We start from the raw sequence: 44,032 nt of genomic DNA, 5'->3' as shown, positions 1-44,032 counted from the left end.
GTCGTCGAGGCGCTGCGAGCGCGCACGGACGGCTGGGCGAGCGTGTCGCGCGTGCCGTTCGAGGGCATGGGGGCGCGCGTCAGGGAGATGTAGGCGCCCGTGGCCCGAGCGGCGCCGGGGCAGCCGACCTGCCGGACGCGCCGGTTCAGGCGGCCGGGGCGTCGGCCAGCAGGGGCTTCAGCCGGCGGCGAGGCGCGGCCAGCCCCAGCCGCCCCAGCAGCTCGTCGGTGAGGCGCAGGTAGTCCGCGCCGAGGTCGGGGCGATGGTCGAGGATCGACGTCGCCCGCTCCGCCGAGTTCGCGTAGGCAATGGACTGCCGGATCGTGGTGTCGAAGAGCTTCTCCCCGACGTGCTCGCGCAGCGAGTCGAACGCCTCGCGCGAGTGCACGGTGCGCATGTCGGCGATGTTGAAGAACACGCCGAGCCACTCGAGGTCGGGGTTCAGGCCGTCCCGGGCGAGCTCGATCACCTCGAGGGCCTGCTCGACGCCCTGCAGCGCGAAGTACTGCGCCTCGGAGCTGAGCAGGGCGAAGTCCGCGGCGACCAGCGCGTTGACCGTGAGCAGCCCGAGGGCCGGGGGGCAGTCGATGAGGACGATGTCGTGGTCGGCGTCGACGAGCTTCAGGGCCTTGCGCAGGGTCAGCTCGCGGCCCATCTTGCCGGCCAGGAGCAGCTCCGCCTCCGCGAGCGAGAGGTTCGCCGGCACGACGTGGACCGCCGGACCCGGTGGCTCGCCGGCGTCCGGGGCGGGGTGGACCGCCGCGGGGGCCTTGGCGCGACCCGCGAGGACGTCGCCGATCGTCGGGGCGGCGTCCGGCGGGACGTCGAAGTAGTCCGACAGGTTCCCTTGCGGGTCGAGGTCCACGGCGAGCACGCGCAGTCCGGTGCGCCGCAGCACGTCCGCGAGGGTGCGGACCGCGGTCGTCTTCCCGGTACCGCCCTTCTGGGAGAGGATCGCGATCTTCTGAGCCACGGGCGCACAGTATCGCGGCGGCGGACGCGTTCGCGTGACCGTCCGCGTCGCCGACCCGGCGCTCAGGGGGTCAGGCCGGGATCCGTACCGCGCGACCGGTGACGCGGATCCCCGCGTCGCGCTCGGCCGGCACCTCGACGTCCAGGCGGCTCGGGCGGCCGACGTGGCGTCCCTGCAGGACCGTGAAGGCGGCGGGCGGCTCCAGGGCGCCGACCTCCCGGAGGTAGCCGCCGAGCGCCGCCGCGGCAGCGCCGGTCGCCGGGTCCTCGACGATCCCGCCCGGAGGGAACGGGTTGCGTGCCTCCCACGTGTCGGCCTCGCGCCGGTGGACCAGGGCGACGGTCGTCCATTCCCGGGCGGCCATGAGCTGCGCCAGGCGCGGGTAGTCGTAGTCCAGCTCGGCGAGGCGCTCGGGCGTGGCGGCGGCCAGGACCGGATGGGACGCCCCGGCGTACGCGACCCGCGGCGGGAGCCCGGGCGCGAGATCCGTCGCCGCCCACCGCAGGGCGGCGAGCAGTTCGTCGAGATCGCCTGCGGCGAGATCCTGGACGTGAGGCGCGACGCTCGTGAGCGTCGCGCGGGTCCCGCGGTCGTCCATCTCGAGGTCGACGTCCACGGCTCCCGAGGACGTGGCGAGGGTGATCGACTTGGGACCGTGCTCGTCGGCCCACGCGGCACCGGCGGCGATCGTCGCGTGGCCGCAGAACGGCACCTCCGCTCTCGGGCTGAAGTAGCGGATCGCCAGGGACCCGTCCGCGCGCGGCAGGAGGAACGCGGACTCCGAGTACCCGAGGTCCGCGGCGACGGCGAGCATCCGCGCGTCGTCCATGCCGGAGGCGTCCAGCACGACGCCCGCCGGGTTCCCGCCGTCGGGGCGGTCGGTGAACGCTGCGTACTGGAGGATCTGCGGCACGGGGCGCAGCCTCGCAGACCGCGCCCGGTGCGGTGTGTGGATCAGGCCGTGCGCGCGCTCGACGTGCTCGAGCCGCTCGGACCCGAGGACTTGCCGACCGTGGTGTCGATGAACATCAGGCGGTGGCGACCGACCAGGAGCTCGTCCCCGTCCCGCAGGTTGCGCCACTCCACGCGCTCCCCGTTCACGAAGACGCCGTTCATGCTGCGGTCGTCGACCACGCGGAACCCCTCGTCGTCCTGACGGACCAGCAACGCGTGCCGGCGGGAGACCGTCGGGTCGTCGAACCGGATCTCGGCGTTGAGGCTGCGGCCGATGCGCGTGTGCTCGTCCTCGAGCGTGACCATCCGGATGTCCTCGCCGTCCTGGAAGACCAGGTAGTGCCCCGCCCCGGGCGCGTGCTCACGGCCCGCCGCGGCCAGGACGCGGCGCTCGGCGGCGGCGTCGTCCTCGGTGCTCGGGACACGCTCGAACAGCGAGGCGCGGACCACCCGTGTGCTGCCGCACTTCGGGCAGGCGGGTACGTCGGCGGTGCGAGCCAGGGGGCCCACCGCGCCGCATTCCTCACACCGGAACGCCCCGTCTCCGGCGATGGTTCCTGTCGTGAATGACTCCATGGGGGGCTCCTCGGGCGGGGGACAGGGGTGGTGCTTCGGAGACCGCTCCACCGAACGCGGTTGCAGGACTGTAGAAACGCGACCTGTGGGCTTCCTAAACAACCTAGCGCCCCAGGGCATGGCCGTGGTGCAGTTCAGGTCAGGTCCCGGTCTTCCCGTCCGGGACGCGGGTGAACCCTCGCCCGGGTGGGAACGATCGTGCAGGGCAGGAGGGACCGGCGCCGGCGTCGAAACCCTGGTCATGTTCCGACCGCTGCTCGGCCTCTCCGAATCGGACCTCGAACGCCAGCTCCTGCGCAAGGGCGTGGGGCGCCTGGCGGCGTCGCGCCACGCGTGCTCGGACTGCGGGCGGACGCCGCTGGTCGGCGAGCACGTCCACCGGTACGGCACCCAGACCGTCTGCACGCTCTGCCGTCCCCGCCATCGGGGCGTCCCCGAGAGCGTCGACACCGTGCACCACAGCGAGCGCGGTCAGGCCGTGCGGCTGCGGGCGCGAGCCGCCTGACGTCCGCGGCTGCCCGCGAACGTCGATCGGTCGCGGCCCGCACTAGACTGCGGCCCGTGGATCCCGTCACCAGCAGCGTCATCGTCTCGCGGCCGCAGGAAGAGGTGTTCGAGTACCTCGCGGACATCGCGAACCACGCCGAGTTCACCGATCACTTCCTGATCGACTGGCACCTCACGCGGGAGGACTCCTACGGGGTCGGCGCGGGCGCCCGGTTCAAGATCAAGATGCGCGGCAACCGCTTCCCGTGGGGTGACGTGACCATCGCCGAGGCCGTCTCGCCGATCCGGATCGTCGAGGTCGGACGCGGCGGCAAGTTCAACCGGATCCGCTCGGTCGGCGTCTACGAGCTGTCCGCGGCCCCCGGCGGCGCCACGCGCGTCACCTACACGTTCGAGTCGGAGCCCAAGACCCTGAGCGACCGTTTCCTCGAGTCCCTCGGCGCCCGCCGGTTCGTGCGTCGCCAGAACGGTCGGGCCATGAAGCGGCTGCGGTCGATCCTCGAGGAGGATCACGACCGTGGGACGCGCGCGAGCATCAGCGGCGGGGCGCGGAAGCCCGCGTCGAACTTCCGGATCTGAGGCCGACGCACCGCGGCACGCCGACGCCCGCCCCGCTTCATTACACTCACGCGCCGTGACCCGTCGACTTCCCATCCTCGCGCTCCTGGCCACGGCCAGCCTCTCTCTCGCCGCCTGCGGCGGTGTCAAGGGGGAGGTGGAGAAGGGCGAGACCGAAGGCATCCAGGTGACGGTGGGCGACCTCCAGTACCAGGTGCAGATCTCGCGCGTCCTCAACCCGGCCGAGGTCGAGGACAAGGGCCTGCTCCGCGGCGTGCCGATCGCCGAGCAGACGCTGCCGGACGGCACCGAGTGGTTCGCGGTCTTCGTCCAGGCCCGCAACAACCGCGACGAGCCGCACCTGTCGGCCTCGCGCGAGGACTTCGCCATCGAGGACACCCTCGGGACGGAGTTCGAGACGGTCGAGGTCGACAACCCGCTGGCCTACGAGCAGGAGACGGTCCCCGCCGACGGCATGCTGCCGGAGCCGGACTCGATCGCGTCCTCGTTCAACACCAACGGATCGCTGCTGCTGTTCAAGATCACCCGTGCCGCGCTCGAGAACCGGCCGCTGGTCCTGATCATCAAGGACCCGAAGAACCCGTCCGAGATGGCCGAGGTCGACCTCGACATCTGACCGCTGCCGACGGTGGCTCAGCGCCTGAGCGCGCTGAGCATCACCTGACGCGCCACCGGCGCCGCGGTGTCACCGCCGGCGCCGCTGCGGACCAGCATCACGCCGACCGCGATGCGCGGCTTGCTCACGGGGGCGTAGGACACGAACCACGCGTCGGTGTCGGTCGGATCCGCCTCGGTGCTGCACGACTCGGGGTTCTGCTCCTCGGTCGGCTCACAGCGCTTCGTGGTCTCGAGTTCGGCGGTACCGGTCTTCCCGGCGACCTGCACGCCCTGGATGGCCGCCGCGCGCCCGGTGCCCTCGCGGACCACGGCCAGCATCAGCTTCTCGACGGTCCGCGCGACCTTCGACGAGGTCACCTTCGTCGTCGGGGCGGCCTTCTGCCGCGGGTCGTACTCGAGGGTCAGCCGGGGACGGCGGCCACCCCGGGCGATGGTCGCCGCGATCGTGCCCATCGTGAGCGCGGTCGCCTCGACGCGCCCCTGGCCGATCGCCGAGGAGCCGACGGCGAGCGCGTCCCCGATCTCCGCGGCGACGGGGATGCGCGGCGTCGCGGCGCCGGGGATGTCCGGGGCGCGGTTGAACCCGAAGCGCTCGGACACCTCGACGAGCTTCTCGGCGCCCAGCTTCGCGCCCATGGGCGCGAACACCGAGTTGCACGACTCGGCGAACACCTCGGTGAGGGTCCCGCCGCACAGCTCCCCGTTGGCGTTCTCCAGCTGGACCCCCTCGATGGTGGTGAAGGTCTCGACCGGGTAGGTCGTGTCCAGCGAGGTGATGCGCTGCTCGAGCCCGGCGGTGACGGTCACGATCTTCATCGTCGATCCGGGGGGCTGGAGTCCGGAGAAGGCGATCCCGGCGAACGCCAGCAGCTCGCCGGTACGGGGCTCGATCGCGACGACGCCGCCCAGCCTGTCGGCCAGACCGGCGATCGCGGCCCGCTCGACCGGGATCGAGATCGAGGTGCGTACGTCCCGGGCCTTCTTGGGCTCCGAGCGGGCCAGGATCGTGGACCCCGCGCGCAGCGTGCCTCCGGGCGTCCCCGCCAGCTTGGTGTCGAGCGCGCGCTCGAGCCCGTTGATGCCGACCTTGGCGTCGCCGGGCCAGCCGAGGGCGCGGAGCTCGTCGGCGCGCTCGGCGGGGATCGGGCCGAGGGTGCCGACCACGTTCCTGGTGACGTCCGGAACGTCGGAGGTCCGGTCCGACCCCTTGGCCAGCGGGGTGCGGTCGCGGGCCAGGAGCGCCGCGCGCTCGGGCAGCCGGGTCTCGCGGGTCAGGCGGTCGCCCGGCGCCAGGCCCGGGAAGGCGAGGTGGCGGCCCCACGCGATCCGGGAGCTCTCGCCGCTTCCGGCGACCTCGATCTCCATCGTGCGGGTGAAGGTGCCGAACACCCGCGTGCGGACGACGACCGGGACCGCGAACGTCGCGTCGTCCGAGCCGTCGACGACCTCGCCCGGCCGGACGCTGGTGGCGGTCGCCATCCGCCGGTCGGCATCGTAGGCCTCGGTGAACTGCGCCAACGTGAAGCGCTGCTTCGCCTCGGCGCTGAGATCGTCGTACATCGCCGCGAAGTCGCCGGCGGACCAGTTCTCCACGAACCGCTCGACGAGGGTTCGCTCCGCCGGTACGTGACCGGCCCCGATGACGAGACCGCCGGCGAACGCCAGGCCGCCGCAGATCACGACGACGACGACGGCCCTGTGGCGCCGGCGCCGGGCGGTGGCACGGCGTGCGGAGACCACGGGAGCCGTGGCGCGCCCGCGGGTGGGACCGGAACCTCCGTGCCGATCGCTCATGACGCGGCGGAGCATAGGCGACGGCCCCGGCGACCGACCTCCGTAGGCTTGCTGCGCGCATGACGACCATCGACGTGATCATCATCGTCCTGACGGTCCTGATGGCCGCCTTCGGCTGGCGGCAGGGGTTCGTCGTCGGAGCGCTCTCCGTGGCCGGGTTCGTGCTGGGGGCGTATCTGGGGACCCGCCTGGGCCCCAAGCTGCTCAGCGAGGGCAGCGCATCGCCCTACGCACCGATGTTCGGGCTCGGCGGGGCGCTGCTGGGCGGCGCCATCCTCTCGACCGGTCTCGAGGGCCTCGGATGGAGGTTGCGTCGGACGCTGCGGGTCCCCGGCCTCTCGGCCGTCGACGGCGTCCTCGGATCGGTGCTGTCGGCCTGCGTCGCGCTCGGCATCTGCTGGGTCGCGGGCGCCGTCGCGCTCCAGACGCCCGGGGCGGGAGACCTCCGAAGGGACATCCAGCGCTCCGCGATCCTCAAGGAGCTCAACGCGATCCTGCCGCCGTCCGGCCCGTTGCTGAACGCGATCGCCCGCTTCGACCCGTTCCCGCAGATCGACGGGCCTGCCGCCCAGGTGCCGGCGCCGACGGCGAAGATCGCACGGGACCCCGACGTCCAGGCCGCCTCGGCGAGCATCGTGCGCGTGCTGGGGACCGCGTGCGGGTTGGGGATCAGCGGCACCGGCTGGGTCGCCGAACCGGGGATCGTCGTGACCAACGCCCACGTGATCGCCGGGGAGGAGGACACCACCGTGCAGGTGCGGGGCGAGGGCGAGCGCCTGGACGCCACGCCGGTCGCCTTCGACCCCACCAACGACATCGCCGTCCTGCGCGTCGACCAGCTCGACGCCGAACCGCTCGAGATCGCCTCCGAGGCGCCGCGCGGACGCGCCGGGGCCATCCTCGGCTTCCCGCTCAACGGCCCGTACGACGTCCGCGCCGCGCGCCTGGGCACCACGCAGGAGGTCCTGTCCCCGGACGCCTACGGCCGCGGCCCGTTCCGCCGCGAGATCACGTCGTTCCGTGGTCTTGTGCGGCCCGGGAACTCCGGCGGACCGATCGTCGACGCCCGTGGCCGCGTGGCCGCGACGGTGTTCGCGTCGACGCGGGGGACAGGGGCGAAGGGCGGGTTCGCCATCCCCAACGATCTGGTCCGCGCGCAGCTGGCGTCCGCCTCCGGTGAGGTCGACACCGGTCCCTGCGCTCCGTGACCGCCTGACCGGGGGAGCGCGGGGCGCGGCTCGCCATCGCGCTACTGTCCGCCGTCCATGGGCAAGACCCTCGTCATAGCCGAGAAGCCGTCCGTCGGCCAGGACCTGGCCCGCGTGCTGCCCGGGCCGTTCCAGAAGCACACCGGGGCCGGTGAGCGCACCACCCGGTGGCTGGAAGGACCCGAGCACGTGGTCACGTGGGCCGTCGGTCACCTCGTGCAGCTCGCCGAACCCGACGAGTACGACGACAAGTACAAGAAGTGGCGGATGGCCGATCTGCCGATCGTCCCGTCGAAGTTCAAGCTGATCGTCCGCGACGAGCGCAGCCAGAAGCAGATGGCCGTGGTCAAGAAGCTGCTGAAGGACGACGAGGTCGACCTCGTCATCAACGCCTGCGACGCCGGGCGCGAGGGCGAGCTGATCTTCAAGTACCTGTTCGAGAAGGCCGGCGCCAAGAAGCCCGTGAAGCGTCTGTGGCTGTCCTCGATGACCAAGCAGGCGATGACCGACGCGCTCGCGAACCTGCGGGACGACGCCGACTACAAGTCCCTGGAGGACGCCGCCCGCTCCCGCTCGGAGGCGGACTGGATCGTCGGCATGAACGCGACCCGGGCCGCGACGATCCGGTTGCGCTCGTCGTTCGACGGAGCGGTGTCCCTGGGACGCGTCCAGACGCCGACGCTCGCGATCATCGCGCGGCGCGAGGAGGAGATCCGCGCCTTCGTCCCGGAGAAGTACTGGCTGGTCGACGCCAGGTTCGCCACCGACGACGAGCGCCGCTACGAGGGCCGGTACCACGCCGGCGCCAAGCCGCGGATCGCGACCCCGGACGAGGCGAAGGCGATCGCGGATGCGGTCCGCGACGGGCGCGGCACGATCACCAAGCTCGAGAAGACCAAGCGGACCGAGCGCGCCCCGCTCCTGTACGACCTGACCTCGCTGCAGCGCGACGCCAACACCCGGTACGGCTTCAGCGCCCGGCGGACGCTCGGCGCCGCGCAGCGGTGCTACGAGGAGCACAAGGTGCTCACGTACCCGAGGACGAGCTCTCGCTACCTGACCAGCGACATGGTGCCCGAGCTGGGCGAGATCGCCGGGAAGGTCGGTGCGCGCGACGAGTACGCCAAGGCCGCGGCCTACGTGACCGGCCTGGACGTGCTGCCGCTGGCCCGCGTCGTCAACGACGAGAAGGTCGGCGACCACCACGCGATCATCCCGACGAACTCCACGCACGACGTCGGCAAGCTCGACGGTGACGACCTGAAGATCTACGACATGGTCGTGCGGCGGTTCCTCGCGGTCTTCCACCCGGAGGCCGTGTTCGAGAACACGCGGGTGGAGACGACCGTGGCCGAGCACGTCTTCCGGACCCGCGGCAAGGTCCTGATCGTGCCCGGGTGGCGCGGCGTCTACGGCGAGTTGCCGGAGGGCGAGGGGAGTCCCGACCAGGAGGACGAGGGCCGCGACCAGACGCTGCCCAAGCTCGAGAAGGGCGAGGAGGCGGCGGTCCGCGACGTCGAGTCGCTGGAGAAGGAGACCAAGCCGCCCAGGCGCTACAGCGACGCATCGCTGCTCGGCGCCATGGAGACGGCGGGCAAGCTCGTCGACGACGAGGAGGCCCGTGAGGCGATGAAGGAGTCGGGGATCGGCACGCCGGCCACCCGCGCTGCGATCATCGAGCGGCTGATCGACGTCGGCTACGTCGAGCGGGACGGCCGCTCGCTGGTCGCCACCGAGAAGGGCCTGAACGTCATCCGCCTGCTCGGCGACCACCAGCTGACCTCGCCGTCGCTGACCGGCGACTGGGAGCACCGGCTGGACCGGATCGAGTCGGGCGAAGAGACTCGCAAGGCCTTCATGGCCGACATCGCCAAGTTCGCCGGAGCGACCGTCGGGGAGCTCGACGCCAAGCTCAAGGACGTGCGGATCCCCCGGGCCAACCTCGGTCCCTGCCCGGTGTGCGGCCAGGACATCATCGAGAACCGCAAGGGCTACTCGTGCTGGTCGCGTGAGGATCCTGGCTGTGGCTTCGTGATCTGGAAGGGCAAGGCCGGCAAGCAACTGCCCGCCGCCGTCGCGCGCGAGCTGATCGCGACCGGGCGCACCGCCAAGCAGGTCACCGGGTTCAAGGGACGCTCCGGCCGCTCGTTCCGCGCCAAGCTCGCGCTGATGCAGAACGAGGAAGGGCGCTGGCGCGTCGAGTTCGACGAGGCCTGGGCCAAGGAGGGCGCCAAGCCTCCCGAGGCCGAGGAGGCCGCCGAGGCGGCCCCGGCGACCGCCGCCGACGCCGCCGGCGCGGCGATCGCTCGCGCGGCCGCCGACGACGCGGCCGCCTGACCGCGGACGGCGCACCGCGGCCCACGCCGCCGGTGTCGTCGGGGGCGCGTGCGACCCTGGGTGGTCGTGCCGCTCCACCTCGTCACCGGACCCGCGAACGCCGGCAAGGCCGCCGTCGTCCTCGACGCGTTCGAGGCCGCGGCACGGCGCGGTGAGGCGCCGGTCCTCGTCGTCCCGACCTACGCCGACGTCGCGCGGTACCGCCGCGAGCTCGCCGAGCGGGGCCTGGTGTTCGACGCCACGGTCGTGCGGTTCGAGGCGCTCATGGCGATGCTGGCGGAGTGCGCCGGACTGCGCGGGGAGCCCGTACGCGGCCTCGCCCGCGAACGGCTGGCGGCGGTGGCGCTGCGCCGCGCGGATCTCGGGCCGCTGGCGCCGCTCGCCTCCGCGCCCGGCTTCATCCGCGCGTTCCTGGGCCTCTGCGACGAGCTCGGGGAGCGTGCCCTGACGCCCCAGCGCGTCCAAGTCGCGATGGCGCAGTGGGCACGCGCGGAGCCGGGCCGGGCCGGGTACGCGACGGCGCTGGCGACGGGCTATGCCTCCTACCGCCGTCTGCTGGCGCGCCTGGACCGCCACGACGCCGCCGGCCGCGCGGCGGCAGCGCTGGACGCCGTCCGGGCGGACCCCGACCGTTGGGGGGGCCGCTCGGTGGCGCTGTACGGGTTCGACGACCTGACGCCGCTGCAGCTCGACGCGGCCGACGCGCTCGCCGTGCGCTGCGGCGTCGAGGTGACCGTCTCGCTGCCATCCGAGCCGGGCAGCGCGCGGGCCGCCTTCGACGGGCGTCACGGCACGATCGCGCGCCTGCGCGAGCTCGCCGGGGGCCGGGTGACCGAGCTGCCGGCGAACGCAGGCCACTACGCGCCGGGGGCCCGAACCGTGCTCCATCACCTCGAGCGCGGGTTGTTCGAGCCCGGCACGGAGCGGGCCGCGTCGCAGGACGGTGTGCTGCTCCTCCGCGGTGGGGGCGCGCGCGAGGAGCTCGAGCTCGTCGCGGCGCACGTTCGCGCGCTGCTCCGGCAGGGCCTTCCGGCGGCGGACATCGCGATCGGCGTACGGCGGCCCGAGACGGTCGCTGCCGCCCTGGAGCGCGTCATGGAGGCGGCGGGCGTCCCCGTGTCGCTGGAACGCGAGGTGCCGGTCGGCCACACGCCACCCGGCCGGGGGCTGATCGGGCTCCTGCGGGCGGCGACCGCGCCGGACGCCGTCGCGGCCGATCTCGTCGCCTGGCTGCGCACGCCAGGGTTCGTCCGCGCCACGGATGCCATCGACGCGCTGGAGGCCCATCTGCTGCAGCACGGGATCCGTGACGTCGCCGCGGCCCGCGCCCACTGGGAGAGCGGACCGCGCGGGTTCGCGCTCCGTGAGCTCGACGAGGTCGCCGACGCGGCACAGGAGAGCGGCGCGGCCCTGTGCCGGCGCCTGGTCCGCGTCCTCGAGCGTCAGCGGGCCGCCGGGCCGCCGCGCGCACCCGGGACCGCGCCCTCGCCGTCGGACACCATCGATGCGCGGGTGACCGGCCAGCTCGCCGCCGCCCTGGAGGAGCTCGCGGTGCTGGCCGGCGAGGACCCGGACCTCGTCCCCGCGCCGACCGGTCTGGCCCGGACCCTCGCCGATGTGCGCGTCGTCGTCGGCGAGCCTCCCGGGGCCGATCGCGTCGTGGTCGCCGACCCGCTGGCGCTGCGCGCGCGCCGCGTGCGTGCCCTGTTCCTCTGCGACCTGCAGGAGGGATCGTTCCCGGCCGCCGCCCGGCCCGACGCGCTGCTCGGCGACCCGGAGCGGCGGGCGATCAACGCGGCGAGCGGTCTCGGCCTGCGCATCGCCGGCCCGGACGATGCCGCGGGCCGGGAGCGCCATCTGTTCTACGCGGCGGTATCGCGCCCGGAGGGCCTGCTGGCGCTGTCGTGGCACGCGGCCGACGAGCGCGGTGACCCCTCGGTGCCCTCCCCGTTCCTGGACGAGGTCCTCGACCTGCTCCCGCAGGGGGCGCTGGAGCGTGCGGTCACGCGGCCGCTGGGGGCCGCCGGGTTCACCGGTGCGCTGGCGGCGACCGACCGCGAGCGGGCGCTGGCGGCGATCGGCGCGGGGCCGAGCACGCACCCCGCGCCCCTCACGCCGCTTTCCGATCCGGGCGTGCTGGCCGAGCTCACGGCCCGCGAGGTCTGGTCGGCGTCGAGCCTGGAGACCTGGCTGGCGTGCCCGGTGCGGTGGTTCGTCGACCGGCTGCTGCGGCCCGACGACCTGCTGCCGGAGCCCGAGCCGCTGGGCCGGGGGCGCCTGATGCACGCCGTGCTCGAGCACGTGTTCCGGGCGTTGCAGCAGGCGCGCCCGGGACCCCTGGTCCCCTCGCGGCGGGCGGAGGCGCGCCGCCTCGTGCACGAGGCACTGGACATCGTCGGTCCGGAGCACCGCCTGTCGCCCGACCCTCGACGCGACCGCATCGCCCGCCGCCGCGCCGAGGCCGACCTGCTGGCGCTGGTCGACCATCTCGCGGACGAGGAGTGGCGCTACGTCCCTACCGCCTTCGAGCTGGCCTTCGGCGGGGCGAAGGACGAGCACCCGGCGGTCGAGATCGCCCCCGGGCTCCGGCTCAGCGGCCGGATCGACCGCGTGGACGTCGAGCCCGAGGGCGCGCGGGCGGTCGTCGTCGACTACAAGGGGACGACGGCCTACGGGGCGCAGGAGTGGCTGCGCGACGCGCGCATCCAGGTGGCGCTGTACGCACGGGCACTGCCGGCCCTGCTCGACGTCGAACCGGCCGGGGCCTTCTACCAGCCGACCTCCAAGCCGCGCGATCTGCAAGCCCGCGGCGCCGAACGCGACGACGCGGCGACGGGGGTCGCCCGGCCCGCCGACGTCCTTGCGGCGGAGGAGTTCGAGACCCTGCTCGCGGACGCCACCGCCCTGGCGGTCCGAGCCGTGGACGAGATCCGCGCCGGGCGTCTGGAAGCACGGCCCGGCACGTGCGGGTTCCGCGGGGACGGATGCGCCTACCCGTCGATCTGCCGGTGCGAGGGATGACCGCCCTCTACCGGGAGGCGGACGGGCGACCGCTCGGGCGAGAAGGCCTGCTCTTCACCGAGGAGCAGGCCGTCGCGGTCACCCGCCGGACCGGACCGATGCTCCTGGCCGCCAACGCGGGCTCCGGGAAGACCGCGGTGCTGGCCGAGCGCTTCGCGCGAGCCGTCGTCGAGGACGGTGTGGAGCCCGGGGAGCTCCTGGCGATCACGTTCACCGAGAAGGCCGCCGGGGAGCTGCGCCACCGCATCCGCGCCCGGCTGTCGGAGCTCGGGGCACGGGAGGCCGCTCGCGGGACCGATCAGGCGTGGATCTCGACGATCCACGGCTTCTGCATGCGCGTGCTGCGCGCCCACGCCGCGGCGGCGGGCGTCGATCCGGCGTTCGAGGTGCTCGACGAGACGGTCGCCCGCGGCCTGCGGGCGGATGCCTTCGACGCTGCGCTGGCGGCCGTGCTCGACACCGCCGACCCCGAGACCCTGACCGTGGTCGCGACCTGGGGAGCGGATCGCCTGACCGGCGCCGTCCTCGGGATCCACGACGCGCTGCGCAGCCGTGGCGAGCGCTTCCCGACGCTGGCCGCGCCCGTCGCCCGTGGCACGATCCCCGCGGCCTGCGCGGAGCTGGACCGTACGCGCGCGGAGCTGCTAGCCGAGCTCGCCGGCGCCGGGGACGGCGTCTCCGTCCAGGCGGCCCGTGACGCGCTCGCGCGGTGTGCCGAGCTGCTGGCGGGTGGCGGGGCTCCGACCGCCGAGGACCTCGCCGCGCTGCGGTTCTCCAAGCGTGGCAACGCGCTCAAGACCGAGTCGGCGCTCGGCTATCTCGACGCGCTCTGCGCGCTCGAGGAGGCGATGGTCGACGAGGAGGCCGTCGCCCACCACGCCCTGCTCGACACGCTGCTGCGGGGGTACGTCAGCCGGTACGAGGACGCGAAGGCAGCGCGCTCGGGCGTGGACTACGACGACCTCGAACTGCTCGCGCGTGACCTCCTGCGGGACCACCCGGCGATCGCGGCGGATCTGGCCCGGCGCTTCCGGCGCGTGATGGTCGACGAGTTCCAGGACACGAACCCGCGCCAGCTCGAGCTGCTGGAGCTGCTCGGTCACGAGGACCTGTTCGTCGTCGGCGACGCCCTGCAGTCGATCTACGGGTTCCGGCACGCCGACGTCCGCGTGTTCCGGCGTGCGCAGGCAAGGCACCGGACGGCCGGCACCGAGGCGCTCCTGCGCACGAACTGGCGGACCGTGCCCGAGATCCTCAGCACGCTCAACCACGCACTCGGGACCGGGCACGAGGGCTACACGCCCCTGGTCGCCGGCCGCGGTGCTCCGCCCGTCGAGGGGCCTCCCGCCACCACCCTGCTGCTGGTGGACGCGACGACAGGGAAGGACCCGGACGAGGAGACCGCCCGGCAGGTCGAGGCCCTGACCGCCGGCCTGCCGGCGGGGACCACCGCGGCCACGGCGCTCGAGGCGCGAGCCATCGCCCGCTGGGTCCGCGAGGGGGTCGATGCCGGTCAGCACCGGCCACAGGACGTGGTGCTGCTCATGCGCGCCGCGACCGACATGCCGGTCTACGAGCGGGCGCTCGAGCTCGAAGGTCTCTCCACGCTGGCGTCCGGCGGCCGCGGCTTCTGGCTGCGCCAGCAGGTGCAGGACCTGACGGCGTGGCTGGCGGCGCTCGCCAACCCGCGGGACGGCCACGCGATGCTCTCGGCGCTCGCCTCGCCGCTGGTCGGCGTCGATGCGGACGGGCTCGCGATCATCTCCTCCGTCGCCCGCCGTCGGACCGGGGGTGACGTGTGGCGGCTGCTCCAGGACGCTTGCGCCGACGGCGCGGAGGGGCCGCTGGTCGCCGAGCTCCGGGAACGGCTCTCCGCGGAGGCCCTCGGGGTGCTGACGGCGTTCGTGGCCCACTTCGCGGAGACCCGCGACCGGCTGCCGTGGCTGGCCCTCGACGAGCTCATCGAGCGCGTGGTCGCGCGGACCGGGTACGACCGGCACGTCCTCGCCCTCCCGGGAGGGCCGCGCCGGCTGGCCAACGTGCACAAGCTGATGCGGCTGGCGGCCGAGCACGAGACGCTGGTCGGGCGTGACCTGCGGTCGTTCATCGACCGTGCGCGTGAGGAGGCGGAGGCCAAGGCACGGGAGCCGGAGGCCCCGGTCGAGCTCCCGGGTGTCCCGGCGGTCCGGCTGATGACCGTCCACGCCGCCAAGGGCCTGCAGTTCCCCGTCGTCGTCGCCTGCGACCTCGAGCGCGTTCCTCCGGCCTCGGGCCCGGACGTCCTCTCCGACGGTGACCGGGTCGGGCTGCGGGTCCCCCGCCACGGTCTCCACAGCGTGAAGGCCTTCGCGTTCGCCGAGCTCGACGCCGAGCGCGTCGCGGCGGCCGAGGCGGAGGAGCGTCGCATCCTGCACGTCGCGCTTACCCGGGCGGAGAACCGGCTCGTGATGTCCGCCGTGGTCAAGCTGGCCCAGAAGGACGGCACCTTCGAGAAAGGGCGGCCGTCGACGTGGGTCGCGGAGGGCGTGCTGGGCGTGTCGCAGCCGCCCGCGGTGCTTCGGGCCGACGGTCGCATGATCGTCGGCGCCGCCGCCGACGCCCCGGTCCGCGTCGAGGTCCGCTGGCTGGACGAGCGCGACGTGGCGGGGGTGCTGCCGTCGGTCGGCCAGCGTCCCGTCGACGGCTCCGACCACGACCTGGACCCCGACGCGGACCCGTTCGCGGCCCTGCGGCCGGTGCTCGACACGGTCGCGGTCTCCGAGACCCCGTCGCCCGCGCCCGCGGTCGAGCACCTCTCCTACTCGTCCCTCTCGCGCTACGAACGCTGCGGGCTGCGCTTCCACCTGGAGAAGATCGGCGGGCTGCGCGAGCGCGACCGCCCGGTCCAGGGGCGTGCCGCGGAAGGGCTCGACGCCCGGGCACGCGGGGCGATCGTGCACCGCGTGCTGGAGCTCCACGACCTCACCGGTCCCGGACCGGCCGCTCAGGAGGTCCTCGACGCGGCGCGCGAGTTCGAGGTCCGGGTCACCGACGACGAGGCCAGGACGTTGACGCAGTACGTGGCGCGCGCGCTCCGGACGCCGCTGATGGACCGGGTCCGCGCGGCCCGCCGCGTTCGCACCGAGGCGACGTTCACGATCCCGCTCGAGCGCGACGACGCGTCGGTCCCCGTGCTCCTGGGCGTCGTCGACCTCGTGGCCGAGGAGGCGGGGGACACCGTGCTCGTCGTCGACTACAAGACCGACCGCCTCGCGCCCGAGACGGAGCTGGAACCGGTGGTCGCCGCCGGCTACGGCATCCAGCGCACGATCTACGCGCTCGCCGCGTTGTCGGCCGGGGCCCAGCGCGTGGACGTCGCACATCTGTATCTGGATCGCCCCGAGGAACCTGCGGTGGCGACGTTCACGGTGGACGATGCGGAGCGCCTGCGGACACAGCTACGCGGGCGGGCGGCAGGGATCCTCGCCCGCGACTTCCGGCCCACGGCCGAGCCGAACCGCCGGGTCTGCGCGGGCTGTCCGGGGCGGGGAGGGCTGTGCCCGGTGCCTGTCGAGCAGACCCGGGCGGATCCGGACGCGCCACCCCGGCATGACCCGGACGGCCAGACCTCGCTCTTCTGAGTCCGCTCAGGCGTCCTGTCGTTCGGGCGCGCTCTCCAGCGGCGCCCCCGCCATGGGCGGGGGCGGTCCACCGTGCCCGGCCGCCCGCGCCCGCTCGATCGTCGCGTTGAGCTCCGCGCCGAACAAGAAGGCGTTGGCCGACAGGTAGAGCCAGAGCAGCAGGACGATCGCGGCGCCGAACGCCCCGTACGCCGCGCCGAAGCTCGAGAAGTTGCGGATGTAGATCGCGAAGCCGATCGAGGCCGCGATCCAGATGCCGACGCCGGTGGCCGACCCCGCCGTGATCCACCGCCACCGCCGGTGCTGGGTCGAGGGCGCGAAACGGTAGATCACCGAGTAGGCGAGCATCGCGGCGGCGAGCGCGACCGGGAACCGCGCGATGCCCCATACCCCCGCGGCGGTCTCCCCGAGCCCGATCGTGCCGAACAGGTCGTCGGCGATCTGGCCGCCGAGGAAGATCGCGATGACCACGACGGCGAACAGCGTGATCACGACGAGCGCCATCGTGATGTCCTGGAGCTTGCGGCGCACGAAGCCCCGGTCCTCGTCGGCCGCGAAGGCCACGTTCAGGGCGCGGCCGGCGGCACCGAACGCGCCGGATGCCCCGTTCAGCGCCAGCGCGAACGACAGCAGCAGCGCGAACCCGGCGGCGCCGCTGCTCGTCTCGATCATGTTGGAGAGCGTGTCGCGGACGACCGTGGCCGTCGAGGGATCAGCCCCGTTCTCGATCAGGTACGTGGCGGCGCGCTGGGCGAGTGACGCCTCGCCCACGAGCGACAGGATCGCGATCCCCGCCAGCAGCGACGGGAACAGGGACATCATCGCGAAGTACGTCAGCGAGGCCGCGTGGTCGGTCATGCTGTGCGACTGGTAGCTCTTGACCGTGCGCAGCAGGAGGGGCCGCAGCGCGAGGTCGCCCTCGGGGTGGTCGTGGGTCCCGGGGTCGGCCGGGCCCGCTTCACCGGCGGTGTCGTCCTCGGAGGCGCTCACACGTCGAACGTACCCAGTGTGCCCCCGGAACGTGCATCGCTGGACGATCGTCCGGGTACCCGCGGTGCATGGACACCGCCCCGGGGGACACGGCGCCGGACGAGACGGTCCACGAGCGCGACACGCGAAGGCTCGGCGAGTTGCTCGAGGAGACCCGCGTGGCGATGCCTGGGGTGCAGGTGCTGTTCGGCTTCCTGCTCGCCGTCCCGTTCCAGCAGCGGTTCACGTCGCTGTCGGATCTCGAACGCGGCATGTACATCGTCGCGCTGCTGTCGGCGGCGGCGGCGACGGCGCTGTTCATCACGCCCACGGCGGTCCACCGTCTGCGCTTCCGGCACCGCGACAAGGCGTTCACCGTGAGGATCGGCAACCGCCTGCTGATCGGGGCGCTGTCGATGCTCCTGCTGTCGATGAACAGCGCGGTCTTCGTCGTGGCCAGCCTCGTCCTGGACGGCCCCGCCCCGTGGGTGCTCACTGCTGCCAGCGCCGGGCTGTTCGTCGCGCTGTGGTTCGGCGTCGCGCTGCTGCGCCGGGAGACGGTCGGTGGGGGTGGCGGGCCCGGCGGGGGAGGGGATCCGCCGGGCCGCCGGCCCTAGGCCAGTCCGTCGGCCTCGAACTCGCGGAGGAAGCCCTCGAACAGCCGCCGGTGCCCCTCCTCGTCACGGAGGATGGCGATGACCATGTCCTCGGTCACCGGGTCGACCTCGGACGCCTCCTGGATGATCTCGTTGTAGAACTCGATCGCGCCGGTCTCGGCCTCGATGACGCCCTTGATCACGTGGGTGATGTCGGTCTGGGTCTCCGGAGGCTGGAGGTAGGTCTGCTCGGCCTTGAACTCCAGCGAGCCGGGCACGACGCCGTAGAGCTCCTTGATGCGGTTCGCGAACTGCTGCGCGTGGCCGAGCTCCTCCTGGATGTCGGCGTTGAGGCTCTCGATGATCTCCTGCGCGCGGATCCCGTCGGGGTTCACCGAGTTCGCGATGTAGCTCATCACGGTCTCGATCTCCATCCAGTAGGCCCGGGTCAGCATCTCGACGATGCGCTCACGGGCCTCGCTCTGGTCCTCGGACAGGATGCCGTGCGATGCGTTTCGGGTGGCCATGGTTGGGGTCCCTCCAGGTCGAGTTCAGCGCTACACCGTTCGAGTACCCGCCACGACGGGCATCCGAACCTGCGGCGGGGGCCGCGGGCAGGAAATCGCGCATCGGCACTTGCGGAGGTTGTCGTCGGGGCGCTTTCCGGGTAGACCTCGGACGATGCCCCGCGCGATCTGGAGCGGCGCGATCAGCTTCGGCCTGGTCACCGTCCCCGTGAAGATGTACCCGGCCGTCCGCCCGAAGTCGGTCCGCTTCAACCAGCTCGACGGCGCCGACAACGCGCGCATCAAGCAGAAGCGCGTCAACGACAGCACGGGCGAGGAGGTCCCCTACGACCGCATCGTCAAGGGGTACGAGATCTCGCCCGACCGCTACGTCGTGATCGAGCCCGCCGAGCTCGAGGCGATCCAGCCCAAGAAGACGCGCACGATCGAGATCGAGGACTTCGTCGATCTCGCGGAGATCGACCCGGTCCACTTCGACACGCCCTACTACCTCGCCCCGGCGACGGGCGGGGCGAAGCCCTACCGGCTGCTGCTCGACGCCATGAACGACACGGGGAAGGTCGCTATCGCCCGTGTGGTGCTGCGTACCAAGGAGGCGCTGGTGGCGATCCGACCGATGGCCGGCGGCGAGGTCCTCGGGTGCTCGACCATGGTCTTCGCGGACGAGATCGTCGACGCCGACGGGCTCGAGGAGGTCCCGGCCGCCGAGGAGATCAGCACCACGAAACGCGAGCTCGACGTCGCCAAGCAGCTCATCGGGTCGCTCGAGGCGGATTGGGAGCCCGGTCGCTACAAGGACAGCTACCGCGAGGAGGTCCTCTCGCTCATCGAGGCGAAGGCCTCGGGTGAGGAGATCTCGGTCGCACCCGCGTCCGAGGAGCCGACCGAGGAGGTGCCGGACCTCATGGCCGCGCTCAAGGCGTCCCTGGACGCCGTGCGCGGGGACGGGACGCCGTCCAGGTCGGCCCCCGAACGCGCGAAGACGAGCAAGGCGGCGCCCGGGAAGACCCCGGGCGGCTCCCGCGGACCGGCCAAGGCCCCTGCCGGTTCCAAGTCGCGCACCAAGAAGCCCGCCGCGCGCAAGGCAGCGGCGAAGAAGTCCGCCTGAGCAGGGACTTCGCCGGATCCCGCCCGGACGCGCCGGTGGCGACCGTCCGTCGCGGCCCCCATGCCGGACGCTTCTGAGCGGCGGTTTATCGGCCCTTGATTGCTACCCTTCGCGGCTCCGCCTCCGGGCACCCCCGCGTCCTTCCGGGAGCCTTTCATGACGATGCACCACAAGCGCCCAGCGGCCCAAGGCCTGTACGACCCTGCGAACGAGCACGACGCCTGCGGCGTCGCGATGGTCGCCCGCCTGGACAACACGCCGACCCACGAGGTCGTCGACCGCGCGCTGACGGCCCTCGAGAACCTCGAGCACCGCGGCGCCGCGGGCGCCGACGCCAAGACCGGCGACGGCGCCGGGATCCTCGTGCAGATGCCCGACGCGTTCTTCCGCGGGGTCTGCGAGTTCGAGCTCCCCGATCTCGGCCAGTACGGGGTCGCCACCTGCTTCCTGCCCCGGGACGAGGGCCTGCGGGCCAAGGTCGAGGGCCTGCTGGAGCTGAACGTGCGCGTCGAGGGCCAGATCGTCCTCGGCTGGCGCGAGGTCCCGATCGACGAGGACTTCGTCGGCACGACCGCCAACCAGTCGCGTCCGCACATCGCGCAGCTGTTCGTCGCGGCCGGACCCGGGTTCACCCACGACCAGATGGCGTTCGAGCGCAAGCTGTACGTGATCCGCCGGATCGTCGAGATCGCCGCGGGGCCGGACTTCTACGCCCCGTCGTTCTCCTCGCGCACCTGCGTGTACAAGGGGATGCTGATCTCCGACCAGGTCCGCAAGTTCTTCCCGGACCTGCAGGACGAGCGCTTCAAGAGCGCGCTCGCGCTGGTCCACTCGCGGTTCTCCACCAACACCTTCCCGTCCTGGGAGCTGGCCCACCCGTTCCGCGTGATCGCCCACAACGGTGAGATCAACACGCTGATGGGCAACATCAACTGGATGCGCGCCCGCGAGTCGCAGCTCGCCAGCGAGCTGTTCGGCGGCGACCTCCAGAAGGTGCTGCCGATCGTGCGGCTCGGCGGCTCGGACTCGGCGACGTTCGACAACGTCCTCGAGCTGCTGATGCTCGCGGGGCGGTCGCTGCCCCACGCCGCGATGATGATGATCCCGGAGGCCTACGCCGACCGGGACGACCTGCCCGAGGACCTCAAGGGCTTCTACGCGTTCCACTCCTGCTTCATGGAGCCGTGGGACGGGCCCGCGGCCGTGGCCTTCACCGACGGGCGGGTCGTCGGGGCGACGCTCGACCGCAACGGACTGCGGCCGGGACGCTGGGTCGAGACCACCGACGGGCACGTGATCCTCGGGTCCGAGACGGGCATGCTCGACATCGCCCCGCAGGACGTGAAGCGCCTGGGCCGCCTGCAGCCGGGCAAGCTCTTCCTCGTCGACCTCGAGCGCGGCCGCATCGTGGCCGACGAGGAGGTCAAGAAGGAGGTCGCCACGCAGCGTCCCTACGCGCAGTGGTTCCAGGACAACATCGTGCACTTCGACGACCTCCCGGTGAAGGAGCCGGCCGTCGAGCGCACGGAGCCGCTGCGCGCCCGTCAGCTCGCGTTCGGCTTCAGCCAGGAGGATCTCCGCGTGCTGCTCTCGCCGATGGCGGCGAAGGGCGAGGAGCCGATCGGATCGATGGGCAACGACAACGCGCTGGCCGTGCTCTCCGATCAGCGCCCGCCCCTGTACTCGTACTTCAAGCAGCTGTTCGCGCAGGTCACGAACCCGCCGATCGACCCGATCCGCGAGGCGATCGTCATGTCCCTGGGGACCGGGGTCGGCGCCGAGGGCAACCTGCTCACCGAGGCTCCGGCGCACGCCCGGCAGCTCGCGATGGACCAGCCGATCCTGCGCAACCACGAGCTCGAGACGCTCAAGCAGATCGAGCATCCGGCCTTCCGCTCGGGCACGATCGACATCACGTGGCCGATCGCAGAGGGCCCCGAGGGGATGCAGGCCCGCCTGACGAACGCCTGCGACGAGGCGCACGACCTCATCGAGGCCGGCTACAACGTCATCATCCTGACCGACCGCAACCTCGGTCGCGACCGGGCCGCGATCCCGGCGCTGCTGGCCACCGCGGCCGTCCATCACCACCTGGTGCGGGAGGGCACGCGTCTGCGGGCCGGTCTCGTCGTCGAGTCCGGCGAGCCGCGCGAGGTCCACCACTTCGCGACCCTGATCGGCTTCGGTGCGAGTGCGATCAACCCCTACCTCATGTTCGAGTCGCTCGCCGAGCTGCAGGACGAGGGCAAGCTCGGCACCGAGAGCGTCGAGGAGGCCGAGAAGCAGGTCGTCAAGGCGATCGGCAAGGGGCTGCTCAAGACGATCTCGAAGATGGGCATCTCGACCATCCAGTCGTACTGCGGCGCGCAGATCTTCGAGGCCGTCGGGCTCGAGAAGCAGCTGGTGGAGCGCCACTTCACCGGGACCGCGTCGCGCATCGGCGGCGTCGGCCTCGACGTGCTCGCGCAGGAGGCCCTGGACCGTCACGACCGCGGGTACCGCTGGGACGGCACGTCGGACGACGACGAGCTGCTTCCCGTGGGTGGCGTCTACGCGTGGCGCCGCGACGGCGAGCACCACATGTGGAACCCGCAGACCATCGCGTTGCTGCAGCACGCCGTCCGCACGGGCGACGAGAAGGACGCCCGCGAGAAGTACCAGGAGTACGCGGAGGCGGTCAACGACGACGCGACCCGCAAGGCCACGCTGCGCGGCCTGCTGACGTTCCGCTCCGACGTCGAGCCGGTGCCACTGGACGAGGTCGAGCCTGCGGTGGAGATCGTGAAGCGCTTCGCGACCGGCGCGATGTCGCTCGGGTCGATCTCCACGGAGTCGCACGAGACGCTGGCGATCGCCATGAACCGCCTCGGCGGCAAGTCGAACACCGGTGAGGGCGGCGAGGACCCGCGCCGCTTCAACCGCGACGAGAACGGCGACCTGCGCCGCTCGGCGATCAAGCAGGTCGCCTCAGGCCGCTTCGGTGTCACCGCCCACTACCTGGTCAACGCCGATCAGCTCCAGATCAAGATGGCCCAGGGCGCCAAGCCCGGCGAGGGCGGGCAGCTGCCCGGCCACAAGGTCGACAAGTACATCGGCTCGGTGCGGCACACGACTCCGGGGGTCGGACTGATCTCCCCGCCGCCGCACCACGACATCTACTCGATCGAGGACCTCAAGCAGCTCATCTACGACCTGCGTTGCGCCAACCCGAAGGCCTCGGTGAGCGTGAAGCTCGTGTCCGAGGTCGGGGTCGGCACGGTCGCTGCCGGCGTGGCCAAGGCGAACGCCGACCACGTCGTCATCGCGGGTCACGACGGCGGCACCGGCGCATCGCCCCTGAGCTCGATCGTGTCCGCCGGCGTCCCGTGGGAGATCGGCCTCGCCGAGACCCAGCAGACGCTGCTGCTCAACGACCTGCGCAGCCGGATCACCGTCCAGACGGACGGGCAGCTCAAGACCGGTCGCGATGTCGCGATCGCCGCGCTGCTCGGTGCGGACGAGATGGGCTTCTCGACCGCTCCGCTGATCGCCACGGGCTGCATCATGATGCGCGCCTGCCACCTCAACACCTGCCCGGTGGGCATCGCCACGCAGGACCCGGAGCTGCGCAAGCGCTTCGAGGGCCAGCCGGAGCACGTCGTGAACTTCTTCTTCTTCGTCGCCGAGGAGCTGCGGGAGATCATGGCGTCGCTGGGCGTGCGGACGTTCGAGGAGATGATCGGCCGCAGCGACCTGCTCGTCGCCGACGACGCGATCGAGCACTGGAAGGCACGGGGCGTCGACCTGACGCACATCCTGCATCGCCCGCAGATGCCCGAGGGCGCGCCCCTGCGCCGGATCGAGGCTCCGCCGTCGGTGCTCGACGACGCTCTGGACCATGAGCTCATCGCGCAGGCGGCTCCCGCCATCGAGCGCGGTGAGGCGGTCCAGATCGCGGTCGACGTGCGCAACGTCAACCGCTGCGTCGGCGGCATGCTGTCCTCGAAGGTCGCGGAGACCCACGGCGCCCAGGGGCTCCCGGACGGGAGCATCTGCGTCGACTTCACGGGCTCCGCGGGGCAGAGCTTCGGCGGCTGGCTCGCGCCCGGCGTCGTGTTCACGCTGCACGGGGACGCCAACGACTACACCGGCAAGGGCCTCAGCGGTGGCACCCTCGCCGTCCGCCCCGTCCACGGGGTGACGTTCGACCCGAAGGACAACGTGATCGTCGGCAACACGGTCCTCTACGGGGCGACCGCGGGCAAGGCGTTCTTCCGTGGGCTCGCCGGCGAGCGCTTCTGCGTGCGCAACTCCGGCGCGTCCGCCGTCGTCGAGGGCGTCGGCGATCACGGCTGCGAGTACATGACCGGTGGTCGGGCCGTCGTGCTGGGCCCCACGGGCCGGAACTTCGCCGCCGGCATGTCGGGCGGCCTCGCGTTCGTCTTCGACGAGTTCGGCGGGTTCAGGCACCGGATCAACCCGTCGATGGTCGATCAGATCGAGGCGCTCGACGAGGCCGACCTCATCGAGGTGCGTGAGCTCGTCGAGGAGCACATGCAGCGCACGGGATCGACCGTCGCGGAGCGGATCCTGAACGACTGGGCGACGCTGTCGCAGAAGTTCGTGAAGGTCTTCCCGACGGACTACAAGCGCGTGCTCGCCGAGCTCGCCGAGCAGGAGGATGCCAATGCGTCGCCCGACGCCGACGAGTTCGACGCCGAGGCGGCCGAGGTCATCGGCTCACCGGACCTCCGCGCCGGGGAGGGGGAGTAGCCATGGGTGAGCTCGGAGCCTTCCTCAAGATCGAGCGCTCGAACGTCAGCTACGACGATCCTGCCCAGCGGCTCGGGGACTACAAGGAGTTCCTGACCCCCCGGCCCGTCGAGGAGGTCGCGCAGCAGGGCGCGCGCTGCATGGAGTGCGGCGTGCCGTTCTGCCACAACGGCTGTCCGCTCGGGAACCTGATTCCGGACTGGAACGACCTCGTCTACCGCGGGCGGATGCAGGACGCCATCCGCCAGCTGCACGCGACCAACAACTTCCCCGAGTTCACCGGACGGCTGTGTCCGGCGCCGTGCGAGGCCGCCTGCGTGCTCGAGATCCGTGAGGGTGACGCGGTCACGATCAAGCAGGTCGAGAACACGATCATCAACACGGCCTGGGACAACGGCTGGGTCGTGCCGGAGCCGCCCGAGGTCGAGACCGGACGCACCGTCGCCGTCGTCGGTGCCGGGCCCGCCGGGTTGGCGGCCGCGCAGCAGCTCCGACGCGCGGGTCACACCGTCACCCTGTTCGAGCGCGACGAGTCGCCCGGTGGGCTCATGCGGTTCGGCGTGCCGGACTTCAAGATCGAGAAGTCCGTCATCGAGCGTCGCGTCGAGCAGCTCCTCGCCGAGGGCGTGGATCTCCGCTGTGGCGTCGAGGTCGGCAAGGACGTGTCGGTCGAGCAGCTGCGCGCGGACCACGACGCGGTCGTCCTGACGATCGGCTCCCGGGTCCCTCGCGATCTCCCGGTGCCCGGTCGCGAGCTGGACGGCATCCACTCCGCGATGGACTACCTCTACGTCCGCAACCGCTGGGTCGCCGCGACGCAGCCGGACCAGCCCGCGCCGCGCGCCCAGGCTCCCGAGCCGGCGGCGATCACCGCGAAGGGCAAGCACGTCGTCGTGATCGGCGGCGGGGACACCGGCGCGGACTGCGTCGGCAACTCGCTCCGGGAAGGCGCCCTGTCGGTCACGCAGCTCGAGCTGCTGCCGGAGCCCCCGGTCAAGCGCCCGGACGACCGCACGCCGTGGCCGCTGTGGCCGCAGAAGTTCCGGCTCTCCTACGCGATGGAGGAGGCCCAGGCGGTCGACAAGGGCGAGCAGGACTTCTCGGTCGTCACGACCGAGTTCACCGGTGAGGACGGCAAGGTCGCCGCCCTGCGGATCGCCGACGCGCAGCCCGCGCCGCCGTTCGGTCCCGTCCCGGGTACCGAGCGCGAGCTCAAGGCGGACCTGGTCCTGCTGGCCATGGGCTTCCTGCACCCCGAGCCCGAGGTCGTCGACGCCCTCGGCCTGGCGAAGGACCCGCGTGGCAACGTGAAGGCCCCGACCTACGAGACGTCCGAGCAGGGCATCTTCGTCGCGGGCGATGCTCGTCGCGGGCAGTCGCTGATCGTCTGGGCGATCAACGAGGGCCGCCAGGCCGCGCGCATGGCGGACCGGTACCTGCACGGCCTGGGCATCGACGCGGGGCATCCGAGCGACGAGCCCTACGCGGGACAGCACGATCAGGCGGACGCCGGTGAGGTCCAGGGCGACAGCGGCGCCGAGCCGCCGTTGCACGCGGGCCCGGGCCTCGGGTCCGCGAAGAACGGCTAGCGCCTCAGTCCGGAGCGGGCAGCCACACGTCGACGCGCGTGCCCGCGCCGGCGGCGCTGGCGACCTCCAGTCGTCCGCCGAGCGCCTCCGCGCGCTCGGCGCAGGACGCCAGCCCGATGTGGCCCTGCACGGTCGCGTCGCGGGCCCTGTCCGGGTCGATGCCGACGCCGTCGTCGTGCACGCGGATGACCACGCCGTCGTCCCGCGGGAAGATGCTCACCCCGATCGTCGTGGGGTCGGCGTGCCGCACCGCGTTGGTCATGAGCTCACGGGTGATCGCGAAGACCGTCTCGTCCCGCGACGCCGCCGCGTCGTCGTCGACCGCGATCTCCCAGGCGACCTCGGGGGCCTGCGTGCCGAACCGCTCGGCGACGGCCTGCAGTGCTGCGGTCAGGCCCGCGTGGCGCAGCAGTTGCGGGTGCAGGTCGAAGATCGCGTCGCGGAGCTGGGACACGGTGCGGTCGAGTCCCGTCCGCACGAGCGCCAGGTCGGGCTCCGCGCCACCGTCGGCCCCTCCGAGCGCCTGCCGGGCGGCCAGCAGGTTCTGGATGGCGTCGTCGTGCAGGGATTCCGCCAGGCGCCGGCGCTCGCGCTCCTCGGCCTCCAGGGCCCGGGCGACGAGTTGCCCCCGCTCGTCGGAGAGCGCCAGGATCTGCTCCTGCCGGCGTGCCAGGACAGCGCTCAGGAGCATGGAGGCCAGCGCGAGCCAGGCGAAGTACACGGTCTGGGTGATCTCGACCTCGATCGCGTCGGAGCGCGCATCGGGGTAGGTGGTGGTCGCCACGAGGTAGCAGCTCAGGGCCGCCGCCGAGGCGATGGCCGTCCCGCGGGGACCCTGCAGGAAGGCGGCCGCGACCGGCACCATGAAGAACCCGTAGCGCAACTGGGAGAACGGCCCGCCGGAGGTGTACGTCAGCAGCCCCAGGAGCAGCAGGTCGACGCTCGCGGTGACGCGACCCGGAGGTCGTCGCCGTGGCGCCGAGAACGCCGCGGCGGCCGCGAGGACCGCGTAGACCACCGCGAGGACGAGGATCACCCGGAACGCCCCGCTGCGGGCGTCCGGGTGCTCGATGAGCCGCTCGCCCGCGAGGAACACCGGGAGCGCGGCCAGCCGGACCAGTGCGATCACCCGCGTCGGGTGGTCGAGCAGGGCCGTCAGGGTCATTCGAGCAGGCCGCGCCGCATCGCCTCGGCCACCGCTGCGGCCCGGTCGGAGACCCCGAGCTTCTCGTAGAGGCTCTGCAGGTGTCCTTTGACGGTGGCGGGGGAGAGGTAGAGCCGCTTCCCGATGTCCGGGGCGCTGTGGCCCTCCGCCACGAGCGCGAGGACCTCCTGCTCGCGCGGCGAGAGCGCCGTGCGGCTGACCGCGCCGCGGGTGCGGATCTCCTGCGCGATCCCAGCCTGGATCTCGGGAGCGAGCACGGTCTCCCCGCGGGCCACGGCCGCGATCGTGTCGCAGACCCGCTCGCGGTCGGCGTCCTTGGAGAGGTACGCCTCGGCGCCCGCCGCGACCGCCTCGTAGGCGATGGCGCCGTCGAGGAACGCGCTCAGCAGGACGACCCTGACCGGCGACTGCGCGCGTCGCAGCGCGGCGAGCACCTGCAGGCCGTCGAGGTCCGGCAGCTTGAGATCGAGCACCACCACGTCGGGAGCGAGCTCGCGGATGCGGTCGAGCGCCGCCCGTCCGGTCGCCGCCTCACCCACGAGCTCGAAGTCGGGCCGCTCGCGGATCGTCGCGCTCAACGCCTCGCGGAACAGCGGGTGATCCTCGGCGATCACGATCCGGGTGCGCGCGGACGGCATGCGGCAAGACTACGCACGACGTCGGCCCGCCGGACCGGCGCCGATCGGCTCCCCTCCGATCGGACCTCCCGGTCGCACCGGCGATTCCCCCGGCCGTCCGGTGGCACGTCACGGCCTCGACGTTCACCCTGGATCCGTGCGCTGACCCGACCTCCGCCCCGGTGCGACGCCGTCGTGCCGGGGCGGGGTTGTGCGCCCGACGTGCGTGCGTGACCCTCGCTGACCCCGGAAGGAGCCGACGCCGGCGTGACCTCGCCGCCCCCCGTACCGGCCTCCGTGCCGCTGCCGCTGCTGCTGCTCGCCGGAGGCGATGCCCTGGTCGCCTGCGTGCTCGTCGTCCTCGGCGTGCCACCGGTCGCGGCCGGCGCCGCGGTCGCCGTCCTGGCGCTCGTCCACGTGCGCAGCGCGGCGCGCCTCGTGCTGCGCGCCCACGCTGTCCGTCGCCCGGCCTCCGACGAGGAAGGAGCGCTCGACGAGGTGCGGGACACGCTCCGGGCCATCGCGGCTGCCGCCGGCGTCCCGGCGCCCGAGGTGCGCATCGGCGAGGTGTGCGACCGGGGCGCGAGCGCGGTCGCGCGCACCCGTCGTGCCGCGACGGTCGTCGTCTCGCCGCGCCTGCTGCGGACCGGTCCGGCCGCGCGGCGGACCGCGCTGACCCGTGCGATCGCCGACATCGCGACGGGCGACGCCGTGGTCGTGACGGTTGCGAGCGCGCCGGGAGCCGTCGGTCTCACCGCGTTGACCCGTATCCTTTTGCGACCGGGCAGTCGACGGCGGGAGGACGTGGCCGTCGCGCTGGCCGAGCGGTTGAACGACGCCGTCGGCGCCGGATCGCCGCAACTCCCCGCGGTCCCGTACCGTGAGTTCCTGCGGGTCTGACGGCCCGCCCCCCATCTTTCCCGCCGCAGAACCAGGAAGCCGTCATGGACGCAGGTATCACCCTCTGGGCAGGCCTGATCATCTTCGTGATCATCAGCCTCGCCGTCGACATGCTGCTGTTCGAGAAGCGCGACGAGATCGCGTCCATGCGGCGCTCGGTCATCTTCAGCATCGCGTGGATCGCGGTGGCGCTGCTGTTCGGCGTGGGCCTCTTCGTGGCCGGGGAGTCCGACGCGGGAGCGGAGTTCCTCACCGGCTACGTGCTGGAGCGCTCGCTGTCGCTCGACAACGTGTTCGTCTTCGCCCTGATCTTCGGGGCGATGGCCGTCCCGACGGTCGTGCGTTCGACCGTCCTGCTCTGGGGCATCGTCGGCGCCCTCGTGCTGCGCGCGATCTTCATCGTGGCCGGCGCTGCGCTGGTCGAGTCGTTCCACTGGGTGCTGTACGTGTTCGGCGCCATCCTGCTGTTCACCGGCGTCCGGATGGCGCTGACCGAGGAGCAGGAGGAGGTCGACCCGGACAAGATCCCGGGGACCAAGCTCGTGCGCCGGCTCTTCCCGGTCACCAACGGGTACCGCGAGGATCGGCTGTTCGTGCACGAGGGCGGTCGCCGCGTCGCGACGCCCCTGCTGGTCGTCGTGGTGGCGGTCGCGGCCGCCGACGTCATCTTCGCCGTCGACTCGATCCCCGCGATCTTCGGCATCACCACGGACACCTTCATCGTGTTCGCCGCCAACGCGTTCGCCCTGCTCGGGCTGCGCGCGCTCTACCGCCTGCTCGACGGGGCGCAGGCGAAGTTCCACCTGCTCCGCTACGGGCTCGCGTTCCTGCTGGTGTTCATCGGGTTCAAGATGCTGATCGAGGACCTCTGGCACATCCCGATCGGCCTGTCGCTCGGCGTGATCATCGCGACGCTCGTGATCGCGACGCTCGCGTCGCTGCTGCGGCCGCCGCACGACGGGGATCCGCCCGGGGGCGGCCCGGGCACGGGACCGCTGCCGACGCCCGGCCCGCCGCAGGTTCCCCTCAGCGCCGGCGGTGGCCAGTGAACTCGATCACCTGCTGGATGCCTGACGGGCGGTTCGTGTAGCGGATCGTCGTCGGCAGCAGCCCGGGAGCGAAGGAGATCCGCTCCTCGGTGGCGTCGGCCCGCCAGGCGCTCACGTCCGGGCCCTGGGAGCCGGCGAGCGTCCCTGCCGCGGCGTCGATCGCAGCCCAGAGGTCCTCGCGGCACGCTGCGAGCCGACCGCGGCCGCAGAAGCGGGTGGCGAACGGGGACGGATCCCGGTCGCCGAGGACCCTGCGCAGATCCTTGACGACGTGGTTGATCCGGCCGCCGGTGAACCCGCTCCCGGTCCAGTTGTCGGCGCCCTCGAGGTCTCTGAACAGCTTGGCCTGCGAGCCGAGCACCGGCTGCATGATCGCGTCCGCCAGCCGGGGGTACGCCTCGTCGACGATCGCGGGGCCGGGGCCGGCGTCGATCGTGCCGTCGAGGTCGCGGTCCAGGCGGCTCGCGCCCGCTGCGCTCCAGGCGAGCATCGCGTCCAGCGATGCCTGGGCGCGTGCGGTGGGGGCCTGCGTCCCGGCCAGGAGGCGGCCCAGCAGCGGCACGACGGCGATCGCCCGCAGGTCCTGCGTCGCGGCCGCGTTCATCGCGGCGGTGACCGAGGCGAGGTCGTGCGTCGGTCTTGCCGCGATCCCGGCGTTCAGCAGGTCGACGCGCTGGACCGGACCGTAGCTCCACTCGCTGTCGGAGCTGCCCCAGCCCCGCGCCGGCTTGTTGTTCCAGTTCACCAGGGCGCCGCTCGCCGGGTTGATCTGCTGCGGATGCGCGGAGGCCGGGAGGTAGCCGCGCCACTCGTACCCGCCGGTGCCCTTCGTCGGCAGGCGGGGATCGACCCGGGGATGGCGCCTGGGCAGGAGCCCCGCCGAGTACATCGCGATGTCGCGGTCGTCCGCGTAGGCCGCGTTGAACGTGAAGGGGGACTTGGCGGCCGCGGCGATGAACGTCCTCGCCGACCGGACCTTGTTGAGCGTCAGGTCGCGGAACATCCGCTGGAACAGGATGTCCTTGCCGCGGCTCGAGCGCTTGCGCGAGATCGCCACCGTCCTGCCGGCGACCTTCGCGTAGCCGAGGACGGGGCCGTGCACGGTCGAGCGGATCGTGACGCTGCGCTTGCGTCCCGCGATCCTCCCGACGGTCAGCCGCTGCATCCTGCGGCACGTGCCCTTGTAGCGGTAGCGCAACCGCGAGCCACCGCAGAGCGTCTCGACGTAGTGGTCGACGAGGTCGTTCCCCGCCGAGGTCAACGACCACGCGAAGTCCGGACCGCGCCCGATGAGGACGTTGCCCGGGAACCCCGGGGCGGTGGCGCCACGGGCCTGGAAGCCGGGGCCCTTCACGTCGACCTCGAACGTGAGGCCGGGGTAGAAGTAGCCGATCTGCGGGCCGGCGACGAAGAGCGGGTGGCCGCCGGTCGCGCGCTTGCCGGAGACGAGGAGGAAGTTGCTCGCGTACCGGCGAGCGGCGGCCTGGGCCGTCGCCGCGCGCGAGGCGGTGGCGTTCAGGCTCCCGGCGTCGAGCACGACGTTGCCCGCGGTCCGCTTCGGGACGCGGAGGTACGGGAACCGCTTCGTGATGGTGGCCGGGGTGCTGTCGTCCGCGTGCTGGGTGAGGTCGTCCCAGACCCTCGTGCCCGCCGTCCGGCCCAGGCGCTTGCGCAGGGCGGCGAGCAGGGTCGAGCGGCGGGCCTCGTCGCCACCGCCCTCGCCGAAGATCTGCCCGAGGAGCGCGTTGACGCCGTAGACGTCCACGCGGGTCCAGGGCTTCTCGGTGCTCTTCTCGGCCCTGAGCCGCGCGTTGATCCCGCGGACGTACACGTCGATGTCGTGCAGGATCCGGCGCCCGTCCAGGCCGGCTCGCCGCAGCGCCGCGGTCTGCTCGCGGTCGATCTGCCGGTCGGCGGCCTTCGTGGGGGTGAACGTCTTGAGGCCGGTGATCAGGCTGAACGCGCTCAGACCGGGGACGTCGAGGGCGGCGACGCGCCCGGCGTACCGGCCCTGGGCCAGCAGCAGGCCCCGGTCGGCCTGCGCCATCCAGCCCATCGCCCAGGTCACGTCGTCGTGGGTCCTGCCGGTGATGTGCGGCACGCCGTAGCGGTCCCGCACCAGCGTCACGCCCTTGCGGGGCACGGTCTCGGGGACGGCCGGGCCTTCGTCCGCGGCGACGCCGAACTTCGCCGACTTGAAGTAGGTGGTGAGGTCGCCCGGGGTGACCTGGTCGAAGAGCGGCGTCAGGCCGTCGTACATCGCGGCCTGGGTGGAGGCTCCTGGCGGGATCGGCACGCCGCCGGGCTGGCCGGAGGGGATGATGTTCCGCGCGGTGCCGCTGTAGTCGGCGGCGAGGGCCGCGGGGGCGAGCAGCCCGAGCGCTGCGGTCGTGGCGGCGAGGATGCGGCGAGGTACTGCGAACATGGGCGCTCCGTGGGGACGGGAAGGCGCCTCGCGCACTGCTCAGGCTACGCGACGCGGGGAGCGCGCGCACCGGGAGGACGTCCCGGACGGCCGGGGACGGGGCCGGGACAACGAAAGTGACGCATGCGTCATCTTTTGCTACGGTGGTCCGCATGACCGAGCTTCCGTCCGTCGCGATCATCGGTGCCGGGTCGTCCGGCATCGCCGCCGCCAAGGCCCTGCACACGCGCGGCATCCCCTTCACGTGCTTCGAGGCGTCCGACAGGATCGGCGGCAACTGGGTGTTCGGGAACACCAACGGCATGTCCGCCGCCTACCGCGGCCTGCACATCAACACCTCGCGGGAGCGCATGGAGTACTCGGACTTCCCGATGCCGAAGTCCTACCCCGACTACCCGCACCACACGCAGATCGCGGCGTACTTCGAGGAGTACGTCGACCACTTCGGCTTCCGCGACGCCATCCGGTTCTCGACGAAGGTCGCTCGGGCGCAGAAGGACGCCGCGGGCGTCTGGGAGCTCACCCTCGACGACGGCGCGGTCGAGCGGTTCGACGCCCTCATCGTCGCCAACGGCCACCACTGGGACCCGCGCTGGCCGGAGCCCGCCTTCCCCGGGCACGACACCACGAGCATCGAGCAGATGCACGCCCACAGCTACTGCGAGGACGAGACGTTCCGCGACAAGAACGTCGTCATCCTCGGGATGGGCAACAGCGCCATGGACCTCGCGGTCGAGAGCTCCTACGTCGCCCGGCACACGTGGCTGGCCGCCCGGCGCGGCGCATGGATCGTGCCGAAGTACCTCTTCGGCCGGCCCTTCGATCAGCTGCGCAACGACACCCGCATCCCGTTCGGCATCCGGCGGCGCGTCGTCGAGAAGCTCGTCCTCGCCGCGACGGGGCCGCTGGAGAAGTACGGCCTGCCCAAGCCCGACCACGGGTTCGGCCAGGCGCACCCCACGGTCTCCGGGCGCATCCTGGACCGCATCGGACACGGCACCATCACGCCGAAGCCGAACATCGCCCGGCTGCACGACCGCGAGATCGAGTTCACCGACGGCTCGCGCGTGCCCTGCGACGTGGTCGTCTACTGCACCGGGTACAAGATCACCTTCCCCTTCTTCGACGAGGACCTCATCTCCGCGCCGGACAACCACATCGAGCTGTTCCGCCGCGTGTTCCACCCCGAGCACCGCGACGTCTTCTTCGCCGGCCTGCTGCAGCCGCTGGGGGCGGTCATGCCGCTCGCCGAGGCGCAGGGGGCATGGATCGCCGATCACCTCCGCGGCGAGTACGCGCTGCCGCGCCCCGACGCGCTGCTCGCCGACATCCGCGAGGATCACGCGGCCATGGCCAAGCGCTACGTCACGTCCAAGCGGCACACGATCCAGGTCGACTTCGACGACTACCTCGTGGATCTGGCGCGGGAGCGCGCGGCGGGCGCCGCCCGCGCCGCCGCCACCGGTCGTCCGCTGCCGATCCCGGCCCGGGCCCGGGCGGGGGCGGTGCCCGCGTGAGCACCGTCCCGAACACCTCGGCGGGCAAGCGGGAGCGCACCAAGGCGGCCAACCGCCAGGCGATCCTCGATGCCGCGACCGACGTGTTCGCCGAGCTCGGATACGGCGCGGCGACGGTGCGCGACATCGTCCGCCGCACCGATCTCGCGACCGGGACGTTCTACAACTACTTCCCGGACAAGGAGTCGGTGCTCCGCGCGCTGCTCGACGAGGTGACCGGGGAGGTGCGCGTGCGCGTGCGGGCGGCGCGCCTGCGGGGGGAGAGCGCGGAGGAGTTCATCGCCAACGGCTTCCGCGCCTACTACGAGTTCCTGGCGGAGGACCGTCGGCTCTTCTCGGTGCTGCAGCGCAACGCGGGCACGATCCGCGCGATGTTCGACGAGCCCGTCCTAGGGGCCGGGACCGACGATCTCGCCGAGGACATCCGCACCGGCATCGCGGCCGGGCATCTGCCCGAGGTCGATGCCGACGCGCTGGCCGTCGCCATGATGGGCGCCGGGTTCGAGGTCGGCGTCCGGATGCTGCAGGGAGACCCACCGGACGTGGACGCCGCGGTGGAGTTCATCTCGGCGCTCTTCATCGGCGGGCTTCAGGAACTGGGCCGGCGCGCCGACTAGGACGCTGGAACATCTCTGAAGCGCGACTTCGGTCCCGCTAGGGTGTTCCACCGCCTGCCGTCGCTCGACGGACCGACCGACCCGACCCAAGGAATGCCCTGACCATGCGTCGTACCGCCCTCCTCGCGAGCCTCGCCGCCGTGGCGCTGCTCGCCGCGCCGGCCTCGGGCCAGGCCGCGTTCACCACCGGCATCGGCGATCAGCAGCCGACGATGTTCTCCAGCCCGTTCTTCAAGCCGTTGAAGCTCAAGGACGTCCGCTACATCTTCCCGTGGGACGGCATGTCGTTCCCGCAGCAGGTCGCCGAGACCGACGCCTGGTTCGCGGCGGCCGTGGCCAGCAAGTCGCGGATCCTCGTGGCGTTCAACGTCTCCCGCCAGAACAACCGCAAGGAGGTCGCGCCGTCGAAGGCCGCCTACGGGAAGGCCGTGGCGAAGTTCATCAAGCGCTACGGCAAGCACGTCAAGTACTACCAGCCGTGGAACGAGATCAACCACTGCCCGTCCCAGCCCGACAAGCTCTGCAAGGGCAACGCCGGGGCCAAGCGGGCCGCGGACTACTTCCTCGAGCTGAAGAAGCGGGCCAAGAAGCGCACGATCGTCGCCCTCGACGTCCTCGACACGGACTTCCGCGGTGCGGCGAAGTACATGAAGGCCTTCACCAAGTACGCGAAGAAGGGCAAGCCGAGGATCTACGGCCTGCACAACTACTCCGACACGAACCGCAACTCCTCGACGCGCACCCGCTACATCATCAAGAAGGGCCTGCCGAAGGGCGGCCAGATGTGGCTGACGGAGACCGGCGGCGTCGCCCAGTTCGGCTCGTTCAAGTACGACCTCGCCCGTCAGGCGAAGTCGTTCAAGCAGATGTTCAAGATCGCCCGGCAGAACAGCGCGATCAAGAAGGTCTACCTCTACAACTGGACCGGCAGCACCAACGCCGACATGCCGAAGGCCAACGGCAAGGGCCGTCCCTTCGACGCCGGCCTGGTCGGACCCGACGGTCAGCCCCGCCCGGCCTGGGAGGTCGTGCGCAAGCGCCGGTGAGCGCAGCCCCCGCCTGACGCGGGGCCCGGAAGTCCGCGGCGGCCCTCCCCGGCAGTGGGGAGGGCCGCTCGTCGTTGCGGCCAGGGAACGACGGGCCGCTCTCACCGCCTGGTCCCGGGGCCGATGCACGTCCGGGTCCTGTGTCCCGGCGCCGTCCCACGCCGGGGCCCAGCCGACGCGCCGGACCCGCCCGTCATCACGGTCCAGGGTGACGGGCGGTCCGGGCGCGGCGTCCGCCTAGACTGCTCGGCGATGCCTACGTTCTGCCGTCACGGTCGACTCGAGGACCGCTGCCCCGTCTGCGTCGCCAAGGCGAGGAAGGAGGCGGCCGACGGGGTCCCGCAGCGCCGTGGGTCGTCGGGGCCCCGACCGTCGCGTGCACCACGCACGCGGTCCGGCTCCGCGAGGACGCGCCCCGGAGTGACGGTCCGCAAGGAGGCGCGCGCGGTCGAGGACGGGTACGCGAACGAGCTGGTCCCGGGGCTGCGCGCCACGGCGGACGCGGTACGGCTCTCCGAGGAGATCGCGTTCTCCGTGGCGCGCATCGAGGAGCTGTCCGTCACCCCGCCCGGTCGCTACGGAACCGCTGCGGCCCAGGAGGACCGTGAGGAGGCGCTGTGGCTGGCGTTCCAGATCGCCGTGCTCTCGCCGCTGGAGGACGGGGACGACGGGCCGTGGGCGACGATCGACGCCGTGCGCACGACCTGGGCCGGCGGGGAGACGCCCGACCCGGGGGAGATGCCGCTCGGGCCTCGCCCCGGAGTGGACCCGCGCCGCGGTGCCGCGGCGACGTTCACGGCGTACCGGGCCTGGGCGGAGCGCGCAGGCTCGCAGGCGGCGGCGTTCGCGGGCGACGCCGCGTGGTCGCGCCAGCGGCGCTTCGACCGCGCGTTCGAGCGTCTGGCCCTGCCGGGCCTCGCCCGTGCGCCCCGGTTCGAGCTGCTGCTCCTCGTGTCCTGCCTGGACCTCGCGGACCTGGAGCCCTGGACGCTCGGGTTCGGCGCGGACGCCACCGACCCGACGGTGTTGGCGGCCAAGCGCGTGTTCGGCATCGGTGACGCGATCAACCTCTCGCGCCGGGCCTCGGAGCTGTGCGCGGCCGCCGCGGTCCCCGTCGGCGCGCTCGACCTCGCCCTGCGGAACTTCGGGGCGCCTCCGATGACGCCGCGCGTCCGCGCGGCGGCCACGGTCGGGGTGGACGAGGAGGTCCGCGCCCGTGTCGCGGGCGTGCTCGGCGCACTCCCTCCCGGGCCGGACGAGCCCGAGGCGGGCGAGAGCGCCGACCCCGGGTAGCGGTTTCCGACAGCAGGCGCCGCCTCGGACTCTGAGTTGTCGGACGGCCGCCACAGGGTGCGGCCGCGGATGGCGAAGGAGACCGACGTGGCAGCGACGCCTGCAAGGACCGCACGGTGGACGGAGGGGGAGGACCTGGTGGCGGCGACGCTGGCGCGCCATGCGACGTCGCTCCTGGCGACCGCTCGCCGGCACTCGCTCTGCGAGGACGATGCCCATGACGCGTACCAGCGCGCCATGGAGACCTTCCTCCGCAACGCGGGCAGGCTGGATCCGGAGCGCGCCCACCGCTGGCTCCACACCGTCGTCAAGCACGAGGCGATCTCGCTGCGCGCCGACCGGCAACGGGTGGTTCCGCGGACGGCCTACGACTTCGACGCCCAGGTGGGCCACGAGGCCTCGCCCGACGACCGTGCACTGGACCGGGAGCGTGCGGGCTGGATGGCCGAGGCCCTCGAGGATCTCCGGCCCGGCGAGGAGCAGGCGCTGCGACTGCGCGCCGACGGGCTCAGCTACACCGAGATCGCGGGCGAGCTGGGGTGGACGCGGACCAAGGTCAACCGCTCGCTGACCGAGGGCCGGGCACGCGCCCGGACGCGCTTCGCGCTGCTGGAGAGCGGCCGGGGGTGCGAGCGCTGGGCGCCGACGCTCGAGCGCCTGCGTGAGGGCGGCGCCGCCGCGCCGGATCTGGCGGGCGCCCGCCGCCATCTGCGGATCTGCCCGGCCTGCCGCGCCACGGTCCGCGCGATGCACGACCGCGAGGCGCCGATGGCGGGCATCGCGCCGCTGGGACTCGTGGGGTTCGTGGCGTGGTGGCAGGAGCGCGCGGTGTCGGCGACCGTGCGGGTCCAGATGGTGGCCGAGACCCTGATGTCGGCCAAGGGCATGGCCGTCGCGGCCTCTGCCGCGGCGTTGACCAGCGGTGGCGTCGCGGCCGTCGACCGCCTGGTCGAGCCGCCGTCCCGGGCCACCGCGGCGCCGGTGCACAGCGCGCGTCCTGCCGCGCAGGGTCCGGCCGCGCGGACCGTCGAGGAACGGGCGGCCGCGCGATCCGGCCCCGGAGCACGCTCGCGGACGGTCGGGACGCGTTCGTCGAGCGCCGGGCTCCCGGGATCGCGGTCCGCAGCCTCCGCGGTGCTCCGCGTCGCCGGGCGCTCGTCGGCGGCGGGCGGCACCCGCGGCCACTCCGTGACTGCGCGTCCGGTCCGGGCGCGGGCCCGGGCAGCGGGCGGCGACCCGGCCCCCGCCCGGCGCACGCCCGCCTCGGTCGCAGCGCCCGCTCCCGCCGGGGAGTTCGAGCCCGGGCGCATCGAGGCGAACGGGCGGGCGACCGGCGGCCCGGGGGTCGGCGGGACCGGGACCGCGGTCGGCGGGACCGGGCACGGCGGGACCGCGCACCGCGGCGCCGGGAGCGGCGAGTTGCCGTAGCGCTCGTTCGGCCGCGCCGAACACCCCGCTCCTTGCGGGAAAGGCCTGTCGGCGCGCCCCGCAGGCGTTTCCCGCACCTAGCGGGAAACCTGTCCGGAACGTACGGGTCCGTACCGAAATGCCGTCCGACGTGCGACCTACCTTCCACAGCGTCAGTCGTCCCCCGAGCGTCAGGGAGCTGGAATGCCCCTCTGCTTCATCGAACCCCAGGACGCGATTCGCGTCATCGCAGAGTCCGTCGGCCGTGAGGCTCGGCGCCAGCTCCTCGGAGAGCTGGTCCGCGCGTGGGTCGACGAGATCCCGGAGCAGGACCTCGATTCCCACTACGCCAAGGCCGTGGCGGACCTCGACGAGCACGACCTGTCGATGCTGGCCGCCTGGCACGCCTCGCTGGAGGTCGGGCAGCCGATCGCCAACCGCGAGTTCCTGACCGGCGTGTTCCCGAACCTCGGGGAGAACCGGCGCGAAGCGCTGAAGATCGCCGCCGGGTTCCGGGGCGAGGAGGCGTTCGACGCCGGGGTGGCCGAGGAGCAGGCGCTGGAGACCGTCCTCCCTCGGCTCTCGCCCGAGCGGGCGACGGAGCTCGCGGGCGAATGCCTCGAGCTCTACCTCTGGGACCGGCTCGGCAGCGACAACTGACGCAGCGCGCTCAGGCGTCCGGGAGCAGCAGGGCGTCGATCGTCGCGATCGTCGCGGCGGTGTCGCCGCGGTGCCAGACCGGCGTGAGCCCCACCGCCTTCGCGGCGTCGCAGTTGTGCGCGAAGTCGTCGACGAACAGGCACGCCTGCGGGTCGTGGCCGAACCGCTCGCACGTCAGCCGGTAGATCTCCTCGTCCGGCTTGCGCATCCCGACGTAGGCGCTGTCCACGACGACGTCGAACAGCTCGTCGACCGGCAGCATGGCCCGCCAGCGCGGCTCCCACTCGCGGACGTTGTTCGTCAACAGCGCCATCGGGACCCCGCGCGCCCGCAGGCCGCCCAGGTGCGCGAGCAGCTCCTCGTTGGGATGGAGGTGACGGAAGTACGTCTCCGTGAAGCCCGACATGTCCACCGGGCGCCCGAGGTCGGCGCTCATCTGCGCGCCGAGCCGCTCGTGGAACGAGGCCTCGGTGATGCGACCGCACTCGAGCTCGTAGAGCGGGTGGGCGCCCTCCCGGTCGTGCAGCGTGACCATCGCCTGGCCGAGGTGCTCCAGCGCGATGCCGGACTCCCGTTCCCAGGCCTTGAACGCGTCGTGGAGCGACGTCGTCAGCACTCCGCCGAAGTCGCAGACGACCGCGCGGATCACGGGGCGACCCGTCGCAGGATGTCGTAGCGCCCCACGCCGTGGCGGCCGTCCATCGTCCAGTGGAAGAACGCGCAGTCGAGCCGTAGCCGGCCGAGGTCCAGCGAGGTGCCGCACAGGACCTCGCCGGCGACCCGCAACGGGTACCCGTCGGGATCGATCCACAGCTCCAGGCCGGCGCGGCGCTGGCGCTCCTCCTCGTCCATCGTCGTCGTGACCCGCGGGTCCTCCACGGTCACCGGGACGCTCCGTTCCGCCCCCTCCGGGGGAGCGGAGAACACGCTCGCGGCGATGGCCTCGTCGGCGTGCGTGCGCTTGGAGCCCGACGGACGGATCGCGGTCAACGTCACCGCGTGCTCGGGGTCGATCCAGACGCCGATGGTGCGGGCCAGCGCCACCCGGTCCCAATCCGGCGCGCCCCACGAGTGGCCGCGCTGCCCGAAGCAGTCCACCCGTCGGCGGCCGCCCCGGACCTGTGCGGACCCCGTGACGTGGCAGAGCTGCTCGTAGCCCTCCATGCCGCCGACGCGGGCTGCCTCGCCATCCGCGTCGATGACCGCCGGATCGCTGAGCGCCTCGAAGCGCAGATCGAACGAGGTGGTGCCGTCCTCGCTCTGGAAGGCGATCGTCCAGGTGCTCAGCGGCTCGACCGTCGTCGTGCGCACCCCTGCCGCGTCCACGGCGGCCCAGTCGGCCGTACCGACCGGGATGCCCCCGGCCGCTCGCACGGCGACGGGTTCGCGGCCGCTGAAGAGCATCGCGAGCCCGCTGCCCTGCGGGTCCCCGTCCTCGCCGGGGGACAGGCCGACGCGGGCGATCCCGTAGACGTCGGCGGCCGGGTCCCCGAACGCGAAGGTCACGGCATCGCTGAAGGCGACGCCCTGGGCCGGACGTGGTTGCTCGGACTCGGCGGTGACGGTCAAGGAAGCTCCCTCGGGGAATCGTCGATCTCGGTTGCGGTGCCGTCCACCACGTCGTCACCTCGGCCCGGCCGTCGCCGTCGGCGCGCCCGCATCGCGGCGTCCGCGCCGGCCGCGCCCGCCGGCCCCGCGACGACGAAGGCCGCCCGGGAGGTGAGGCGCCGGGTCAGGATGCGCCGGATCACCACCCGTGAGGGCGGGGCGAGCATCAGGATGCCGAACACGTCCGAGAGGAACCCCGGCGTGATCAGCAACGCGCCGCCGAAGATCACGAGCACGCCGTCCAGGACCTCGCGGGCGGGGGCCCGGCCGGCCGCCAGGGCATCGTTGAACCGGCGCCACACGGCGCGGCCCTGGGACCGCAGGAGCAGCGAGCCGACGATCGAGTCGAGGATCAGGATGCCGACGGTGTTCAGCGCGCCGATCGCCTGGCCGACCTGGATGATCACGTACAGCTCGGCGATCGGGACGATCAGGAACAGGAGGATGAGCAGGGGCATCAGGAGACCGCAAGGCTACGCGAGCGGCCGCGCGGACCGAGCTGCGGTCAGGCCACGGCCGGCACGACCTGCACACCCGGCAGGCGGTGCAGGCCGACGAGTTCGATCAGCCGCTGGATCTGCGGCTGCGCCCCGCGGAGGACCAGGCCGGCCCCGCAGGACCGCAGCCGTCGGGCGACCATCGCGAGGTCCAGCATCAGCGACGCGTCCGCCCAGGTGAGCTGCGTGAGGTCCACGGTGACGGAGTCCTTGGCCCGCAACGCGCGGGAGAGGGCGCGCCGACGACGGCTCTGGGTCGAGCGGTCCTCGTCGCCCGAGCACATCAGGCATGGGGGGTGGTCGCGGAAGAGCACCACGGACGGCGACCGTACTCCTGAAGGGCCCCGGTCTCAACCGGCGCCGAGACGTGCGTGCGTCGAAGGAGCGCCTGGCCCGGGTCGCTAGACTGGCCCGATGGTCACCGTTGACGACGTCGAGGCCGCCCTGGCGAACGTGATCGATCCCGAGCTGGGGCTCGACTTCATGGAGCTGGGGCTCATCTACGGCGTGTCGATCGACGACGGCCACGTGCACGTCACGTTCACGCTCACGTCGCCGGGATGTCCGATCGGCCCGCAGGTGATGGAGCAGATCGACGAGTTCGTCAGCGAGCTCGACGGCGTGACGTCGGTGGAGTCGGAGATGACCTTCGCGCCGCCGTGGACGCCGGATCGCATGAGCGAAGACGCGAAGTTCGCGCTCGGGTACTAGAGCGGTCCCGTGTCCCGCGGCCGCTTCTGCGACGGCAGGCCGCAACCCCGCCTCTCTTCGCGGTTTCCGGAGTGACATGAGGGCCACGTCGCGCACGCTCGGGATCGGCCGGGTCTCTTCCGCTCTGGTCGTCGCATGTGCGTGCGCCGTCGCGGGCCCGATCCCCTCGCCGGCGCACGGGGCGACGGCGACCACGGGCCGCCTGCTGGTCACGCTCGAGTCCGACGTCGCGGGGACGCCGAAGGCGCAGGCCTCGGCAGCGAGGTCGCTGCTCCGACGGACGGGCGGGCGCCGCGCGCGGCCCGCGATCCCCCAGCTCGACACCGAGGTGCTCGCGCCGCCGCCGGGCGTCCGGTTGAGCACGTTCGCCGCCGAGCTGCGGTCCCAGCCAGGCGTCGAGCGCGTCGAGGCCGAGCGACGGCACGAGCTGCGCTACGTGCCCAACGACCCCACGCTGAGCACGCCGGAGCCGCGGGCTACCGCCCCGGACACGTCGCTGCAGTGGTGGGCGGCGCGGACCGGGCTGTTCTCCGCGTGGGACGTGACCCGCGGGGTCGACGCTCGCGTCGCGATCATCGACACGGGGATCGACGGCAACCACCCGGACCTCACCGGCCGGATCACGGTCGCCGTCGACGACGACGCCTCGGGTGGCGGGACGGCGACGACGGACGAGATCGGCCACGGGACGCACGTCGCGTCCCTCGCCTGTGGCGCCGGCGACAACGGCGTCGGGCTGGTCGGCGCGGGGTTCGGCTGCAAGCTCCTCGTGTACAAGACCGACCTGTCCGACAGCAGCGTCGCCCGCAGCATCATCGCCGCCACCGACGCGGGCGCCCAGGCGATCAACATGAGCTTCGGCACCGACGGGAGCCAGGCGGCGCCGCGGACGCTCGTCGACGCGATCGACTACGCGGTCGAGCGTGACGTCGTGCTCGTGGCGGCGGCGGCGGACGAGCCGGTGCAGGAGCAGGGCGATCCCAGCAACGTGCTGCAGCCGACCGGGACCGGACCCGACATCACCGCCGGACGTGGCCTGTCCGTGACCGCGGCGAACTTCGCCGACCGCCGTGCCAACTTCGCGGGCCTCGGGAGCCAGATCTCCCTGGCGGCGTACGGGGCCTACAACGTCAGCGGAGGGCCACCCGGTCTGTTCGGCGCGTTCCCGGGGCAGACCACGTCGCTGGAGCGCGGAGGTCTGTTCCAGCCGGCGTGCGGGTGTCGCGCCGCGCTCGCCGGTGATGCCCGCTACGCCTACCTGCAGGGCACGTCGATGGCCGCGCCGATCGTGGCCGCCACGGCGGCGCTGGTGCGCGACGTCAACCCGGACATCCCCGGGCTCGGGGTGGTCCGCCTGCTCAAGGCGACCGCCAGCCGTCCGTCCGGGACGGGATGGACCGCCGATCTCGGCTGGGGCATCCTGAACGCGGGGGAGGCGGTCAAGCAGGCTCAGCGGGTCGACCTCCGGCCCCCGAGATCCAAGCTCCGGCGCCCGGCCAAGCCGAAGAAGGGCCGGATCACGCTGCGCTGGACGGCGTCGGACAAGGCCACCAAGCCGCTCAAGGCCAGCGGTCTGCGCCGGGTCGAGATCTGGCGAGCCGCCAACGGTCGCAAGCCGCGCAAGCTCAGGAGCTCGACCAAGAGGAAGCTCACGCTGAAGGTCAAGGCGGGCAGCCGCTACGACTTCTGGACGATCGCGGTGGACAAGGCCGGCAACCGCGAGGCCGCGCCGAAGAAGCCGGATGCGCGCGTGCGCGTCCCGCGGAAGAGGAGATGAGCGCCCACGAGACGTTCTCGGCCTCGTTGAGGTCCGAGGCCGACGCGATCTGGGCGCAGCAGCACGCCCATCCCTTCGTGCGCGGCATCGGCGACGGGACGGTCGACCCGCAGGCGTTCGCGCGCTACGTGCGGCAGGACTACCTGTTCCTGGTCGACTACGCGCGGCTCCTGGCGCTCGGCGCGGCGCGGGCGCCGGACGTGACGACCATGCGGCGGTTCGCGGACCTGACGCAGGCGATCCTCGGCGAGGAGATGGAGCTGCACCGGGCGTTCGCCGCCGAGATCGGCGTCAGCGCCGAGGAGCTCGCCGCCGAGCGTCCCGACCCGCTCACGCGGGCCTACACCGACTTCCTGCTGCGAACCGCGACGCTCGGCGATGTCGCCGAGCTCGCGGCCGCGCTCCTGCCGTGCATGTGGGGGTACGCCGAGATCGGCCGGCGGCTCGCCGCGTCGGTGGGCGCCGACGGGACGGGCCGGGCCCATCTGGACCGATGGATCGCCACGTACGCCGATCCCGGATTCGCCGAGCTGGGCGCATGGTGTCGGGATCTCGTCGACCGACTGGCCCAGGACGCGGGTCCCGCGGCACGCGAACGGATGGTGGCCGCGTTCCTGGAATCCTCCCGGCTCGAACTGGCCTTCTGGGACGTTGGTGGGATGATGCGCTGATGGGATGGGATTTCTCGACGGACGCCGACTACCAGGCGAAGCTCGACTGGGCCCGCACGTTCGTGCGCGAGGAGATCTGGCCCCTCGAGACGATCTTCAACGAGCTCGACCAGGAGCAGCTCGACCGCATCTACGCGCCGCTGCAGGCGCAGGTCCGCGAGCAGGGCCTCTGGGCGGCCCACCTCGATCCCGAGCTCGGGGGGCAGGGCTACGGGCAGGTCAAGCTCGGCCTGCTGCACGAGATCCTCGGCTCGTCGATGCTCGCGCCGAACGCCTTCGGATGTCAGGCGCCCGACTCCGGGAACAGCGAGATCCTCGCGCTGGCGGGCACGCCGGAGCAGAAG

General features: G+C 72.7%; 36 protein-coding genes. 23 read left to right on the top strand and 13 right to left on the bottom strand.

Annotated elements, in window-relative coordinates; translation table 11 throughout:
• Window positions 1–145: 145 nt before the first annotated feature.
• The 3 genes from ABYE80_RS00180 to ABYE80_RS00170 all read right to left on the bottom strand — a co-directional run bounded on the left by ABYE80_RS00180 (window position 146) and on the right by ABYE80_RS00170 (window position 2,503).
• Complete coding sequence (locus tag ABYE80_RS00180; RefSeq protein WP_372787731.1) at window positions 146–973, bottom strand: ParA family protein; 828 nt, start codon at window positions 971–973, stop codon at window positions 146–148.
• Between the two features lie 70 nt (window positions 974–1,043).
• Window positions 1,044–1,886 carry a PhzF family phenazine biosynthesis protein gene (locus tag ABYE80_RS00175; RefSeq protein ID WP_372787730.1) on the bottom strand — a complete coding sequence of 281 codons (843 nt, stop codon included), beginning with the start codon at window positions 1,884–1,886 and terminating at the stop codon, window positions 1,044–1,046.
• 41 nt (window positions 1,887–1,927) lie between these two features.
• Complete coding sequence (locus ABYE80_RS00170) at window positions 1,928–2,503, bottom strand: FHA domain-containing protein (protein ID WP_372787728.1); 576 nt, start codon at window positions 2,501–2,503, stop codon at window positions 1,928–1,930.
• 241 nt (window positions 2,504–2,744) lie between these two features.
• On the opposite strand from ABYE80_RS00170, the gene ABYE80_RS00165 reads away from it, so the two are divergent.
• Genes ABYE80_RS00165 through ABYE80_RS00155 form a run of 3 tightly spaced genes read left to right on the top strand, consistent with a single transcriptional unit; the run spans window position 2,745 to window position 4,205 of the window.
• Window positions 2,745–3,008, top strand: coding sequence for a hypothetical protein (locus ABYE80_RS00165; RefSeq protein WP_372787727.1), 264 nt, complete (start codon window positions 2,745–2,747; stop codon window positions 3,006–3,008).
• Between the two features lie 56 nt (window positions 3,009–3,064).
• Window positions 3,065–3,589: an SRPBCC family protein gene (locus tag ABYE80_RS00160; RefSeq protein ID WP_372787726.1), complete on the top strand. Its 525-nt coding sequence runs from the start codon at window positions 3,065–3,067 to the stop codon at window positions 3,587–3,589.
• A gap of 55 nt (window positions 3,590–3,644) precedes the next feature.
• Complete coding sequence (locus tag ABYE80_RS00155) at window positions 3,645–4,205, top strand: hypothetical protein (protein WP_372787725.1); 561 nt, start codon at window positions 3,645–3,647, stop codon at window positions 4,203–4,205.
• Between the two features lie 17 nt (window positions 4,206–4,222).
• Here ABYE80_RS00155 and ABYE80_RS00150 read toward each other — a convergent pair whose 3' ends face one another.
• Window positions 4,223–6,001 (bottom strand): penicillin-binding transpeptidase domain-containing protein, encoded by a 1,779-nt coding sequence (locus ABYE80_RS00150; RefSeq protein ID WP_372787724.1) that lies wholly within the window; start codon window positions 5,999–6,001, stop codon window positions 4,223–4,225.
• Window positions 6,002–6,060: 59 nt separating this feature from the next.
• On the opposite strand from ABYE80_RS00150, the gene ABYE80_RS00145 reads away from it, so the two are divergent.
• From ABYE80_RS00145 to ABYE80_RS00130, 4 genes are all read left to right on the top strand, one after another.
• Window positions 6,061–7,209, top strand: a complete 1,149-nt coding sequence (locus ABYE80_RS00145; RefSeq protein ID WP_372787722.1) for a MarP family serine protease — start codon at window positions 6,061–6,063, stop codon at window positions 7,207–7,209.
• A 57-nt stretch (window positions 7,210–7,266) separates the two neighbouring features.
• On the top strand, window positions 7,267–9,546 hold the full coding sequence (locus ABYE80_RS00140; RefSeq protein ID WP_372787720.1) for a DNA topoisomerase 3: 2,280 nt from the start codon (window positions 7,267–7,269) through the stop codon (window positions 9,544–9,546).
• 66 nt (window positions 9,547–9,612) lie between these two features.
• Entirely contained in the window at window positions 9,613–12,567 is a 2,955-nt protein-coding gene (locus ABYE80_RS00135) for a PD-(D/E)XK nuclease family protein (protein ID WP_372787718.1), read from the top strand.
• Window positions 12,564–16,187: a UvrD-helicase domain-containing protein gene (locus ABYE80_RS00130; RefSeq protein ID WP_372787716.1), complete on the top strand. Its 3,624-nt coding sequence runs from the start codon at window positions 12,564–12,566 to the stop codon at window positions 16,185–16,187. Before ABYE80_RS00135 ends, ABYE80_RS00130 begins: the two co-directional genes overlap by 4 nt.
• A 6-nt stretch (window positions 16,188–16,193) precedes the next feature.
• Here the strand turns inward: ABYE80_RS00130 and ABYE80_RS00125 are convergent, their stop codons facing one another.
• Window positions 16,194–17,177, bottom strand: coding sequence for a YihY/virulence factor BrkB family protein (locus ABYE80_RS00125; protein WP_372787714.1), 984 nt, complete (start codon window positions 17,175–17,177; stop codon window positions 16,194–16,196).
• A 68-nt stretch (window positions 17,178–17,245) separates the two neighbouring features.
• Here ABYE80_RS00125 and ABYE80_RS00120 point away from each other — a divergent pair, with 68 nt between their 5' ends.
• The gene (locus ABYE80_RS00120) at window positions 17,246–17,773 is read left to right on the top strand and encodes a DUF6328 family protein (RefSeq protein ID WP_372787713.1); all 528 of its coding nucleotides are present in this window, start codon (window positions 17,246–17,248) and stop codon (window positions 17,771–17,773) included.
• Here ABYE80_RS00120 and ABYE80_RS00115 read toward each other — a convergent pair.
• On the bottom strand, window positions 17,770–18,279 hold the full coding sequence (locus ABYE80_RS00115) for a ferritin-like domain-containing protein (RefSeq protein ID WP_372787711.1): 510 nt from the start codon (window positions 18,277–18,279) through the stop codon (window positions 17,770–17,772). The two genes, ABYE80_RS00120 and ABYE80_RS00115, sit on opposite strands and share 4 nt — an antisense overlap.
• Window positions 18,280–18,433: 154 nt before the next feature.
• On the opposite strand from ABYE80_RS00115, the gene ABYE80_RS00110 reads away from it, so the two are divergent.
• The 3 genes from ABYE80_RS00110 to ABYE80_RS00100 all read left to right on the top strand — a co-directional run bounded on the left by ABYE80_RS00110 (window position 18,434) and on the right by ABYE80_RS00100 (window position 25,728).
• Window positions 18,434–19,387, top strand: coding sequence for a Ku protein (locus tag ABYE80_RS00110; protein WP_372787709.1), 954 nt, complete (start codon window positions 18,434–18,436; stop codon window positions 19,385–19,387).
• Between the two features lie 156 nt (window positions 19,388–19,543).
• Complete coding sequence (gene gltB / locus ABYE80_RS00105; protein WP_372787707.1) at window positions 19,544–24,139, top strand: glutamate synthase large subunit; 4,596 nt, start codon at window positions 19,544–19,546, stop codon at window positions 24,137–24,139.
• 2 nt (window positions 24,140–24,141) lie between these two features.
• On the top strand, window positions 24,142–25,728 hold the full coding sequence (locus ABYE80_RS00100) for a glutamate synthase subunit beta (RefSeq protein ID WP_372787705.1): 1,587 nt from the start codon (window positions 24,142–24,144) through the stop codon (window positions 25,726–25,728).
• A 4-nt stretch (window positions 25,729–25,732) separates the two neighbouring features.
• Here ABYE80_RS00100 and ABYE80_RS00095 read toward each other — a convergent pair whose 3' ends face one another.
• Window positions 25,733–26,893, bottom strand: a complete 1,161-nt coding sequence (locus ABYE80_RS00095; RefSeq protein ID WP_372787703.1) for a sensor histidine kinase — start codon at window positions 26,891–26,893, stop codon at window positions 25,733–25,735.
• Complete coding sequence (locus ABYE80_RS00090; protein ID WP_372787701.1) at window positions 26,890–27,531, bottom strand: response regulator; 642 nt, start codon at window positions 27,529–27,531, stop codon at window positions 26,890–26,892. The genes ABYE80_RS00095 and ABYE80_RS00090 overlap by 4 nt, the downstream gene beginning before the upstream one ends.
• Window positions 27,532–27,777: 246 nt before the next feature.
• On the opposite strand from ABYE80_RS00090, the gene ABYE80_RS00085 reads away from it, so the two are divergent.
• Together ABYE80_RS00085 and ABYE80_RS00080 are read left to right on the top strand one after the other, a co-directional pair.
• Window positions 27,778–28,410, top strand: a complete 633-nt coding sequence (locus ABYE80_RS00085) for a hypothetical protein (RefSeq protein WP_372787699.1) — start codon at window positions 27,778–27,780, stop codon at window positions 28,408–28,410.
• A 44-nt stretch (window positions 28,411–28,454) separates the two neighbouring features.
• Window positions 28,455–29,459, top strand: coding sequence for a TerC/Alx family metal homeostasis membrane protein (locus ABYE80_RS00080; protein ID WP_372787698.1), 1,005 nt, complete (start codon window positions 28,455–28,457; stop codon window positions 29,457–29,459).
• Here ABYE80_RS00080 and ABYE80_RS00075 read toward each other — a convergent pair.
• Complete coding sequence (locus ABYE80_RS00075; protein ID WP_372787696.1) at window positions 29,437–31,884, bottom strand: penicillin acylase family protein; 2,448 nt, start codon at window positions 31,882–31,884, stop codon at window positions 29,437–29,439. The genes ABYE80_RS00080 and ABYE80_RS00075 overlap by 23 nt on opposite strands.
• A 152-nt stretch (window positions 31,885–32,036) precedes the next feature.
• Here ABYE80_RS00075 and ABYE80_RS00070 point away from each other — a divergent pair, with 152 nt between their 5' ends.
• From ABYE80_RS00070 to ABYE80_RS00045, 6 genes are all read left to right on the top strand, one after another.
• Window positions 32,037–33,401: a flavin-containing monooxygenase gene (locus ABYE80_RS00070; RefSeq protein ID WP_372787695.1), complete on the top strand. Its 1,365-nt coding sequence runs from the start codon at window positions 32,037–32,039 to the stop codon at window positions 33,399–33,401.
• The gene (locus ABYE80_RS00065) at window positions 33,398–34,018 is read left to right on the top strand and encodes a TetR/AcrR family transcriptional regulator (RefSeq protein WP_372787694.1); all 621 of its coding nucleotides are present in this window, start codon (window positions 33,398–33,400) and stop codon (window positions 34,016–34,018) included. Before ABYE80_RS00070 ends, ABYE80_RS00065 begins: the two co-directional genes overlap by 4 nt.
• A gap of 104 nt (window positions 34,019–34,122) precedes the next feature.
• On the top strand, window positions 34,123–35,064 hold the full coding sequence (locus tag ABYE80_RS00060; protein WP_372787693.1) for a glycosyl hydrolase: 942 nt from the start codon (window positions 34,123–34,125) through the stop codon (window positions 35,062–35,064).
• A gap of 420 nt (window positions 35,065–35,484) precedes the next feature.
• Entirely contained in the window at window positions 35,485–36,357 is an 873-nt protein-coding gene (locus tag ABYE80_RS00055; RefSeq protein WP_372787692.1) for a hypothetical protein, read from the top strand.
• 69 nt (window positions 36,358–36,426) lie between these two features.
• Window positions 36,427–37,785 (top strand): RNA polymerase sigma factor, encoded by a 1,359-nt coding sequence (locus ABYE80_RS00050; RefSeq protein WP_372787691.1) that lies wholly within the window; start codon window positions 36,427–36,429, stop codon window positions 37,783–37,785.
• Window positions 37,786–37,968: 183 nt separating this feature from the next.
• Complete coding sequence (locus ABYE80_RS00045; protein WP_372787690.1) at window positions 37,969–38,424, top strand: hypothetical protein; 456 nt, start codon at window positions 37,969–37,971, stop codon at window positions 38,422–38,424.
• A 10-nt stretch (window positions 38,425–38,434) separates the two neighbouring features.
• On the opposite strand, the gene ABYE80_RS00040 is transcribed toward ABYE80_RS00045, so the two are convergent.
• Genes ABYE80_RS00040 through ABYE80_RS00025 form a run of 4 tightly spaced genes read right to left on the bottom strand, consistent with a single transcriptional unit; the run spans window position 38,435 to window position 40,846 of the window.
• The gene (locus ABYE80_RS00040; RefSeq protein WP_372787688.1) at window positions 38,435–39,073 is read right to left on the bottom strand and encodes an HAD family hydrolase; all 639 of its coding nucleotides are present in this window, start codon (window positions 39,071–39,073) and stop codon (window positions 38,435–38,437) included.
• Window positions 39,070–39,993, bottom strand: coding sequence for a hypothetical protein (locus ABYE80_RS00035; RefSeq protein ID WP_372787686.1), 924 nt, complete (start codon window positions 39,991–39,993; stop codon window positions 39,070–39,072). Before ABYE80_RS00035 ends, ABYE80_RS00040 begins: the two co-directional genes overlap by 4 nt.
• The gene (locus ABYE80_RS00030) at window positions 39,990–40,490 is read right to left on the bottom strand and encodes an FxsA family protein (RefSeq protein WP_372787684.1); all 501 of its coding nucleotides are present in this window, start codon (window positions 40,488–40,490) and stop codon (window positions 39,990–39,992) included. Before ABYE80_RS00030 ends, ABYE80_RS00035 begins: the two co-directional genes overlap by 4 nt.
• A gap of 47 nt (window positions 40,491–40,537) precedes the next feature.
• The gene (locus ABYE80_RS00025; protein WP_372787683.1) at window positions 40,538–40,846 is read right to left on the bottom strand and encodes an STAS domain-containing protein; all 309 of its coding nucleotides are present in this window, start codon (window positions 40,844–40,846) and stop codon (window positions 40,538–40,540) included.
• A gap of 97 nt (window positions 40,847–40,943) precedes the next feature.
• On the opposite strand from ABYE80_RS00025, the gene ABYE80_RS00020 reads away from it, so the two are divergent.
• The 4 genes from ABYE80_RS00020 to ABYE80_RS00005 form a co-directional block, all read left to right on the top strand.
• Complete coding sequence (locus ABYE80_RS00020) at window positions 40,944–41,240, top strand: metal-sulfur cluster assembly factor (protein WP_372787681.1); 297 nt, start codon at window positions 40,944–40,946, stop codon at window positions 41,238–41,240.
• A 76-nt stretch (window positions 41,241–41,316) separates the two neighbouring features.
• Window positions 41,317–43,017, top strand: coding sequence for a S8 family serine peptidase (locus ABYE80_RS00015; protein ID WP_372787679.1), 1,701 nt, complete (start codon window positions 41,317–41,319; stop codon window positions 43,015–43,017).
• Window positions 43,014–43,688 (top strand): thiaminase II, encoded by a 675-nt coding sequence (gene tenA / locus ABYE80_RS00010; RefSeq protein WP_372787678.1) that lies wholly within the window; start codon window positions 43,014–43,016, stop codon window positions 43,686–43,688. The genes ABYE80_RS00015 and tenA overlap by 4 nt, the downstream gene beginning before the upstream one ends.
• The coding region (locus ABYE80_RS00005; RefSeq protein ID WP_372787676.1) for an acyl-CoA dehydrogenase family protein at window positions 43,688–44,032 on the top strand (345 nt) is incomplete at its 3' end. The genes tenA and ABYE80_RS00005, both read left to right, overlap by 1 nt.

Source organism: Paraconexibacter sp., from assembly GCF_041602235.1.
GTDB lineage: Bacteria > Actinomycetota > Thermoleophilia > Solirubrobacterales > Solirubrobacteraceae > Paraconexibacter.
The sequence above is the reverse complement of the archived record's forward strand: the minus strand, read 5'-3'. Positions and strand labels throughout refer to the sequence as shown.

What these genes read in the sequence shown, in the direction of transcription:
- ABYE80_RS00090 (WP_372787701.1), bottom strand. Translation starts at nt 27,531, where the DNA reads ATGCCGTCCGCGCGCACCCGGATCGTGATCGCCGAGGATCACCCGCTG.
- ABYE80_RS00150 (WP_372787724.1), bottom strand. Translation starts at nt 6,001, where the DNA reads ATGAGCGATCGGCACGGAGGTTCCGGTCCCACCCGCGGGCGCGCCACG.
- ABYE80_RS00130 (WP_372787716.1), top strand. Translation starts at nt 12,564, where the DNA reads ATGACCGCCCTCTACCGGGAGGCGGACGGGCGACCGCTCGGGCGAGAA.
- ABYE80_RS00020 (WP_372787681.1), top strand. Translation starts at nt 40,944, where the DNA reads ATGGTCACCGTTGACGACGTCGAGGCCGCCCTGGCGAACGTGATCGAT.
- ABYE80_RS00060 (WP_372787693.1), top strand. Translation starts at nt 34,123, where the DNA reads ATGCGTCGTACCGCCCTCCTCGCGAGCCTCGCCGCCGTGGCGCTGCTC.
- ABYE80_RS00165 (WP_372787727.1), top strand. Translation starts at nt 2,745, where the DNA reads ATGTTCCGACCGCTGCTCGGCCTCTCCGAATCGGACCTCGAACGCCAG.
- ABYE80_RS00030 (WP_372787684.1), bottom strand. Translation starts at nt 40,490, where the DNA reads ATGCCCCTGCTCATCCTCCTGTTCCTGATCGTCCCGATCGCCGAGCTG.
- ABYE80_RS00095 (WP_372787703.1), bottom strand. Translation starts at nt 26,893, where the DNA reads ATGACCCTGACGGCCCTGCTCGACCACCCGACGCGGGTGATCGCACTG.
- ABYE80_RS00100 (WP_372787705.1), top strand. Translation starts at nt 24,142, where the DNA reads ATGGGTGAGCTCGGAGCCTTCCTCAAGATCGAGCGCTCGAACGTCAGC.
- ABYE80_RS00120 (WP_372787713.1), top strand. Translation starts at nt 17,246, where the DNA reads ATGGACACCGCCCCGGGGGACACGGCGCCGGACGAGACGGTCCACGAG.
- ABYE80_RS00140 (WP_372787720.1), top strand. Translation starts at nt 7,267, where the DNA reads ATGGGCAAGACCCTCGTCATAGCCGAGAAGCCGTCCGTCGGCCAGGAC.
- ABYE80_RS00075 (WP_372787696.1), bottom strand. Translation starts at nt 31,884, where the DNA reads ATGTTCGCAGTACCTCGCCGCATCCTCGCCGCCACGACCGCAGCGCTC.
- ABYE80_RS00015 (WP_372787679.1), top strand. Translation starts at nt 41,317, where the DNA reads ATGAGGGCCACGTCGCGCACGCTCGGGATCGGCCGGGTCTCTTCCGCT.
- ABYE80_RS00170 (WP_372787728.1), bottom strand. Translation starts at nt 2,503, where the DNA reads ATGGAGTCATTCACGACAGGAACCATCGCCGGAGACGGGGCGTTCCGG.
- ABYE80_RS00070 (WP_372787695.1), top strand. Translation starts at nt 32,037, where the DNA reads ATGACCGAGCTTCCGTCCGTCGCGATCATCGGTGCCGGGTCGTCCGGC.
- ABYE80_RS00045 (WP_372787690.1), top strand. Translation starts at nt 37,969, where the DNA reads ATGCCCCTCTGCTTCATCGAACCCCAGGACGCGATTCGCGTCATCGCA.
- ABYE80_RS00110 (WP_372787709.1), top strand. Translation starts at nt 18,434, where the DNA reads ATGCCCCGCGCGATCTGGAGCGGCGCGATCAGCTTCGGCCTGGTCACC.
- ABYE80_RS00115 (WP_372787711.1), bottom strand. Translation starts at nt 18,279, where the DNA reads ATGGCCACCCGAAACGCATCGCACGGCATCCTGTCCGAGGACCAGAGC.
- gltB (WP_372787707.1), top strand. Translation starts at nt 19,544, where the DNA reads ATGACGATGCACCACAAGCGCCCAGCGGCCCAAGGCCTGTACGACCCT.
- tenA (WP_372787678.1), top strand. Translation starts at nt 43,014, where the DNA reads ATGAGCGCCCACGAGACGTTCTCGGCCTCGTTGAGGTCCGAGGCCGAC.
- ABYE80_RS00145 (WP_372787722.1), top strand. Translation starts at nt 6,061, where the DNA reads ATGACGACCATCGACGTGATCATCATCGTCCTGACGGTCCTGATGGCC.
- ABYE80_RS00050 (WP_372787691.1), top strand. Translation starts at nt 36,427, where the DNA reads ATGGCGAAGGAGACCGACGTGGCAGCGACGCCTGCAAGGACCGCACGG.
- ABYE80_RS00080 (WP_372787698.1), top strand. Translation starts at nt 28,455, where the DNA reads ATGGACGCAGGTATCACCCTCTGGGCAGGCCTGATCATCTTCGTGATC.